Origin of the sequence: Aeromicrobium sp. PE09-221, assembly GCF_002174305.1 — a bacterium.
Classification (GTDB): domain Bacteria; phylum Actinomycetota; class Actinomycetes; order Propionibacteriales; family Nocardioidaceae; genus Aeromicrobium.
Genome location: NZ_MIJB01000015.1, coordinates 56,269 through 105,250 on the forward strand (window position 1 = coordinate 56,269; position 48,982 = coordinate 105,250).

Genomic DNA, 48,982 nt, shown 5'->3' on the forward strand with positions numbered 1-48,982 from the left:
CCACGAAGTCAGTGGCGGAGTGGCTGCCCGGGAGATCCTCCCCCTCGATTCCAAGCCTCCGGTCACGCATCGCACCGACCGCGTAGACGACGGCGTGATAACGATCCTGAAGCTGCTCGAAGGTGAGGTCAACACCGATATCGACATTGAGGAACAACCGGAAGCCGGCCCTGCGGAACAGCGAGCCGAACTGCTCGGCGACGACCTTGGTGTCCTGATGGTCCGGGGCCACACCGTATCTCACGAGGCCGAAGGGGACCGGGAGCCGCTCGAACATGTCGATCTCCACGTCCAGGCCCTTCGTCTCCAGCAACTCCTCGGCCACATAGCACGCGGAGGGTCCCGAACCGACGACAGCGACGCGCAACGGCTCACCCCAGTCGCCATCCCACTCCCGCCTGCGGGGCGCATTGGCGGTCTGCGGATAGTCGGCATGCTCCGGGTCGAGGTAGTACCGCGCATTGATCTCCTGGTAGCGCTCCATCGACTCGGGGAGCTCGTAGTCCGGGGCGATCGCCTGGACTGGACAGACGTCCATGCAGGCGCCGCATTCGATGCAGACATCCGGGTCGATGTACAACATCTCCGCGGTGCGATAGTCCGGCTCCTCCGGAGTCGGGTGGATGCAATTGACCGGGCAGACCGGGACACACGAGGCGTCATTGCAGCAACTCCGGGTGATGACATAGGGCATTGAAGGAGACCTTCCTCACACCAACGACGATTTGAGGTATACGATAGTCATAGATTTCCCGAGGAGGAAGACATGAACCTGATCATCGTCGGCGTCGACGGCAGCGACACCGCCCTCGCTGCGGCCCGGACGGCAGCTTCGCTCGCCCATACGATGGGGGCACGCCTGCACGTGATCTCCGCCACCCCGCGCGACACGGTCGACTATGAGGACGGTCAGCACCACGTCCAAGTCGACGTGGCGGCCGAGGCCGAGCAGATCGCCCAGGAAGCGGCCGCAGCACTCAGCGACCTCGTCCCGAGCGTCACCTCGAGCGGAGTCAAGGGTCGCCCCGCCGATGCCCTCGTCAGCGAGGCCGAACGACTCGGGGCCGATCTGATCGTCGTCGGCAATCGCCGGGTACAGAGCGCGGTGGCCCGGGTCCTCGGCAGTATCGCGACCGCAGTAGCCCATCACGCACCGTGTGATGTCTATATCGCGCACACCAGCCACTAAAACTGTGGTTGCCGTCACGTCGCCTAATCCGTAGTATTCATATGCATCATTAAAGGAGGAAAACATGGCGACTCGTTCCGAGCACTCCGCAGTTCCCGAAGACCTTGACGTTCTCGTCGTCGGTGCCGGCTTCTCGGGCCTGTACAGCGTCTACCGACTGCGTGAGCTCGGTTTCCGCGTACACGGCGTCGACGCGGGTGAGGACGTCGGCGGAGTCTGGTACTGGAACCGCTACCCCGGTGCTCGGTGCGATATCGAGAGCGTCGACTATTGCTACTCCTTCTCCGATGAGCTCGTCCGCGAGTGGGACTGGACGGAACGCTATCCCGCTCAACCGGAGATCCTGAGTTACATCAACTTCGTCGCCGACAAGTTCAAGCTGCGCGACGACTTCACCTTCGGAACCCGTGTCGAGAGCGTGACGTGGAACGAGGAGGCACGTCAGTGGTCGGTGACCACCGATCATGGCGATGAGATCACCGCCTCCCACGTGATCATGGCCACGGGACAGCTCGCGGTGCCACAGTTGCCGGAGATCCCCGGCATCGAGGACTTCGCCGGGCGCACCCTTCACACGGGCGCGTGGCCCCACGAGGGCGTGGACGTCACCGGGGAACGGGTCGGGGTCATCGGGACAGGTTCCTCCGGTGTCCAGGTGATCCCCCAGCTCGCCAAACAGGCCGGCACGCTCACGGTGCTGCAGCGCACGGCTCACTTCGTGATGCCGGCCAAGAACCATCCGCTCGACCGGGAATATGCCGAGGACCTGAAGACGCGCTTCGAGGAGTACCGCGAGATCGCGCGACATCATCCCGGGGGGACACATCGCAAGATCGGCACGAAGTCCGCCCTCGAGGTATCCGAGGAGGAACTGCGAGCGACCTTCGACGCCTACTGGGACCAGGGCGGCCCGGATATTCTGGCCGCGTACACCGATCTACGCACCGATGAGCGCGCCGCCGAACGCGTCGGCGAGTTGGTCCGCGAGAAGATCCGTGAGATCGTCCACGATCCCGCCACCGCGGAGCGTCTCTGCCCACGCGGCTACCCTTTCGGTTCGAAGCGACTGGTCCTCGAGATCGACTACTACACGACCTACAACCGTGACAATGTCGAGCTGATCGACGTTCACGCCGACCCGATCGAACGGATCGCGCCACACGGAGTCGTGCTCCGCAGTGGGACCGAGATCGAACTCGACACGCTCGTGTTCGCCACCGGTTTCGATGCCTTGACCGGCGCGCTGTTCTCCGCGAACATCACCGGGGTCGGCGGTCTCACCCTGCCCGATGCCTGGAAGGACGGCCCACGCACCTATCTGGGCTTGGCCACGCACGGTTTCCCGAATATGTACTTCGTCGCGGGCGCCGGCAGTCCCTCGGTCATCAGCAATGTGCTCATCTCGATCGAGCAGCACGTCGAGTGGATCACCGACCACATCGCCTGGCTCCGTGACCAGGGCTTGGAGCGGTCCGAGGCCTCCGAGCAGGCCCAGGAGGACTGGACCCAGCACGTCTATGAGACCGCCGCGCCCACCTTGTTCATGAAGGGCAATAGCTGGTATCTCGGTGCCAATGTCCCCGGAAAGCCGCGTGTCTTCTCGCTATACCTCGGCGGAGTCGGTCGCTACCGCGAGGCGTGCGATGACGTCGCCGCCCGCGGCTACGCCGGTTTCGCGACGACCTGACTAGGAGCTGCCATGTCCGTCCCCACCTCCGCCGCACCCCTCGCCGGGGTCCGTGTCATCGAGCTCGGCTCGATGTACGCCGCCCCGACGACGGGCCGCATGCTGCGCGACTTCGGTGCCGAGGTCATCAAGGTCGAGGACCCACGCCAGGGTGATTTCGCCCGCCAGTGGCAACCTGCACACGAGGGCATGGCGATCGGCTTCGCCCGGTTGAACTCGGGTAAGCGGTCGATCGGCATCGACCTGCGCGACGAGGCGGGGCGCGATATCGTCCGCGATCTGGTCCGCGGGGCCGATGTGCTCATCGAGAACTTCCGTCCAGGTCGGCTCGAAGAGTGGGGCATGTCCTATGCCGAGCTCAGCGCCGATCGTCCGGGCCTCGTGATGACCAGGGTCAGCGGCTTCGGCCAGACCGGCCCGTATCGCCACCGCCCAGGTTTCGGGACGGTGGCCGAGACCGCCAGCGGGTTCGCCTTCCTCAACGGCTGGCCCGAGACTCCCCCGACCGCCCCGCCCTTCGGCTTCGCGGACTCGATCGCCGGCATCTCGGCGGCATTCGGCACCGCAATGGCACTCTTCCGCCGGGAGATGTCTGGCGGGATCGGCTCGGAGGTCGATGTCGCCCTGTACGAGCCGCTGATGTTCATCCTGGGCGATGCGGTGATCAACTACACCGCCACGGGGACGATCATGGAACGTCACGGCAATGCATCGGGGGCCGCCTCACCGCGAGGAATCTACCAGGCCGCCGACGACGGCTGGCTCTCCATTGCCGCCTCCAACCAGGCGATCGCCATGCGGCTATTCGAGGCGATGGGTCGTCCGGACCTCAAGACGGACGAACGCTACGCCACCAATACCGCGCGCATGGCCAATAACGCCTCCCTGCAGGAGATCGTCAGCGAGTGGGTGCGGTCACGTGATCGCGACCAGGTGTTGAAGATCCTCGAGGATCACGAAGTCGTCGCGGCGGCGGTCAACGACTCGCGCGATATCAGCGAGGACCCGCACTTCCTCGAGCGCACCCTGCAACACCTCGGCGATACCGTTCTGGGCCCGGCGCTGACTCCAGGCCCGGTGCTGCACGTCGCCGGTTACGAGGGACCGCGGTACGACGGCGTTCCGGCCGTCGGCGAGCACACCACCGAGATCCTGCGATCACTCGGCTACGACGATGGCCGACTCGAGGAACTGGCCAGCCGCCATGTCATCTCGGCGTGAGCCTCTCGATCCCGCCATCGCCGCCCTGCGCGATCACGTCCGCGCCTCCGGCGCCGCACCCCTGAGCTCCCTCTCCCCGGCGGAGGCCCGCGAGCGGGTCAGTGCTGGCGATGGCGCCTGTGACGACGGTCCCGCAGTGCGTGTGATCGAGGACATCGATATCGGTGACGCTCCGGCACTGCGGATCCGGCGCTATGACGATGGCGCATCGCGGGCGACACTCGTCTATGCCCACGGCGGGGGCTGGGTGACCGGAGATCTGGAGTATGCCGATGAACTCTGCCGTCAGTTGGCGAGTCAGGCTTCGCTGCAGGTGCTGAGCGTCGACTACAGGTTGGCCCCGGAATATCCCTTCCCGGCTGCGGTCGAGGATGTCGACACCGCGCTGAGCTGGGCGGTGATCCACGGTGGCGATCAACCCGTCTACGTGGGAGGCGACAGCGCCGGCGGCAACCTGGCCGCGACGATCGCACAACGACGCGACGAGGTGGCTGGGCTGATCGCGATCTATCCGGTGGTGGATCACGACCAGACACGAATGTCCTATCGAGAGAATGACCAGGGCTTCCCGATCGGGTCAGCCGACATGGCGTGGTTCTTCGACCATTACGCCCCCCGGGATGTCCGCGACGATCCTCGCGTCAGTCCTCTCCGCGGCATCGGAGCCGATCATCCACGGACTTTCCTCCTCACCGCGGGACATGATCCGCTGTGCGATGAGGGTTTCGCCTATGCGGAGCGGCTCGCGGCCCTAGACGTCGGCGTCGAACATCGGCATGAGCCCGCCCTCTGCCACGGTTTCCTCCGCTCGACGGGTGTCTCCGCCGGGGCACGTGCCGCTCGCGATCGTTTGGTCGTGGACATCGCGAGATTCGTCGACTCCGGCCACCTACCCACGGCGGCTCCGTAGCGCGTCCGGCGGGTCCTCCGCTCTCCCGTGTCACGCAGAGTTCGCACCCGGGGTGGATTGATGCATATGATTCGGTGAGCGACCAGCCGTCGGCAGTTCGACATCAGGGTCCAACGAAGGAAGATCGATAGTGTCTGTGGCCAATTCACGTCCGCCCAAGACGGCGATGCTGCTCGCGCAGCAGATCGTGGCGGACATCAATCGCCGGGGTAACCGTGTCGGCGACCGCCTGCCGCCGGAGCGTCTGATGCTCGAGGAGTACAACGTCGGACGCGGAACGCTCCGTGAGTCCCTGCGTTTCCTCGAACTCCAGGGCGTCATCCGTCTACGCCCCGGACCCGGTGGGGGCCCGGTGGTCCAGCAGCCCGACTCCAGCGCGCTGGCAACATCGCTCACCCTCCTTCTGCAATTCGAGAATGCCCCTTTCCGGACGATCGCCGAGTCACGGGTGGGCCTGGAGCCGATCATGGCGCGGCTCGCGGCCGAGCGCATGGATGACGATCAACTCGCCGATCTCAAGGCGAGTGTCGACACCATGAAACTCCATCTGGGCGACCAACGGGTCTTCCTGGAGGAGAACAAGCGGTTCCATGATGTGATCGCTCACGGCTCCGGCAATGCGATGTTCGGTTATCTCGTGGACGCGCTGCTCGACATCCTCGACGGTTCGGCGATCGGTATCGACTATCCCGAGGTCCGCCGCGGAGCCGTACAGGAGGCACACGCGCAGATCTACGAAGCGATCGCCGCGCGCGATCCGCTGGCGGCTTCCGAGGCGATGACCGATCACATCGATCAGTACATGCGTTATGCGGAGCGCAAGTTCCCCGATGTGCTGGATGAGCCCATCACCTGGGCCCACTGAACCGCACCGAGGGCATGCCCCTCAGCGACGCCAGGGCGACGGGACATCGAGGATGCGTGCCATGGTGCCACCGAGCACCAGCTTGACTTCGTCATCGCTGAGACCCAGCGCCTCGATCGCCGCGATCTCTTCGGCGGGACTCGTCATCGGCCAGTCCGATCCGAAGACGATGCGCTCAGCACCGTGCCGCTGGATCAGCTGTCGGACGCGCTCGGGCCGCAAGGTCGCCAGGCTCGGCGGCCATGAGGTCTCCAGGACGACATCGACCCCTTCCAGGATCTCGCGGGCGTCGTCGAAGAGCTTGTAGCCGCCGAAATGGCAGGCCATCAGCCGAAGATCCGGGAACTGCCGGGCGATGTCACGGATCATGCCCGGATTCGAGAGCGCATTGGCCTCCGGTGAGCCACCTTCTCCCACATGGGTGATGACGGCGATCTCGCTGCCGAAGGCCTCGAAGATCGACCACAGGCGCGGATCATTCAACGCGTAGCGTTGAAACAGAGGATGGATCTTGACCGCGGTGATGCCGTGCCGGCGCAGACTGGCGAGGTTGTCCTCGACCGAGAGATCCACGTGCACCGTGCCGAAGCCGAAGCGCTCCGGCGAGCGCAAACCGGCGACGAATTCGTTGACCCGGTCGACGTGCCGTGCCTCATTCGCGATGCCGAGACAGCACGATGCGTCCACGCCGCTCTCGGACATGTCCCGGGTGAGGCCGTCGACGGTCCCGTCGCCGCGCGCCACGAGTCCGGGGAGCCGATTCCCGCTCAGGGCGGCGTGGGCGATCTTGTCGGGCCAGACATGGGTATGTGCATCGATGATCATCGGATCACAGCTTTCCTGACTCTCCGCCGTCGACGACGAAGATGCCACCGGTGGTGAAGGGCGAGGCCGGTGAGACGAGCAGGGCCGCGAGCGGGACCAGTTCCGCCGGGTCCGCCATCCGTCCGGCGGGGATCTTGGCCACCCGACGGGCATGCAGGTCCGCCGATTCGGTGACGGCCTTCTGCGCCTCGGTGACGAAGGCACCCGGGGCGATGCAGTTGACTTGGACATTGTGCCGGGCCCATTCGGCCGCCAGCGCCTCGGTCATCCGGACGACAGCACCCTTGGAGGTGGAGTACCCCACCAGATAGGGCTTGCCGCGCACGCCGGTGGTCGAGGCGATATTGAGGATGCGGCCCCCGCCCTGGGCGATCATGTGACGTCCGGCTGCCTGAGCCAGCAACATCGGCGCCACCACATTGACCGTCAGAGCATCCCGCCATATCTGCGGATCCTGATCGACGAACTTCCCTGCGGGGGCGACCCCGGCGTTATTGATCAGACCGTCGATCCGCCCGTGTCGAGCGATGACCTCGGGCACCACGGCCGATACCGAGGATTCCTCGCTCATATCGGCCGGAATCGTGCTGATCCGGCCATGCCCCTGCGCGGCGACCTCCTCCAGGCTTGCCACTGATCGTGCCGCCGCGACGACGTGAGCGCCCTCGGCCGCCAGCGCGATGGCCATGGCCGCCCCGAGCCCTCGGCTCGCACCCGTCACCAGCACGACGGTGTCGCGCAGTCCGAGTTCCATCTCAGCTTCCCTTCTTGACGAGGCGACGCGCGAGCGAGTCCAGCAGGACTTCCGTGGCACCCTCGTAGACCCGCAGCGGACGGGCATTGCGGTAGAGACGCTCGATCGTGCTGCCGCGCACGAGCCCGAAACGCCCCATCGTCTGGACCGAACGGTCCACGACCCGGCCGGCCGTCTCAGTCGCGCTGACCTTGGCCATCGAGGAGAAGTCCAGATGACCCAGTGGATCATCCGTGGCCAGTGCGGCGGCACGGTAGACGAATGAGCGGGCGGCCTCGATCTCCGTCCAGGAGAGTGCGAGCGACTGCGAGACCGCACCCAGCTCCGCCAGCGGGCGTCCGAATTGCGAACGCTCCTGTGCGTGGCGCACCGCCTCGTCGAGCGCGGCCTGGGCCAGCCCGACACCCGAGGCGGCGACCGTGACGCGAAAGACCGCGAGCGTCTGCAGCATGAGTGAGAAGGCCTTGCCCGGCACGCCCAGACGGTTGGCAGCCGGCACGCGCACCTGGTCGAAGGTGAGTTCACCGAGGATGTGCGGTGCCATCAGGTCCGCCCCCGGCTGGATGTTCAGCCCAGCACTCTCGGCGGGCACCAGCACCATCGAATAACCGTCGTCCTCGCGCGCGAGTACGCAGTAGAAGTCAGCCGCCCCGCCGTTGGTGATGAAGGACTTGCGGCCGTCGATGACGACATCATCGCCGTCGGCGACCAGGCTCGTGGTGATCGCGCGGAGGTCCGATCCCACATCCGGTTCGGTCAGGGCCAGACCCGCGATGGCGTCGAGTGTGGCGACCCGTGGCAGCCACTGCTCCCTGAGCTCCTCCGAGCCTCCCATCGAGAGCGAGTAGCTGCCGACGCCCTGCATCCCGAATAACGAATCGAGGTGAGCGGAGGAGTACATCAACGCTTCACGGACCACGGCGATCGCGAGCGGGTCGAGCCGTTCGCTCGCACCACCATAGGCCGCCGGCACCACGTGCCGCGCCAGCCCACTCTCACGCAGTTCCGCAAGCACACCCGGGTGCACCTGCGTGTACTCATCGGCCTCGGCGGCATAGGGAGCAACCGCCTCGGCGACGGCGCGCGCACGCGACTGGATATCGCGCTGCTCTTGTGTCAGATCGAACATGGCTCTCTTTCTCAGGCTCGCTGATCGAACTTGCGACCCAGCAGCTCCGACACGATACGGATCCGCTGCATCGTGGGAGTGCCGCCGGCGATCGCCCAGCCATGGGCGTCCCGATGCAGCCGCTCGATGCCGTACTCCTCGGTGTAACCATTGCCTCCATGCAACTGCATGGCGATATCGGTGACGCGCTTGGCCATCTCATTGGCCGTGCACTTGGCCAACGAGACCTGATACGAGTCCGGAAGCCCCACACCCGCCGAGGCGGCGGCCCGATCGCGTAGGAGCCGAGCGGCCTCGACTTGCAGTGCCATGTCCGCCAGCAGCACCTGGACGCTCTGGAACTCCACGAGCGGCTTGCCGAACTGCTCACGCTCCTGGACGTACTGCACGGTCTTGTCGAGTGCGGCCTGCCCGATCGCGATGCTCATCGTCGTGTTGCCCAGGCGCTCCACGGAGAAGACCCCGAAGAGTTTGGAGAAATCACCGGCGGGAACAACGATGTTCTCGGCTGGGACCCGGACATTGTCGAAGTAGATATCGGCTGAGGGGATGCCCCGGAAGCCCATCAGGCGCTCGCCAGCACCGAAGCTCAGCCCGGGCGTGCCCTTCTCGACCAGGACCGCGCCGATGCCCTTCGCACCCGGCGCATCGGAGAGCCGGCAGTAGACGAGGTACTGGTCGGCCTCGCCACCATTGGAGATCCAGCGTTTGGCGCCGTTGATGACGAGATGATCAGCCTCGGCCTTGGCGGCGGTGACCATGTCGGTCGCCGCCGAGCCGGCATCCGGTTCCGAGATCGCGACCGCCATCGTCTTGGCACCGGTGACGATGTCCGGCAACCAGCGCCGTTTCTGTTCTTCCGTGCCCAGGTGTGAGATGACCTGCGCCGGGCCGGTATTGGCCTCGAAGACCTGAAACGCGGCCGGGCGGCACACTTTGCCGAACTCCTCGACTACGGCTAGCGCCTGCTCTAGGGGAGCGCCGGAACCCCCATAGGCCTCCGGATGGGCGATGCCGAGGAAGCCCAGAGCCCCCAGCTCCATTCGCTGCTCGCGTGTGATCGCCTTGCGCTGCACGTCCAATTCCTCCGCGATCGGCGCGTACCGATCACGTGCCACCTGCGCCGCGAGCGACCGGATCTCTGCCAGATCATCGTGAGCCACGACGACCACCTCCTCAAGTGGTAATGATTATCCTGATTTAGCCGACCCGGGTCAACAGGGATCCGGACGACGTGACACACAGATGACTATCATGATAATAGTTAGCTATGTCACTCCAGCCCCGCGACATCGTCATCGTCGACGCCGTCCGCACCGCGAGCGGCAAGGGCCGCACCGGCGGTGGCCTCGCCGAGATCCATCCGGTCGACCTGCTCGCCCAGACGCTCCAGCAGCTGGTGCAGAGGACCCCCGAGCTCGACCCCAGCGAGGTCGACGATGTCATCATCGGCTGCGTCTCCCAGGTGGGCGAGCAATCGGCCACCCCAGGCCGGATGGCCTGGCTCGGGGCCGGCTTCCCCGCCCATGTGCCCGCCACGACGATCGACCGCAAATGCGGGTCGAGCCAGCAGGCGGTGCATTTCGCTGCTCAGGGCATCGCCGCCGGTTCCTATGACATCGCCATCGCCGGAGGCGTGGAGTCGATGAGCCGCGTCGTCATGGGATCAGCGCGCATGGATGCCGATCCCTTCGGCACCATGGTCACCGAACGCTACTCACCCGGACTGGTCGCACAGGGTGTCGCCGCAGACCTCGTCGCGGCGCGATGGAAGCTCGAGCGCGAGGACCTCGACCGCTATGCGGCCGAGTCACATCGCCGTGCTGCCGCGGCCCTCGAGAACGGTTCCTTCGCCCGCGAGACGATCTCCGTCACCACCCCGACCGGCGTATTCGACCGGGACGAGACCGTTCGCCCCGGCAGCACGGTCGAGAAGCTTGCGACCCTGAAGAGCGTCTTCGGCACCGATGAGCTCGCCGAGCGGTTCCCCGATGTCGAATGGAACACGACCGCGGGCAATTCATCACAGATCACCGACGGCGCCAGCGTGCTGCTCATGATGGCCGCCGAGCGTGCCGCCCGGCTCGGGCTCACGCCCCGGGCCCGCATCCACACGATGTCGGTCGTCGGCGACGACCCACTGCTCATGCTCACCGCGCCGATCCCGGCGACGCATCGCGTGCTCACCCGCTCGGGACTCACCCTCGACGAGATCGATCACATCGAGATCAACGAGGCCTTCGCCTCGGTACCACTCGCCTGGATGGCCGAATTCGGTGAGGCCGATCCCGCACGGGTCAATCCCCGCGGAGGCGCGATCGCACTCGGTCACCCGCTCGGCGCCTCCGGTGCCCGGTTGATGACCACCATGCTGCACGCGCTGGAGGACGAGCGGAGCCGCTATGGCTTGCAGCTCATGTGCGAGGCGGGCGGCATGGCCAATGCCACCATCATCGAACGCCTCTGACTCAGAGGAAGAGAGGACGCTCATGGATATCGCCCACGGTTCGGCGGTCGTGACGGGAGGAGCATCGGGTCTCGGCGAAGCCACCGCCCGCGCCCTGGCCGCTCGTGGCGCACACGTCGTCATCGTCGACCTGAACGAGGACCTCGGCCGGGTCGTCGCCGAGGAGATCGGCGGCACCTTCGCGCTCGCCGATGTCACCGATACGTCCGCCGTCAACTCCGCGCTGGACGCCGCCGAGGCTGCGGGACCCCTGCGAGCAGTCGTGCACTGCGCGGGCAAGGGTGGCACGGTCCGTGTCGTCGAACGCGACGGGCAGCCGGGATCTCTGGAGACCTACGAGCAGCTCATCCGCCTCAACCTGGTCGGCACCTTCAACGTGCTTCGCCTGTCGGCCGCGCGGATGGCACGCCTGGACGTGGTCGACGATGAACGCGGTGTCATCGTCCTGACCGCCTCGGTCGCGGCCTTCGAAGGACAGATCGGACAGATCCCCTATGCCTCGGCCAAGGCCGGTGTGGTGGGCATGACCCTCGTCGCCGCTCGTGACCTCGCCAGCAAGGCGATCCGCGTCGCGACCATCGCGCCGGGCACCTTCGACACACCGATCCTGGCCCGTTTCGGTCAGGAGGTTCGCGACAGGCTGGCGGCGCAGACCCCCCATCCGCGGCGCCTCGGCCGCCCCGAGGAATACGCCAGCACGGCACTGCACATCATCGACAATCCCATGATCAACGGCGAGACGATCCGCCTCGACGGTGCGATCAGGATGGCCCCGAAATGACCGAGACCCCCACCTCCGACCGTGAGCTCCTCGTCGAGGAGCACGGTCGCGTGCTCGTGCTCACGATGCATCGCCCCGAATCGCGCAACGCGATGTCGATGGCGATGGCCCATCAGATCGCCGAAGCCCTCGAGGACTTCGACCGGCGCGATGATCTGAGCGTCGCGGTCATCACCGGCGGAGGGGGGACCTTCTGCGCCGGGATGGACCTCAAGGGCTTCGCGCGCGGTGAGCGTCCCGTGGTCGAGGGCCGCGGTTTCGCCGGCATCGTCAAGAGTCCTCCGCGCAAGCCCATCATCGCGGCCGTCGAGGGGTATGCGCTCGCGGGCGGCTTCGAGATCGTGCTCTCGTGCGATCTGATCGTCGCCTCCAGTGAGGCCACCTTCGGGCTGCCCGAGGTGAAGCGGGGACTGACCGCCGCGGCCGGCGGGCTGCTGCGCCTGCAGCACCGTGTCCCCTATCACCTGGCGATGGAGCTCGTGCTGACCGGACGGATGTGGCCGGCACCCGAGGCTCACTCGGCGGGCCTGGTGAGCCGCCTCTCCGACCCCGGCCAGGCACTCGCCGCGGCACTCGAGCTCGCCGAGGAGATCGCCAAGAACGCGCCCTTGGCGCTCGCCGCCTCCAAGCGGGTCCTCATCGAGTCGGTGGACTGGCCGCTGCCGGAGAAGTTCGATCGCCAGGAGGCGATCGTCAATCCGATCCGTGAGTCCGAGGACGCCAAGGAGGGGGCCCGTGCCTTCGTCGAGAAGCGCGAGCCCCGCTGGACCGGCCGCTGACTCCGACCCGCCGCACGTTGGCGAACGCCCCCGAGCACTGACTCGGGGGCGTTCGTGCGTCCTCCGGTGGGCGGTAGTCATCAACCACCGAGTGCCCGCTCTCTCATCGCTCGCGAGACACCAGCGGCGAAGGATGTGATTCTACGGCTGCCATGACGACCGCCGAGTCACATCCTTCGTCTCGGGTGGATGCGGCTCAGGCGGGACCAATGGCGATGGACTTGGTCTCCAGATACGAGCGGAAGCCCTCGGGCCCCATCTCGCGGCCGATGCCCGACATCTTGTACCCACCGAAGGGCGAGCCATAGGCCTGCGGGAAGCCGTTGATGCTGACCATGCCGGTGCGGATACGGCGCGCAACCCGTACGGCCTCGTCGACATCGGCACCCCAGACCGAACCCGACAGCCCATAGGGTGAGTCGTTCGCGATGTCGATCGCCTCCTCGACATCGTCGTAGGGCACGAGCGCGAGCACGGGGCCGAAGATCTCCTCACGCACCGCCCGCATCGAGTTGTCCACACCGGCGAGCAGCGTGGGCGGCACGAACCAACCGTTCTCCAGTTCGGGAGGCAGCACGAGATTCTCGGCACCGGAGACGATCCGGGCGCCCTCGTCGCGTGCCAGCGAGATGTATCCCTGCACGGTGTCCAGCTGGTTCTTGGAGACGAGGGGACCGATCTTGGTCGCAGGGTCCATCGGATGCCCGACGGTCCACTCGCGCAGCGCCTCGGCGAAGGCCTCGGTGAACTCGCGCTCGCGACCGCGTGGCACCAGGATGCGCGACTGCGCGATGCAGAGCTGTCCGTTGACGACCAATGCCATCGGCAGGACCGCCTTGGCCACGGTCTCGGCATCCGCATCGGGGAGGACGACCGCGGCCGACTTGCCGCCGAGTTCGAGAGTCACCCGGGCGATCCGATTGGCCGCGGCCCGCATCAGCGTCTGGCCGACGGCCGTCGAACCGGTGAAGGCGAGCTTGTCGACCTGCGGATGTTCGATCAACGACTGCGCCGCTTCACGATCGGCCGGCACGATATTGAGCACGCCCTCGGGCAAACCCGCCTCGGCGAAGGCGTCGGCGAAGGCGAAGGCCGACAGCGGGGTCTGCGTCGGCGGCTTGAGGACCACCGAACAGCCCGCGGCGATCGCCGGCGCGATCTTGATGCTGGGTGTGCTGAGCGGGCCGTTCCACGGGGTGATCGCGGCGGCCACACCGACCGGTTCCTGTGTCACGATGCTGCGCAGCCCACTGACATCGGTGCGCACCTCATCGAGCTCATATGACTCGGCCAGATCCGCGTAGTAGCGAGTGTGACGAATCGGATTGGGTACGTGCGCCTGCTGGCTGAACCAGAGCGGGCATCCGAGTTCGGAGGTCAGCAGGACCGCGATCTCGTCGAGCCGTGACTCCAGGATGTCGGCGGCGCGGCGCATGACGGCGGCTCGCTCGGAACCGGGGAGGTCGCGCCAGCGGCGATCCTCGAAGGAGGTCCTGGCGGCGTCCACCGCCCGGTCCATGTCGACGGCTGTGCCCACCGCCGATCGGCCGACGACGGACTGGTCGACCGGGTTGAGAACGTCGATGATCTTGCCGCCCTCGGTGTCGGACCAGTGGCCGCCGATGAACAGGCGGCTGCGATCAGCGAGGTCGGGGGCGATGACAGCATCGGTCATGGGGTGCTCCTCAGGTGTCGGGACGGGAGTCAGCGGAAGGCGGGCAGGACCTCGTTCTTGAACAACTCGAGGGTGGCCAGCACCTGCTCCTGCGGCAGGCCATACCACTGCATCCGCAGCACGATGTACGTCAGTCCCTGCGACTCGAGGTCCTTGAGCGCCGCGATGGCTCCCTCGGGATCGGTGAACAGATAGGACGCATCGGCCACCTCGGTCGCGGTCTTGGCCGATTGCAGGTGGCGGTAGCCCGCACCCTGCTGCGGCGCGTTGTACTGCGCGTACTGTGCGGTGACATCGCCGCGGGCCTGAAGGCCGATGGCTCGCGCCCGCTCCGGGTCGTGATCGAGTACCAGCTCACGCCGGACGACGAGATTCTTGACGGGGAGGCCGAGACGCTCCTTCTCCGCGCGATAGTGCCCGAGCACCACCTTGAGACGTTCAGGGTCGACGTGGGGCGGAACGATCCAGGCATCACCAAGGCGCGCGGCTCGCTGGGCACCCTTCTTGTGCGGGCCGGCCCCGATCCAGATCTCGGGACCCCCGTCCTGCACGGGACGCAAGCTGATGTGCTGGTCCTTGATGCGGTAGTACTCACCGTCGCGGGTCACCGACTCGCCGCTCCACAGATCGCGGATCATCGCGATGCTCTCCTCGAAGCGCCCGACTCGCTCGTCGAGCCCGATACCGAAGGACTCGAACTCGTTCTCGCGATAGCCCATGCCGAAGCCTGCGATCGCACGTCCGCCGGTGATGTGATCGAGCGTCGAGAACTCCTCGGCCACCTCGACCGGGTGACGCAGCGGAAGGATGAACATATTGGTGCCGAGGTGCATGTCGCCGGCATCCGCGGCGAGGGCGGCGAGCGTGGGAACCGGCTGGAGAGTCGGCATGCCGCCCAGATAGTGCTGAAGCACCCACACCGAGGAGATCCCGCTCTGCGAGGCGGCACGCACCTGCTCGCGCATCGCTGCGATGCGGTCCGCGGGCACGACATCGGTCGGGAAGTCGTTCATGATGGCGAGGCCGAAGGTCAGCGGCATGATGTCTCCCACAGGTTTGCTGCTATTGATATGCATGATTGTGCCACACATCACGTCTTCGAGACACCCGCCCGCCGGTTCCCGTGAGAAAAGAACGTGACGCAGGCGACATATGTGGGCTAATTTGATGATCAGCAATTGGTGAGGCGGGGTGAGAGGAGCCGGAACGACATGGGCAAGACCATCGGCCGGCGTCCCTATCCGCCATCACCCCTATCCGCCATCGCGACGCGCACGGGGGCGGCTGTCACAGCGCGACCACGTCATCGAGACGGCTCGGGCGGCCCGATATCCGTCCCCACCCACCCCTGATCCCCTGAGAGGAACCCCATGGCCACTGATTCCGCCGCGCCATCCCCGGCACGGCTCACACATCTCTTCGAGCCGCGGTCGATCGCGCTGATCGGCGCGAGCGACCGATCGAACTGGTCGCATCGCATCGTCGACGGTCTGCGCGTGATCGGTTACGACGGTGCCCTGCACTATGTCAACCCCAAGGGCGGTGAAGCCCATGGACAACCCCTCGTCCGCAGCGTCACCGATATCGAGGAGACCCCGGACCTCGCCTTCGTGATGGTGCCGGCATCCGCCGTGCTCGAGGCGATGCGCGATATCGCCCGCGCCGGTATCACGTCGGCCATCGTTCTGAGCTCCGGCTTCGCCGAGCTCGGGGACGAGGGACGCCGCGCTCAGGAGGAGCTTCGCGCCCTCGCCGCCGAGCACGGCATCACCGTGCTCGGCCCGAACGCACTCGGCTATGTCAACACCGATGCGAGGGTGGCGCTCAAACCCTTCCCACCTGGAGAGCCCCTGCGGTCGGGGTCCATCGCCGTGGTCTCCCAAAGCGGCAATGTCACCGTCCAGCTGCTCAACATGGCGCGATCCTTCGACATCGGGGTGAGCCTCGCCGTCAGCACGGGCAATGAGATGGACGTCCGCATCGCCGACGTGGTCGATTTCCTGGTCGACCACGAAGCCACCCGGGTCATCACGGTGTTCACCGAGGCCTTCCCCGACCCGCACGCCTTCCTCGCCGCCTGTCGACGCGCCCGCGCGGCGGGCAAGCTCGTGGTGTGCCTCAAGGCGGGTCGCAGCGAGGCCGCAGCCCGTGCCGCCCTGGCTCATACCGGCTCACTGGTCGGCAACGACGCCGTGATCGACGCCTTCCTGCGCTCCGCAGGGGTCGTGCGCGTCTCCTCACTCGAGGATCTGCTGGTCGTCGCCGACACTTTCGCACACACCGGACCCATCGACGGCGCCATGGCGCTGCTCACGATCTCCGGTGGCACCTGCGATATCGTCGCGGACGCGGCTGAGGACATCGGCCTGGAGCTCGCAGAGCTCGCGGGTGAGACGGTGACCGAGCTCAAGCAGGTGCTCCCCGAGCTGGCCGCGGCGCAGAACCCGCTGGACGTCACAGGTGCCGCCGTCACCGACGCAACCCTGATGGCGCGGACTCTCGCCGTGGTCGCTCGGGACCCCGGAGTGGGCGTCGTGCTCGTCGCCCAAGAGATGGATCACCAGGCGGAGAACCTGGCCTGGGGACGTGAGGCCCTCGAACGGCTCAGCGCGGAGGCCGCGGCTGCGGCGTGTCCGGCCATCCTCGCCAACACCACCGTCCGCTATGTCAACGAGCGCGTGCGCGAGATCAGGGCCGCTGCCGCAGCGCCCACAGTCTTCGGCGGGGTCAGCCGCATCCTCCCCGCTATCGCCGCCATCGGCGAGTGGACCACGCGAGCCGTGTCGACCGAGGCCGAGGAATTCACCATCGACATCGGGTCGATCACCGCGCCCCGCCAGGGCACGTGGTCGGAGGCGACGAGTCGCGCATTGCTGGAGTCAGCCGGTGTGCCGGTGGTCCCTGCCGTCGTCGCGGCATCGCCCGCAGCCGCAGCCGCAGCCGCAGCGGACTGGGAGGGCCGCGTCGCCCTCAAGGTCGTCTCCGACGACATCGTGCACAAGAGCGATGTCGGAGGCGTCGCTCTCGACATCGCACCCGACGAGGTCGAGGATGCTGCGACCACGCTGCTGCGCCGGGTCTCAGCCGCTGTGCCGGATGCGACCATCGACGGGGTGCTGGTCACGCCGATGCGCGAACCGGGTGTCGACCTCCTGGTGGGCGTCATCCACGAGGCCGGGTGGGGGCATGTGCTCGCCGTGGGCCTGGGCGGTATCTGGGCCGAGGTATTCGGTGATGTACAGCGCATCGCCCTGCCGGCGTCTCCCGCCCAGTTCGAGGCCGCCCTGCGTCGGCTCCGGGCCTGGCCGCTGCTGGACGGCGTCCGGGGCGCCGAGCCCGTGGACCTCTCCGCCCTGGTCGAGATCCTGAGCCGTATCGCCGCGCTGGCCGTCTCGCTCGGTGACGACATGGCAGCCGTCGAGGTCAACCCGCTGCGAGCGCGAGGCACCCAGATCGAGGCCCTGGACGCGGCCGTGGTGTGGAACGGATAGACACGAGCTGATAACGACGGCGGCCCGCCCTCTCCCGGAGGCGGGCCGCCGGTCCTCACTCGCCGCGGACGAGACGAGCGTGTGTGAGCCAGTCCCGCGCCTTGTCAGCATGGGCCAGGTCGACATGCTGACCGCGGTAGCGCACCGCCCCGTGGCCCTCGGCGGCGGCGGACTCCACCGCCGCCACGAGGCCCTCGTGATAGGAGACCTCTTCATCCGTGGGCGTGTAAACCTCGTGGACCACCGGAACATGGGAGGGATGGATAACGATCTGGCCGCGGAAGCCGAGTTGGAGCCCGTAGTCGGCGAATGCGCGCAGACCGTCCAGATCGGCGAGGTCCTCCCACAGCGCGGTGAGCGGGTGTAACCCGTACTGGCGGCACGCGAGGAGGATACGACTACGCAGATAGAGTGTCTCGCTGCCCTCACTCGACTGACGAAAGCCGACGGCGCGCGCGATATCGGCATGCTCGGAGGTCGGCCCGATCATCGCCCCCACACGTGGCGAGGCCGAGGCGATCTCATAGCAGTTGACGATCGCGTCCACCATCTCGACCGGGACGATCATCTCCAGGTTCTCGGCACCACCCCGCAGCTCGAACCAGTCGAGAAGGGTCTCCCACCGGACGACATCACGGCCGTCGCGGATCTTGGGTGCGAAGACCCCGTCGAGCTCGGGGCCCACGACCGCTTCGAGGTCACCCCCGGTCCGACCGGTGTCGAGCGCGTTCGGGCGGACGAACAGCCCGACCCGCTCGTGGTGGGATCGCACCTCGCGGAGGGTCTCCCGCGCGGTCTCGCGGCTCTGCTCCTTCAGATCGACCGGCACCGAGTCCTCCAAGTCGATCACGACGCAGTCGGCGCCACTCGCGACCGCCTTGTGCGCCCACTCCGGCTTGTGCGCGGGAACGAACAGGACGGATCGATAGGGGTGCATCAGAACTCCTCAGCAGCGGATGGGTGTGATCAGCGAGCGAGGATCGCCTCGCGGTCATAGGTGTCATCGGTGATGCCGAGCTCGCGCAGCTTGGCCTTCTGCACACGCTGCGAGGGCGTCTTCGGCAGCTCATCGACGAAACGGATGTAACGCGGGATCGCGAAGGACGGGATGCGCTTGGCGAAGTGCTCCCACAGCTCCTCGGGGGTGACCTCGTCGCGGCAGATGACGTACGCCATGACCTCGTCCTCCCCCGCCTCGGACGACGCCGGAACCGCGATCACCGCGGTCTCCACCACCGCTGGATGGCTGAGCACCGAGGTCTCGATCTCATAGGAGGAGATGTTCTCGCCACGCCGGCGCAGGGCGTCCTTGAAGCGGTCGACGAAGTAGAACCAGCCCTCGGCATCGCGCTTGAGCGCATCTCCGGTGTGGAACCACAGATTGCGCCACGCCTCGACCGTCTTCTCGGGCATGTTGAAGTATCCCATCGAGCAGATGAAGGGCACCTTCGGCCGGATCACCAGTTCGCCGATCTCATCGACACCCACTTCTTCATCCGTCTCTGGATCGACGAGGGCGACATCGAACCACTCATCGGCCGCGAGTCCCGCGGCGCCGGCCGGACGATCTTCGCCATAGGGGGAGATGATCGGCGCCGAGGTCTCCGTCAGACCGAAGACCTCGACGAAGGCTTCGATACCGAAGCGCCGCTTGAGCGGCTCGACGAGGGTCGCGGCCGTCGGGGCGGCGAAGACGCAACGCAACGGATTGTCGGCGTCATCGGGGCGAGCGTCCTGTTTGGCGATGAAGTCCATCATCACGCCGATGAAATTGGTGACGGTGACCTGGCTCTCGCGCAGTTGATCGACCCATCGGCTGGCCGAGAAGCGGCTGCGGGTGACGAAGCGGGCTCCCGCCACGAGGGTCGGATATGCGGCCATGAACTGCGCATTGCCATGGAACAGCGGGGTGACCGACATCCACGCATCGGCATCGGTCAAGCGGACCAGGGAGACGCACTCGTCGGCGAAGAAGTACATCTGGGCGTGTGGCATCGCCACACCCTTGCTCGGCCCGGTGGTCCCGGACGTGAAGAGGACCGAGGCGAGGTCCTGGGGCGCGACCTCGGGCAACTCGATGTCCGTGCCGACCGTGGAGTGCTCGTCGAGCTCTTCCCACGGCGCGGCCTCCCAGCCTGCGGCGCGCAATGTCTCGAGAGCGGCGTCGCGCTGACCGGTGTCGATGACCCAGAACTTGCGGATCGTCGCGGCTGCCTCACGCACATCGACGAAACGTGCCGCGAAGACATCGTCGACGATCGCGTGCGTCGCCTCGACGGTCCTCACCTGGTGCGCGAGGAAATCGTGCTCATACGCGGTGTTGATGGGCACCTCGACCAGGCCGGCGACAGCGGTGCCGACCCAGGAGCGCACGAACTGCGACGAGTTGGCCGCGACGATGACGACGCGATCTCCCGCATTCGCCCCAGCGGACAGGAGGCTGCGTCCGACCCGCTCGGCTGAGACGAGGGTCTCGGCGAAGGTCCACCGCCTGCCCTCCTCGGGGGCGTCCAGCCAGACGGCGTCCGGCCGCTCCGCGGCGTGATGACGCAGTACCGTCGGCAGCGCCCAGTCAGTGCGGTCCCCGAAGGTCGGCTTCAGATCCCGGTAGTAGCGGAAGGTCATCGAATGTCCTCTCCTGCGGCATCCCGCTTCCCGCGGAAGTCCGGTCGGCGCTTCTCCAAGAAGGCATTGGCGCCCTCGATCATGTCGTCACTGCCGATGGCCTGGATGAGCATCCCGAGCCCGGAGGACATATTGTCCTTGGACTGGTTCCACCACTGGTTGGCGCTGATCTTGGCGATCTCCAGATAGCGGGGGCTCAACCGGTGGATCTCGTCGAGCCAACGATCGACCGCCGCCTCGAGGCCGTCATCGACGACCACCTCGTTGATGAGGCCCATGTCGAGAGCTTGTGCGGCGGTGTACCTGCGGCACAGCATCGCCATCTCACGGGCGCGCTTCTCGCCGATCTGCACGGCCATGACATTCGTCGCGCCGAGCACCGGGGCCGAACCGACCTTGGGTCCGGTCTGCCCGAAGGTCGACCGCTCCGTGGCGATCGCGAAATCGCACGCGACGACCAGCTCATTGCCGCCTCCGGCCGCGGGACCGTCGACCGCGGCGATGACGGGACGTGGGCACGCTCGCAGCGCGTCCACGAGCCGCAGGGAAGTCGTGAACAGCGCCCGCAGGGCTTCCGGGTCGGGGGACCCGAGGTTGTTCAGCGCTCCCCCCGCACAGAAGGCACCACCGGCACCGGTGAGCACGACGGCATCGGCATCGGTCGCGCTCTCGACGGCAGCGATCATCGCCCGCGCCATCTCGAGGTCGTAGGCATTGAGCCGTTCTGGACGGTTGATCGTGATCCAGACCGCGTTACCGCGGCGTTCGACATCGATGGCGCTCACACTGCTCCTCGAAACTATGGTGTTGATGATCAGCAATCTAGGGTAGCCTGCATCACAGTGTCAACGAAAGGGCGGATTCATGCGCGCGGCGGTGCTTCATACATTCGGCGACGACCTGGCCTTCGAGGAGGTCTCCCTCGAAGCTCCCGACCCGGACGAGGTCGTGGTGCGGACCGTCGCCTCCGGGGTGTGCCACACCGATCGCACCATGCAGAAAGGGGCCAATCCGCTGCCCCTCCCCCTCATTCTGGGTCATGAGGTCTCCGGTGTCGTCGAGGCGGTGGGCCGGAACGTGACCTATGTGCGACCGGGTGACCACGTGGCGACCTGCGCCTCGTCCTTCTGCGGCACCTGTCGCTGGTGCCAGCGAGGGGCGCTCCAGCACTGCGAGAACAAGGGCCGATCCAGGCCGGCCGGACGACCACCACGCCTGAGTCTCGACGGCACCCCCGTCGAGCCCTTCGTCGGCCTCGGGGGTTTCGCCGAACAGCTCCTGGTCCACGAGCGGACCCTGGTCAAACTCCCCCAGGAGATGCCGCTCGACAAGGCCGCGCTGCTGGGCTGTGCCGGCATCACCGGACTCGGGGCGGTCCGCCATGCCGCCCAGGTGCAGGCGGGGGACACCGTCGCAGTGATCGGCTGCGGGGGTGTGGGCCTGAACGCCGTCATGGGCGCCCGACTGGTGGGAGCGAGTCGCATCATCGCGATCGATCGCATCCCCGCCAAGCTGGACTTCGCCCGCCGACTCGGCGCGACCGATACGATCGACGCCTCCCGGGTCGATGCCGTCGAAACAGTGCGCGAGCTGACCGGCGGCGGGGTCGACCACGCGATCGAGGTGGTCGGCATCGGCCCGACGATCGAACAGGCCTTCGCCATGCTCGACACCATGGGCACAGCCACGGTGGTCGGCGTCGCACATCCGGATCTGCAGGTACAGATCCCGGCTGCCCAGCTGTTGCTCGAGAAGCGCATCCAGGGCACCAAAATGGGATCGACCCGCTTCCGGCTCGACATCCCCTTCTACTGCGATCTCTACCTGAGCGGCCGGCTCGATCTCGACGCGCTGCTGAGCCGGACGATCGACCTGGTCGATGTCAACCTGGCGCTGAAGGACCTCGACGCCCCCACCGGTGCTCGCACCGTGGTCACCTTCTGATCCAGCGGGTCGCTTCATCGCAAAACCACCTTTGACAAAACTATGCGAATAGTTAATATGGAAGCAAAAGGAGGCGCCATGGAGGGCGTGGACGCGTGGGTCCGCAAATGGGCCGAGATCAACCGTGACGGAGTCGCCCTCACGACCGGCGATCGACAACTGACCTGGGCCGACCTCGACCGTCGTGTCGATGCGCTTGCCCACCTGTTGAAGGAACGCGGCATCGCTCCCGGCGACCGAGTCGGCTGCCTGATGAACAACTCGCCGGAGTTCCTCGACGCGCTCTACGCGACGTCACGGCTGGGCGCCATCTTCACTCCGTTGAACATCCGTTATGCCGCACCCGAGCTCGATTTCGCCGTCCAGCATGCGGGGATCTCGCTCATTCTCACCGAGGAAGCCTTCCGTCCGCTCATCACCGAGGCAGGTGCGGACGTCGACCTGCTGTGGACCTCGCAGTGGCCCGAGCCTCGCCCGGATCTCCGAGTGGACCCGGCCGGCTCCTGGGCGGACGACGGATTCTTGCTCTTCACCTCCGGGACCACCGGAACCCCGCGGGCCGTCCTCCACGCCCAGGAAGCACTGCTGTGGGGCTCGATGGACGCCGTGATGATCCACGGATACCGAAGCGAGGACAAGCTCGTCACCGCCCTACCCCTCTGTTACACGGGGGGATTGAACGTGGCCACCTCTCTCGCCCATGCCGGAGCCGAACTCATTCTCGCCGATTCCGCCGACCCACAGCACCTGCTGGGGCTCATCGAGCGACACCACGCCACCATCTTCCACGGGGTGCCCACCATGTGCGAACGTCTCGTGGCGAGCGAGAACTGGCCGCGGGCCGATCTCTCGTCCCTGCGCCTCGCCAGGACGGGAGGAGCTCCCGTCTCTGCCGCCCTGATGGAGGCCTTCGCGGCGCGGGGTGTGCCCTTGACACAGGGATACGGTCTGACTGAGTCGGGTGGCACGGGTCTCACGCTGCCCGCACGCGAGGCGCGACACTACGGCAAGACCGGCCGGCCGACCTTCTGCGTCGAGGCCAAGGTGGTCGATCCCGAGACCGGAGCCGAGGTCGCTCCCGACCAGGTGGGAGAGATCCTGCTGCGCGGTCGGCAGATCATGCGCGGATACTGGAACGAGCCGGAGGCGACCGCAGGCACGCTCCGCGATGGTTGGCTGTGGACCGGAGACCTGGGAAGCGTCGACCCGGAAGGCCTCTTCACGATCACGGGTCGATCGAAAGACCTGATCGTGACCGGCGGACTCAACGTCTATCCAGCCGAGGTCGAGCACGTTCTCACCCGACTGGAGGGAATCCTGGAAGCCGCAGTCATCGGGCTCCCCTCGCAGCGATGGGGAGAGGAAGTCGCAGCCGTGGTCGTCGCGGGTGGCAGCAACGTGCCGGAGCAGGAGATCATCGAGCACTGCCGTCGGCATCTGGCCGATTACAAGTGTCCGAAACGGGTCGTCTTTGTCCAAGGACCGCTACCTCGCACGGCATCGGGCAAGGTCGTGAAGCGAGAACTCGCCTCCTATGTGTCGGCGCGGGGGTGAGCTCTGATGCCAGGACCTCTTGAGGGACTACGGGTCCTCGAACTCGGAGGGATCGGACCCGGACCGCACGCGGCGATGATCCTCGGCGATCTCGGCGCCGACGTCGTCCGTGTGGATCGGCCCTCGACGAATGTCCTCACACCGGTACCGGAGAAGGATCAGTTACTGCGCAATCGCCGCTCAGTGACCGCCGACCTCAAGGATCCGGACGATCTGGCGCGCGTGCTCACGTGGGTGGACGATGCCGATGTCCTCATCGAGGGTTTCCGCCCAGGAGTCGCCGAGCGCATCGGGATCGGTCCCGATGAGTGCCGCCATCGCAACCCGCGGCTGGTCTACGGCCGCATGACCGGGTGGGGGCAGGATGGGGCGATGTCCCACCTGGCCGGGCACGACCTGAACTTCGTGGCCATCACCGGTGTGCTGAGCGCCATCGCCCGTGAAGGACAACCACCCACCGTCCCCCTCAACCTCGTCGGAGACTATGGCGGCGGCTCCATGCTGCTGCTCGTCGGGATCCTGGCGGCGCTGTGGGAACGCGAGAGATCCGGTGAGGGCCAGGTCATCGACGCCTCGATGGTCGACGGGATCGCCTTGCTGAGCCAAGCGTTCTGGAGCCTACGCGGTCGAGGGGAATGGGTCGGCGAACCCGCCAGCAATGTGGTCGACGGCGGTGCCCCCTTCTACGACGTCTACGAATGTGCCGATGGAGGCCATCTGGCGATCGCGCCCCTGGAACCGGGCTTCTACTCGATCCTTCTGGAGCGCCTCGGTCTCTCCTCGGAATCCCTGCCCCCACAGTTCGACCGGGCTCGCTGGCCCGAGCTGCGAGAACACATCACCCACGCGGTCAAGGTCCGCTCTCGGGACGAGTGGACCGCGGTCTTCGCCGATACCGACGCATGTGTGACGCCCGTGCTCTCCTTCGATGAGGCAGAACATCATCAACACCTCCGCTCCCGAGGCACGCTGATCGATGTGGGAGGGGTCGTCCAAGCCGCACCCGCACCCCGGTTCTCGCGCACGCCCCCAGAGACACCCCGCCCTCCCCGTCGCCAAGGCCAGGACAACGACGCCCTCTCCGAGAACGGGTGGGGCGATGCTCGCCGATGAACCCCTGCTCACGCGCACGGTCGACGGAGTGCTGACAACGACTCTCAATCGACCACGCCATAAGAACGCGCTCTCGCGAGCACTCCGGGAAGAACTGGCGACATTGTGGGAAGGTGTGCGCAGCGACCCCTCGGTCCGCTGTGTGGTCGTCACCGGGACCGGTGATTACTTCTCAGCGGGAGCGGACGTCTCTGAACTCGACGATATGAGGTCGGACGATGAGGCGCGCGGCATCGGTTTCACACCCGCCGAGCTCGACGTGCCCGTCGTCGTCGCGCTCAACGGGCCATGTATCGGTGGCGCGCTGCGCTTCATCTGCGATGCCGATGTCGTCCTCGCCACCGAGGAAGCATGGCTGCGCGACCCGCACGTCACCTTGGGAATCTCCAGCGGCCCGATGGCTTTGGAACTCGTGTCTCGTGGAAACCCGCTGGCCATCGCCCCCTTGATCCTCGGCGGCTCCGACATCACGATGTCCCCCTCCGATGCACATGGCGCGGGCCTGATCTCCGAAGTGGTCCGGGCAGAGCGCCTCGCCGAGCGCACCGCAGAGCTCTCCGAGACCTTCGCGGCGCAACCGGCCACGGGGATGAGGGCGGCACTCCAGTCACTGCGCAGCGCCCGCTCCGTCCTATCGGAGAAACAACGGCGCAGCGCATGGGCAGCGACCAGGCAGAACCTGGCACTCGACTCACGAGACGACGTCTCGATGAAGGAGGTCTGATGTGACCACTGACACGACATTCGGGTTCGGCATGGTGACCGCACAGCGACATCCCGACGACCCACGCACCGACACGGAGATCTATGCCGACACCATCGATCTGTGCGCCTACGCCGAGGACCTCGGCTTCGACGCGGTCTGGTTGTCCGAACACCACTTCGTCGATGACGGATACATGCCGAGCCTGCTCCCCGTCGCGGCCGCTGTGGCCATGCGCACCTCGCGGGTGCGGATCGGCACCGGAATCATGGTGGCACCGCTACACGATCCGTTGAGGCTCGCGGAGGATGCCGCGACCGTCGACCTGCTGTCGGCGGGAAGACTGGTGCTGGGCATCGGCGCCGGCTACCGCGACGAGGAGTTCGCCGGATTCGGCAAACCGAAGGAGCGGCTCGGCGCCGCGCTGGATCGCACCCTCGACGTCCTGCGCGATGCATGGGGCCCGGGGGTTGTGGAGGCCGACGAGCACACGGCCCCCGTATCGGTGACTCCCAAGCCTCATCGACCAGGAGGTCCTCCCATCTGGATCGGGGCGCGCACATCCGGCGGGATCCGGCGGACGGCGCGGCGGGCCGACGGACTGCTGGCCGCGCGCGTGTCACCCGAAGAACTGCGCGAACAGGTCTCCTCGCTGCTCACCATGGCTCACGAGGCCGGACGCGAGCCCGGCGACCTGGAAGTGGGCGTCCATACGCCGGTATTCGCCTGGCCCCACGATGCTTGGGACCGCATCGAGCCCTATATCCACTACTCGGAGTGGAAGTACAAGGACATGGGCGGCACACCCTATGGGCAGCGGGACGGAGATCGCGCCAGGCCACCCGCGATCAGCCCACGTACCCGGGAGATACTCCGCAGCACCGCGCTCGTCGGCACCCCAGAAGAGGTCGCCGCCGGCGTCCGACGCTATCGCGATGCCGTCGAGGGCGTTCCCTTCCACTTCATCCCGCGGCTCTACTGGCCCGGGATGCCCCCCGCCCTGCAGCGTGAGGCCATGGCGTGCTTCGCCGAGCACGTCCTACCGCTGGTGTGATTCCCCCGGCGGCCCCGGATGCCGATAGCGAAGGATCTGAGAGAACCGTGCGAATTTCCTACACCGAGTCCCAGGAGCGCTTCCGCAGGGAAGTGCGAGAGTACTATGCCGACCTGCTGACACCCCAGATGCGTGCAGCCTTCGCGTCCGCCGAGGAAAGCGGCACGGCCTATCGCGAGGCTGTCCGGCGGCTGGGGGAGGACGGCTGGCTGACCGTCTCATGGCCTCGTGAATACGGAGGTCGGGGACTGAGCCCGATGGAGAGCTATATCTTCTTCGAGGAGACCCAGCGCGCGGGCGTGACGATCCCGCACCTGACCACCAACTCCGTCGGTCCCACCCTGATGCGATTCGGCACCGAAGAACAGCGCTCCTACTTTCTGCCGAGGATCGCGCGCGGCGACCTCCACTTCTCGATCGGCTATAGCGAGCCGGACGCGGGATCTGATCTAGCCGCATTGCAGACCCGAGCCGTCCGGGACGGGGATCACTATGTCATCAACGGACAGAAGATCTTCACGAGTCTCATCCAGCACGCGGACTTCGTCTGGCTCGCGGTACGGACCGACCCAGATGAGAAGCGCCACCGGGGCATCTCCATCCTCATCGTTCCCACCGACGCACCGGGGTTCTCCTGGACGCCGATCCACACCCTGCGTGGCGGCTTCACCAGCGCGACCTACTACCACGACGTCCGTGTCCCGGTCGGCAACCTCGTCGGTACGGAGAATGAAGGCTGGCAGCTCATCACCAGTCAGCTGAACGCCGAACGAGTGACCATCTGCCCGGTCGGTGTCGTCTATCGACGGTTGGAGGAGGTGCTCGCCTGGGCCCGGCGCACGGAGGCGCCGGACGGTCGTCGGATGATCGACCAGGAATGGGTCCAGATGAAATTGGCGATCGTCGAGGCCAAGGCCGAGGCGCTGCAGCTCCTGAACTGGAGGATCGCCTGGGCCGCCGAGCACGGCGAGGTGTCAGGGGCCGATGCCTCGGCGATCAAGGTGTACGGAACGGAGATGTACGTCGAGGTCTTCCGCCACCTCATGGACATCGTCGGCGAGGACGCACTGCTCGCGGAGGGAACACCCGGTGCGCTGCCCGACAGTCTGGAGGCGGCGATGCGATGGAGCGTCCTGATGACCTTCGGCGGCGGCACCAATGAGGTCCAGCGCGAGATCATCGCGCGCGCGGGTCTGGGCATGTCCCGTGCCGCTCGCTGATCAGCGCACCGACAGACAACGGAGGTAAACAGGTGGATTTCAGCATCGATGAGGATGTCATCAGTCTTCGGGACCTCGCAGCAGAGATTCTCGCCGACCAGTCGACGCCCCAGCACCTGAGCGCGCTCGATGACGAGGGCGTCTGGTTCGATACGCGGACCTACTCCCTGCTGGCCGAGGCCGGTGTGCTCGGGGCGCTGCTGCCAGAGGACGTGGGCGGTGCCGGGATGGGGCCACTCGGAGCCCACCAGGTGCTCGAACAGATCGGCTACCGAGTGGCGCAGGTTCCGCTCTGGGAGAGCCTCGCTGTGGGCGGGGCCATACTGGCGCGACACGGCGATCCGGAACAGCAGGCCCGTCTCATCCCCGGTCTCATCGACGGTGGCGTAGTGATGACAGTCGGCCTGCACGAGGCGGCAGGAACACATCACCGGCATCCCCGGTGCTCGGCGACCCCCACAGAGACACCGGGGGTATGGACATTGAGCGGCGCGAAGACCCACGTGCCCTTCGCGCGGCAGGCCCAGCAGATCTTGGTCTCGGCGACCACCGACGCGGGGGCGATCGGAGTGTTCCTCCTCGACCCCAGCTCCCCGGGGGTCACCATCGAGGACCAGGTCTCGGTCTCGCGCCGGCCGATCGGCCTGGTCACCCTCCACGAGGCACGCGCCGAGATCCTTGGCGAGCTGGACGGCGTGCTCGATGATCTGCTCATCCATGCGGAGACTGGTCTGGCCGCGATGCAGCTCGGCAACTGCGATGCGGCGCTCCGGACCGCGGTGGAGTACACCTCTCAACGACATCAATTCGGTCAGCCGATCTCGAGCTTCCAGGCGGTTCGGCAGCGCCTCGCGGACTGCTGGACCGATGTCCAGGCCATGCGTCTGACGTCCCTCCAGGCGTCCTGGGCACTCCACGAATGCGGCGATCCGGCGGAATCCGATCGGGCCGGTGCGATCGCAAAATTCTGGGCAGCCGATGCCGGACACCGGGTGCTCTCTGCGGCCCAGCACGTCCACGGAGGGATCGGTATCGACCTGGACTATGGCCTCCATCGGCATTTCCGGCTCGGCAAACACATCGAGTTCACCCTCGGATCAGCCAGCGATCAACTCAGGCGCATCGGCCACCGGTACGCCACATCTGCTTAAGGACCCCCATGACCAACGGACTCGTTACGCTGGAGGTCGGCGATGGTGTCGCCTCCATCACCCTGAACCGGCCGGAGAAGCTGAATGCGATCAGCCTGGAACTCTGGGATGACCTCGAGGCGGCGCTCGAGGAGGTCCGCGGCGGCTCCGTCGTCCGCGTGGTTCGCATCAAGGGCGCGGGGAGGGCTTTCTGCTCCGGATACGACATGACCAGCAGCTCCTCGGTCTACAGCATGGCTCCGCCCGACCGAGCGCATGGCGCCACCCCCGGTGAGCGCAAGCCGACCGAGCTGGGCGAGTCCCTACTGGTGCGGGACCGTGAGAGGCTGCGCGAGAATATCGAACGGTGGTTGCGGATCTGGAACTACCGCAAGCCGATCATCGCGCAGGTCCACGGTCATTGCCTGGCCGGTGGCCTCGATCTGATCGGAGTGGCCGATATCGTGTGTGCCTCCGAGGATGCTCGTTTCGGCCATCCCGCCTCGCGTGGCCTCGGGATCCCCCCTACGCTCGGCATGCTGCCGATGAAAATCGGGGCCGCGAAGACGAAGCGTCTGCTCTTCACCGGCGACACCATCGATGGCCTCACGGCCGAGCGCATCGGACTGGCCGATGAGGTCTATCCCGTCGACCAGCTCGACACCCAGACGCTGGCGCTCTGTCGTCGCATCGCAGGCGTTCCCTCCGATGCCCTCAACCTGCACAAGCACGTGGTCAACCGGTGGTCCGAGATCATGGGGCTTCGGCTCGGTGCCTTGGAAGGGGCCGAGTTCGATGCCATGTTCCATGTGACACCGGCCAGCGAGGAATTCGGTCGCATCGTGGCCGACCAGGGACTGAAAGCGGCATTGGCCTGGCGAGATGCCGCCTTCGTGGAGCCATCCGAGACCGAGTAGTTGTCGGATCATTGACGACATCTGAAGAGGTACAGGCGAAGAGATACGACGACCTCTGCAGGGTGGGGTGAGCCGGCCGCCTCGTTGCTGGCGGGTCGCGCCCCAGTCATGTCGGGGACGCCGGGGTCGCTTCACCCGCCGGACGCATCATCATCAGACCTTCCCGCTGGCAGACCATCACGAGCACATCCTCCTGGTTGTATCCGCGATGCTCGAACCACACGATGCCCGAATCGTCACGGCTCGTGGACTCGCGCTTGCCGACGATCGTGGTCTCGCCGCGCAGCGTGTCACCGGCGAAGACCGGCGCCGGGAAGCGAATGTCCTCGTATCCGAGATTGCCCAGTGTGGTGCCCATGGTCAGCTCTGGAACGTGGAACGCACCGATCAGGGCGACGGTGAAGAGGCTGTTGACCAGAGGCCGCCCGTGGATGGTCGTCTTGGCGTACTCGGCATCCAGGTGGATCGGGGCGACATTCATCGTCAGCGATGTGAACAGCACATTGTCCATATCGGTGACGGTGCGGCGGAAGGCATGCTGGTAGACCGCGCCGATCTCGAACTCCTCGAAGTACAGACCCCGCATCAATAGCTCCTCGGTAGGCCGAGCACGTGCTCGGCGACGTAGTTGAGCACCATCTCCTGGCTGATCGGTGCGATGCGCATCAGCCGCGCCTCCCGGAAGTAGCGCTCGACATGGAACTCCTTGCTGTATCCCATGCCCCCGTGCACCTGGAGCGCTACGTCCGCCGCGGTGAAACCAGCGTCCGCGCACAACCACTTGGCGTAGTTCGCTTCGGCCCCGCACGGCTGCTGGTGGTCGACCAGCCAGGTGGCCTTCTGCAGCACCGCATCGGCGGCCTCGAGTTTGATCTTGGCTTCCGCCAGTTGGAAGGCCAGTCCCTGGTTCTGACCGATCGGGCGTCCGAAGACGATCCGGTCCTTGGCGTACTGGGTGCCCCGCCGCAGTGCTGCCTCACCGATCCCGAGCATCGCATTCGCCGCGACGACCCGTTCGGCGTTGAGGCCGGCGAGGATGACCCGGAAGCCCTGGCCGACCTCACCGACCACGTCCTCATCGGGGACGAAGAGCTCATCGATGAAGAGCTCATTGCTGTCCACGGAATTGCGGCCCATCTTCGGGATCGCGCGGATGGTAATGCGCTCGCGGTCGACCGGAGCGAAGAACACGGTCAGGCCATCGGTCTTCTTCGCGCAGTCGTCCTTCGGAGTCGTCCGGGCCAGCAGGAGCATCCGCTCCGCACGCTGGGCATTGGAGATCCAGACCTTCTTGCCCGAGACCGACCACCCTCCCTCGACCTTCCGGGCGAAGGTCGAGAGCGCCGTGGTGTCGGTGCCGGCATCGGGCTCGGTGACGGCGAAGGAGATCTGCAGGTCCCCTCCCGGGACCCGGGGCAGGAAGCGCCTCTTCAGGTCCTCCGAGCCGTGCTGGAGGATCGGCTCGAAGCCGAAAATACCGATGTGCACGGCCGAGCATCCTCCCATGCCGGCCCCCGAGGCGGCGATCTCGCGCTCGACGATGGCCGCCTCGGTCACCCCCAGACCGCCTCCGCCGTACTCCTCGGGAATGGTGAGCCCGAGCCAACCGCCCTCGGCAACGGCCGAGAAGAACTCATGCGGAAACTCATGTCGCTCGTCGCGCTCGGCCCAGTAGTCATCGGGAAAGCGGGCACACAACGCGCGCATGGCTTGCCGGATGTCCTCGTGCACCGGATTGCTCTCATACATCGCCTCGCTCCAGCCTCTCCTCGTGACTCGTCGTCCGTCCACAGGCACGGCGGCATACCCCGCTCACCGGGCCGTTCGACAACCCTGGAACCCGGGTAATCCGTGGACCGGGCATCCCCTGGACGACGACTCTCAGGCCAGGTATCCCACAGGAAGGTGCTCGCTGTCCTCGGGCTGGATGAAGCCGACCCGTACCGCGCGGCCGACGGCGAGGTCCGCCTGCGCGGCATCGGGGAACTGCAAGGTGAGCCAAGGTCCCTCATCGAGCTCGACGATGCCGATGACCGTGTCGGGGGTGACGACATCGTCACGGCGTCGACCCGGCTTGATCGTCCAGCTCACGAGGTGGCCGGTGCCGGCCGCCTCCCGCCACTGCAGATCGTCGGCCTGTGTGGTCGCGCACACGAGCGCGGCCGGATCGGACCAGGTGTCCTGACTCGGTGAGTAGCGCAACAGGAGGCGCCCCTCGGCGGACGCCTCGAAGAACGGCGCGGAATGGTCGTCGCGGATGACGGCGGCGAGTGCCATGGGTCACCGACCTTTCTGATGCGGGCTGAGGATGAGCGTGGAGTGGAAGTCGAGCACTCCACCGTTCCCGGACACCATGACGACATCGTGGCGGTCGACCTGACGTTCTCCGCCCTGACCGCGCGCCTGGATGATCGCCTCCGACAGTGGAGTCATCCCCCACATATAGAAGGACGACAACTCGCCACCGCCGGTGTTGGTGGGATGGGAGCCGCCGGGGGCCAGCGCGCCGCTCGCGACGAACTCGCCCCCCTCGCCCTTGGCACAGAAGCCGTAGTCCTCCAAGGTCACGAGGGTCGTGAAGGTGAAGCAGTCGTAGAGCTGGCGCAGGTCGACCTCGTCGATGCCGATGCCTGCCATCTTCAGGGCATCGGGACCGGACTTCGCGGCGCCGGTGACGAGTCCGAACTCACTGTCCCGGTGCTGTACGTACCCCGGGTGCGCCTGACCCCAGCCCCACACATGGACCGGAGGCTGCTTCAGGCCGGCCGCACGGTCGGCGCTCGTCACGATGATCGCGACGGCTCCGTTGCTGACCAGACAACAGTCGAGCAGCCGCAAGGGGTCGGCGATCATCCGTGAGGCATGGTGGTCCTCGAGCGTCATCGGCTCGCGCATCTGCGCCATCGGATTCATCGTGGCCCACTGCCGGGCTGCTACGGCGACGGCACCGAGTTGTTCGCTGGTCGTGCCGTAGGTCTCCATATGTCGTCTGGCCGCGACGGCATACCGCTCGGGGGCCGCCTTGAGTCCGGCGGCGAAGGGCAATGATGCTGTGCCGACCATCGCGCGCGCCTGGCCCGGATAGGCGTCCGATGAGCGCTTGCCCTCCTTCAGCGGCGCGTCGGCGTAGACACACGCGACGACATCGGCCATCCCCGCCTCGATCGCCATCGAGGCGTACTGCACCATCTGTCCGGCCGATGACCCGAAGCCCTGGATCGTCGCCAGCAGACGGGTGTCCCGCATCTGCAGGCTGGACTGCAATCGCAGGTCGGTGTCGTTCTTGACCCCCGGATTCACCAGCAGTCCGTCGATATCGGCCAATGAGAGTCCCGCATCCGCTGCGGCCGCGGTGATGGCCTCCACAGCGAACTGCGTGGCCGTCTTGCCGTAGACCTTGCCCATCTCGGTCATGCCCAGGCCGGCGATCGCCGTGCCCGTCGTCCGTTCGCTCATCCTTGCTCCTGTTCGTCGAGGGGGAAACCGAGCTCGACCACGCCGGGCCCCACCGTGACTCCCGCCGAGGTCTCACAGCGCACCTCGACCTCGACCACGCCTTCGACGCCCTCCCGGCGGACGTCGATGACCTCACCGAGCACCGACATCGTCTCCCCGACGTAGTTGAAAGACCTCATCCGGAAGCCGCGAATCGCGCGGATCCGCGCATGTGGTCCCGCCCAGTCCCGGACCAGCCGTTCCCATGAGCTCATCAGGAAGGAGGTATTGGCGTACATCTCCTTCGCTCCGGTGGACCTGGCGTACTCGCTGTTGTGGTGGATCGAGTTGAAGTCACGGTTGCTACCGGCCGCCATGACGAGTCGGTAGACCGTGAGCGGCAGGCGCACCGTGGGCAGTTGCTCACCGACGACGATCTCGTCGAACGGCCGACCGATGGTCCGGGCATCACTCACCCTGCTCTCCCTTCTGGTGCGGCACATAGGCATAGGTGCCGATCCGGATCAACCCCACGACATCCCCGCGATCGCTGATGATCTCGCTCTCCCAGGTCATGAAGGCGCCTCGCCCCACCCCGGTCTCCTTCGGCGTGCACGAGAGCAGACGCCGTCCACGACGACCGATGCGCTCCCCGGCGATCACCTCGCGATGGAAATCCACCTCGATATCGGTACCGAAGAACCCGGTGGTACGAGGACCGAGCGGCATGTCGGCATTGTTGATCGCCGTATGCACCGGCTGAGCATCGCGATCATCGCTGTCGAATAAGACCTCCCCGGGCCGCCAGGCAGCGGGGATCGTCCAGGCGATGACCCCCGTATAGGGCATCGTGACGTCTCCGAACCCTGCCCGGCGCGCGGCCTCCGGGTCGGTGTGCAGCTCGCAGTCGAACTCCAGCGGCTCCAGGTAACGGCGAATCGCCCCTGGCTCGACCGGATCGCCGCCCCAGGTCACCTCCCCGTCGGCGAAGTCACGACCGATCGCATCGATGACCGGCTGCCATTCGACCGTCCAGTCGCCCTCGATGCTCGTCGCGTCCATGGCCCGCCCGCTCATCGCAGCACTCCCTTCGTCTCCAGTTCGTCGATGGTCTCGGTGTCGTAGTCCAGGAACTCGCTCAACACGCGGCGGTTGTGCTGACCCAGCGTGGGCGCACAGGTACGGGGTCCGCCCGGGGTGTCGGTGAGCAGGACGCGTGCACCCTCCACGATGGTCATGCCGTGCAGCGGATGGGCGAGCTCGACGAGATGACGCCGATGCCGAATCTGCGGATCGCCGGGGTAGTCCTCCGGGCGCAGGGCGAGATGGACGGGGATGCCCATCTCGGAGAGGAGCGTGGCCAGCTCGTCACCGTCCTGACCGCAGGTCCAGGTGGCGATCGCCTTGTCGAGGGACTCCGCATCGCGCTGGCGGCCGTCCCGGGTCGAGTAGTCCTCGCCCGCCGGCGTCTCGACATCCAGAAGGCGGGCGAACCGCTCCCACTGCTCGTCATCTCGTACACCGATCGCGATGAACCGGTCGCCGTGCTCATCGGCCTTCACCGGATAGACACCGTGAGGTGCATGGTCAGGATCGGCGTTGCCACACCGCTCGGCGATCGTGCCGTCGAAGCCATAGTGGGCGAGTTGGGGCGAGAGGAAGTAAGCACCGGCCTCGACCTGTGACACATCGATATAACAGCCCGCACCGGTCCTCTCGCGGCGCCTCAGCGCGCTCAACAGCGCCACCAGGGCGGTCCTCGGACCGAGGTAGTCGGTATACGGGCCGAAAGGTCCCATAGGCAGCCGATCGGGCCACCCGACCAGGTGCTGGAAGCCGCTCAAGGAGGAGCCGACATTGCCGAATCCGGCGAGCTTCGCCCATCGACCTCGCTGGCCCGCGATGGAACTGCTCAGCATGACGATGCTGGGGTCGATATCGCGCAGCGATGCGTAATCGAGGCCCCAGCGACTCAGTTGTCCCGGAGAGAAGGACTCGATCACCACATCAGCCCAGCGCACCAGGTCACGGACGATGTCCCGGCCCTCGGGAGAGGCGAGGTCGAGGGTCACGCCCAGCTTGCCGGCATTGCAGTTGCCGAAGAGGGCCGATCCCTCGCGATCGGGTGAGCCGTCGTGGAAGGGCTGCATCATCCGCGCCGTCTCGACACGGGTGCTTGACTCGACCCGCACCACCGTGGCGCCGAAGTCGGCCAGGCTTCGGCCGATCAGCGGTCCGGCGACCACCCAGGACAGGTCCAGGACCTTCACACCCTCCAAGGGGGCAGTCCGAGTCCGCGTGGACCGAGCCGGCATATCGCGCGGGGTGGCACGCCAAGCGGCGAGCACCTCGTCGTGGTGCTCATCGAGTTTCGGCGCGCGACCGCGCAGAGCCGGACTCGGACCATCCGTCACCTGGGCGAAGACGGCGGGCACCTGGACCATCGTCCCCTCGATGTCGAGGGCGCCGAAGAATCCGCGTTCAGCCAGGTGGGGGCTGGTGGCGACATCGGAGACGTCGAAGATCGCCATGGACAACAGCCGGCGCTGCAACGCCTGTTCGACCACCTCGGCTTTGGTCTTGGTGGCCAGGAAGGTACGCACCGCGGCGCGCGCCTCCTCCAGATCGCTGAGGTCGAGCTCGTCCTCAGCTACCAGCCGTGGCACCTCACGCCAGTCCCACCGGGCGATGCGTTCGTCGACGGCACCTTCATCGAAGAGCCAGCCGAAGAGCCGATTGGTGAAGGCTCCGGCGGCCGCACCCATCGAGAGGTGCAGTTCGATCATCCCGTCGCGGCAGTGCCACTTCTTCAGGCTGTTGGGAGTCGCCGCGCCGCTGCCGGACTGATCGGCGCGGGCGGTCGGCTGCTGCTGCCACTCGGGATTGTCGTCGCCCACGGCATGCGCGAGGATGCGCGCCAGTGTGGCCTGGCCGACCGACACCTGGGCCGACACGTCCACGAACTGTCCCTCACCGCTGCGATCGCGCTCGATGAGGGCCAACAGGATCCCGGTGGCCGCATCGGCTGCCGCATGCAGATAGGCCTGCGGGACGCTGATGCGCAACGGGGGACGGTCGCCGTCGCGGTGTGGCGCCAACGGGCCGCCGGCCGCCCACACGGTCAGGTCGCTGGCTGCAAGTCGGGCCCGGGGGCCGTCCCATCCGAAGGCCGTGATGGCCGCCATGACACAGGCCGGTGCGAGGGCTCGCACCTCACGGGGAGTCATCGACCATCGGTCGAGTTCGTCGTGGTCCCAGGATGTCACCACGACATCGGCACGGCCTACGAGATCACGGAGCTGGTCGCGGTCTCGCTCCCGTCCCGGATCGAGGGCGATGCTCCGCTTGCCGGCGGCGAAGGAGTGCCAGGTGAAGGAGATACCCGTGTTCGGATCGATCGGCGACGCCGCGCGGGCGCTCGAACCGGAAGCGGGTTCGACCTGGACGACATCGGCGCCGAGATCGGCGAGCAGCCGCCCACACAGCAGACCCCGTTCATCGGTCAGGTCGAGGACCCGCAATCCGTCAAGCATCGGCCGGGGCCGTCGCGGTGACGACGATCGCTCCCTCAGGACAGGCATCGGTGGCTTCGTGGGCTTGATCCAGCAGGTCGGCGGGCACCTCCCAGCTGGTGCCCCGCTCTGCCACGAAGCCCTCGTCGTCGTCGCTCAACAGATCCGGCGAGACGGCATAGCAACGTCCGTGCCCCATGCACTTGGCTCCGTCGATCTCGATGAACACCTCAGACCTCCCATTCCAGCGGCAGCGTCGACAAGGTCAACTGCCCACCTCGCTCCGTCAACTCAGCACCCTCGGCGATCCGGTATTCCGGGATCCGCTCGTGCCACTGCTCCAAGACGACCTTGAGCTCCAGCCGCGCCAGGTGCATACCCAGGCAGCGATGCGGGCCGCCGCCGAAGGCCAGGTGCTGATTGGCCCCGGGGCGATCGATGATGAACTCATCGGGATCGTCGAACTTGCGAGGATCCCGATTGGCCTGGCCGATGCCGATCCACATGACATCGCCCTTCTTGAGCTGCAGGCCCTCGAACTCCTGGTCGGACTGCACCTCACGGCCCGCCTGGAAGACCAGCGGGTAGAGCCGCAGGAACTCCTCGACCGCCTTGCCGATGAGATCGGGATCGTCGACGATCTCCTGGCGATGTTCATCATGCGTGGCCAAGTGGGTGTAGATGTAACCCAGCGCCGAGCGGGTGGTGTCGAGGCCCGCGAGCATGAGGGTCAGCAGGATCGTGTGGATCTGCTCCCGCGACAGAGGCTCGTCGTCGATCCTTGCCTCGAGCAAACGCGTCACCATATCGGTCTCCGGGTCACCCGGGTTGGCGCGCCGGTCCTCCAGAGCCGTCTCGAAGTAGTCGATGATGTTCTTCTTGGCAGCTGCGGCCCGCTCGGGTTCCCCGGCGAGCATCGCGGAGAACAGCTCCTCGGACCACTCCAGGAACTGCTCCCCGTCCGAGACCGGAAGTCCCAGCAGCGCGAGGAAGAGATCGGTCGGGTACCGGATCGCGAACTCGGCGACGAAATCGCACGACCCCTTAGGTTTCAGCTCCTCGATCAGTTCGATGCACCGCTGTGTCGCCAGCGGCTCCAGCCGCCGGACAGCTGCGGGTGCGAAGAACTGGTTGAGGATCTTCCGGAGCTTGAGGTGCTCTTCGCCGTTGAGATCTTGGGGCAGCAGCGGCTCGCCGATCCCCGGGCGCAGGGCGCTGCGTACCGCGGTGGTCCAGTTCTGGTGCTGCTGGAAGCCCGCCTGCACGTCCTCATAGCGCTGCAACATGAAGAAGCCACGCTCGGTCGAGTCGTTGAAGAGGAAGCGTTCCTTCTCGCGATCGGCATTGAGCAGCGCATAGTGCTCGTAGATCGGGGTCGTCTGGGTGTAATCGGTGTGTGTGACCGGGCACCCCCGGTGGGTCGTTTCAGTCATGTTGACTCTCCTTCGTCAAAGTCGCGTTTTATCCGCCGCTCGCCATGCCCGGCAACCAGGTGGCGATCTCGGGGAAGAAAATCAGCACCACGGTGACGACCAGTGCCATGGGCAGGAACCACAACGTCGCCGCGAACACGTCATTCAGGGTGATCGAATGGCCCTGGTTGACCTCGGGCTCACGGGTGATGGAGTGGATGATGAATGCCAGGATGCCGACGGGCGGCGTGACGACCGCGATCTCGGCCATGAAGACGGCGAACACGCCATACCACAGCAGCGAGATGTCGAGGACCTCCAGCGTGGGGATCAGGATCGGGATGGTGAGGACCATCATCGCCAGTGGCTCCATGAAGGTGCCGAGGAGGATGTAGACCGCCATCATCAGCAGCAGGAAGGTCACCCGGTTGAGGTTCATGGACTGAACGACCTCGGCGAATCCGTCACTGATACCCGTCAAGGTGAACATGCGTGACAGAGCGGCGACACCGACGAGCATGAAGAAGATGGCGCCCACGCTGCTCACCGCACCCGTGGCCGCGTCCGCGATCGCGCGCAGCGGACCGGTGTTTCGGCGCCAGATGATCGCGACGACCAGTGACAGCAGCGCGGCCACCGCGCCCGCCTCGGTGGCGGTGAACACACCGGAGAACATGCCGAAGACGATGACCGCGATCAGCACCGGCACGGGCCAGATACCCGCGAGGGTCCGCCATCGACTGAGCATCGGGCGAGGCTCGGTCACCACGACAGCATCGGGCTCCGCTGTAGCCCACCGGCTCGCGAAGATCATCAACATGATCGTGAACATCACCGCGACGAGGATGCCCGGTCCGACGCCCGCCAAGAGCTGCGGACCTACCGGCACCTCGGCGATACCGGCGTAGATGACCAGCAGAATGCTCGGCGGGATGAGTTGACCGGGCAGACCGGCGACGACCACCGAGCCGATGGCCAATCGCTTGTCGTAGCCGGCTTTGAGCATCTCGGGAATCCCGATGCGGGCGAGTGCATAGGTCGTGCCCACGGTGGAACCGCTTACTGCGGCCAGACCCGCTCCGGCGAGATTCGTCCCGACTGCGAGTCCACCGGGAAGCCGGCCCAGGAAGAGCCTGGCCGCATCGTAGATGCTCTCGGTCAGACCCGCGCGCCACAGCAGCAGGCCCATCAAGATGAACATCGGTACGACGCTCAGCGACCAGCTCGCGACCTCCCCGTACGGCAGGGTCGTCATGGTGCTCTCCACGAGGGCGCCACCACGAAGGGCGAACATCCCCAGCATGGCCGGGATCAGCAGGGCCATCGCGACCGGCACACGCAAGAAGATGAGGCACAGCATCATGACGATGGCCATGCCACCGATCGCCTCGGGCACCAGCGGCAGGAACATCCCGATCGTGCTCAGGACGAGGAGGCCCATCGTGATGGTGAAGACGACCCACGATCGGCGACTGGAGATCGCCGGCGGGGGAGGCTGGGTTATCCCCGGCCCTCGGCTATCGGGGCCCTGGATCGGGTCGAGGTCGACGCTCATGACGCACTCCCGTGTGCTTCGGCCGCTTCCTCATCCCGGAGAACGGCCCGGGCGGCGGCGAGGTAGAACTGGATGGTCAGCGAGCCGAAGGCGATGGGCGCCAGGAAATACGGCGGCCAAGCCGGCATGTCGCTCACACCGGCGGTCCGCCGGATCTCGAAGGAGTGCAGCGCCTCCTGCAGGCCGAACCAGGCGAATCCCGCGCACACGGTGCCGACCACGACAGCCGAGACGGCTCGCACCCACCGCTTGGTGACCTGCGGGAGCATCTCGTAGATGAGGTCCGCACTGACATGCTGTCCGCGTCGTTGCGCGGCGATGAAGCCCAGGAAGGCGATGACCGGGAGGTACCAGTACTGGGTGATCTCCAGGGTGTTCGACAAGGGCGCGGACCAGAAGGCCCGCATGATGGCATTCAGCGAGATGTGCACCATCATCGCGAAGGTCAAGACGACAGCGGGGACCTCGATGAATAGATCGAGGTTGAGACGACGCGGACGCGCGTCGATGGACAGACTCATCACCCTACTCCTCGGTGAGGGGGGCGGATGGTCGCCGACCTCGTCGGCGACCATCCGCACCGATCATGATGGACGGTGCTCCGCGAACGTGTCGTCGAGAAGCTTCTGCAGGAACGGCTCGATGTCGACCGCATCCTCGCTGTACCAGGTGCTGAAGTCCTCGTAACCGACCTCGTCGGTGTAACCGAGCTCCTCGCTCACGATCTCCAGCCACTCATCGGCGGCCTCCTGCACGCGCTCGATGAATCCGTCACCATCGTCGAGGGCGGGCGAGTCGCTCACCTGGTCGAGGAGATCCTCGTTCGCGGCCCGCAAGGACTCACGTGCTTCCTCGTCGAAGGTCGCGAAGGATCCGCCGGCCTCGATGATGGCTCCCACTCCCTCGACCGTGTTGGGCCAGATCTTCCCGGTGATGTTCTCGCCGACGAAGACGCCGAGGCGATCCCAGAAGAGCTGCTGCGCCACGAGGGGAAGAGTCTCCCAGGTCGCCTTGCTGAAGGCCATGCCGCCCGGGCCGGGGGAGAAACTGGCTTCGTCGTCGAAGACCGCATAGGGCACCGCCGGCAGGAACCCGCCCAGCACTGCCACCGTCAGCGTGGCGCTCGCGCATCCCACGACTCCGCGCTCGAGGCTCTCATAGAGCTCGGTATAGGCGACCGACACCGGCGACCCGTCGAGGCCTTCGATCTGCTTGCTATTCGCCGAGCCAGTGGCGCTGACGGTCTGCCCGGAGATCTCTGCCTTGGTCGTCCTCGGCTGACTGCAGAAGAAGCCCTGAGCACCGGAGTTGTAGACCGGCACGAGGGGGACCAAGCCGTGATCGTCCCACTCCTGCATGATCTCCGGGGTGTTGAAGGCGACCTCGTTCGGCCAGGCATTCGACTGCAGGGCACCCACCACAGGGCTCTGCTTGGAGAGGAAACCGGTCTCGATCAAAGCCACGGTCGCTGGATACTCCGAGGGCTCGTAGATCGGCAGCACCTGACCGAGATCCAGGCGGCCGTCGTTCAGCGCGTCGTCGATCTCGGCAGGTTCTGCCACCGCATTCGCGTAGGCGATGTCGAAGGTGATCTTCCCCCCGGACCACTCCTCGACCGATGCCAGATAGTCCTCGACATTCTTTCCGGTGATCGAGCCCTTCGGCGCCGGCGACTGGGTGCGGATCGTGATCGGATCGACGTCCTCGAAAGCGGCGATGTAGTCCTCCTTCGATGCACCGGGCTCGATTCCGTCACCTCCGGCCGAGCCGCCGCTTCCTCCTTGCTCAGCGCAGGCGCTGAGCGTGACCACGCTGGCAGCTGCGAGCGTGGCGAAGAGGCGCTTGGACCTTCGAGTTGTACGCATAGCGATCATGTCGTCTCCGTTAGTTATCGGCATCTGGGCCGTGACCTGCATCTCGTGACCCCCATCACAGGACATGCATATCATTCGCCTAGATTCGCTGACAGTCAAGTTTCTCGACGAAAGTTCCTCCGAAGCGGGCGTGATCCTCGCCGGCGGCACCCTGCCGACCAACCGATCACGGCTTCGTATTGCTGATAATGAAATGTACCATCTAGAGTGATGCGGGACACATGCCACCAGGAGGATGCCGTGAACGCCCATACCGTGATCGTCGGAGGCGGGATCTCCTCGATCCGTCTCGCCGAGCGGCTTCGCCGAGCAGGCGACGAAGACCCCATCACGATCGTCTCGGAGGAGACCGGCCTCGTCTACGACCGACCGCCACTGTCGAAGAGCGTGCTGCTCGACACCGAGCCGAAGAGACCTGACCTGACAACTGCCGCGGCCCTGGAAGACCTCGCCGTGCGCGTCATCGACGGACGCCGCGCCGTAAGGCTCGATCGAGCCCACCGACACGTCGAGCTCGAAAGCGGCGAGAGACTCCCCTATGAGGACCTCGTGATCGCGACCGGTTCGCGACCCCGCCGACTACCCGTGCTCGACGGTGTCAACCCCCACTACCTGCGTACCTGGACCGATGCGCTGGCCCTGCGCAAGGCCGTGCGCGGCGCCGCCCGGGTCGGCATCGTCGGCGCAGGCGTCCTCGGCCTCGAGATCGCGGCGACCAGCCGCGCGCTGGGCTGCGAGGTCGTCGTCATCGACACCGCACCGCGCGTCCTCGCCCGGCTCGGCGGCCAAGATCTCAGCGACCCCGTCCTCGCGCTACACCGCGACCACGGGGTGCGATTCCATCTCGACACCGGCATCGAGGCGGCGTCCAGGGATGCCAATGGGGCTATCACGCTACGGCTCACCGACGGCACCGAGCGCGCAGTCGACGTGCTCGTCGTGGCTGCCGGCGCCGTTCCGGTCACAGACTGGTTGGAGAACAGCGGGCTCGCCGGTCACGACGGCGTGGAGACCGACGGCGGCTGCCGCACCATCGACGATCGTGTCTACGCGATCGGCGATGTCGCCCGTGTCGAACGTCACCCCGGCCGACACCAGCGCCTCGAACATTGGACCAATGCGAGCGACACCGCCACAATCGCCGCTCGCAATATCCTGGCTCGGCGACGCGGAGAGGACCTGAGCACACTCACGGAGTTGCCCTATGTCTGGAGCGACCAGTACGACGTGAAACTCCAGATCCTCGGCCGTCTCGATGCCGACAGCCGGCTGCTCCCGGCGGTCGATGACCCCGAGACGGGGCGTTGGCTGCGTCTGGCGGCCCGGGGCCAGGAGGTCACCGGGGTCGTCGGCTGGAACATGCCCGCCGCGGTCAACCGCTGCCGAGCGGCGCTCATGGCCGCTACCCCCGTCCACGAACTGTTGGAGACCGCACCCTGGGAGAGGAAGATCCGAGGATGACCGACGACCTGCACGCCCGCATCGACCGGCTCGAACGACACGAGCTCGCCCGCTCGATGGCCGCCGCCTATGCGGTGACCGTCGACGAGGGCGACCCCGCCCGGATCGCGGCGCTGTTCGCACCCGATGGCACCCTGACCATCCCCAGCGGCACCTTGCAGGGGCGTGAGGAGATCGCCGCGTTCTATGCCGAACGGGTGGCTGATGCCGATCGACGGCACTTCGTCACCAATGTCGCGACCCACGCGACCGACTCCGCGACGACCATCAGCGTCAGCGCGTATTTCCTCTACACGAGCCGCGAGCCGGACCGCTCAGCACTCGGCTGGGGACGCTACGACGATCTCATCGACGCCTCCAGGACCACACCCTTGTTGCTCGCCAAGACGATCACACCAGCGGTCTTCACCGATCTCGAGGAGGGTTGGCCCTCGTGACTGAGGTCTTCGCGCGGCTGTTCAGCCCCCTGACGGTGGGTCGGACAAGGTTGAAGAATCGGGTGGTGCTGACCCCTCACGCCCACGTCGTCAGCTCGCTCTGGGGCACGGAGGACGATGCCCGCGGCCATATCGCCTATTGGCGGGCCAGGACAGACGCCGCCTGGATCGACGGGGTATCGGCACATGTCCGCAACCGAGTTCCCCCCGGTTTCGAGCCCAGTGGGATCGGCGCACAGATCCCCGGCCACTTCAGGACCCCGTTCTTCATGGATCGTGTCGGCGAGCTCGCTGAGACGGTGCATGCGGATGGCACGATCCTGACCGTACAGATGATCCTGCAAGGCGGAATGCCCCATGGTCCATCAGCAGGACTCAGCGGCCCCACAACCCACCTCGTGTCCCATCCGATGACACCTGCCGATATCGGCTACTTCGTGGAGGAGTACGCCTTCAGCGCGTCCCAGGCGATCGCCGCCGGTGCCGACGGCGTCGAACTGCACCTGAACCACGACGACATGCTCGAGTGGTTCATCTCCCCGCTCACGAATCACCGGACCGACGAGTTCGGCGGGTCGATGGCCGGCAGACTCGAGTTCCCCCGTCGCATCATCGACGCGATCCGGGCCGCGATCGGACCCAAGCCGCTCGTCGGCATCCGCTTCACTCTGCGCGAGGACGAGCCAGGTGGTTATCAGGAGGAGCACGGTGCTCATCTCGTGAGCGAGCTCGAACGGCTGACCGCCATCGACTATGTGAGCGTCACCTGGGGAAGCCCCTGGGGAAATCCGAGCTACATCCAAGCCCAGCAGCACCCACCCGCTCCTGGGGCGGTCTTCACCGGAGCATTGCGAGCCGCGACGCGGTTGCCGATCGTTTACACGGGTCGCGTGAACAGTCCCCAGGTCGCCGAGCGGGTCTTGGCAGATGGGCACGCGGACCTGGTCGGAATGGCGCGAGCGATCCTCGCCGATCCCGAGCTGCTCTCCAAGGCCCGCGAAGGACGCGCCAACGAGATCCGGCCCTGCGTGGCCGGCAATGAGTGCATCAACCGACGGGTGGTGGAGAACCTCCCCTTCTCGTGTGCGGTCAACCCCGTCGCGGCCCGCGAGCATCACCCCCTTCCCTCGCCGGCGGCCTCTCCGCGGCGCATCCTGGTGGTCGGCGGCGGACCGGCAGGCCTCGAGGTCGCCGCCCGAGCAGCCGGCCGAGGACATGACGTCGAGTTGTGGGAGAGCAACCCTCATCTGGGCGGACAGCTCGCCGTGGCCGCACGCGCCCCCGGGCACGAGGACTATCGTCGCTACCTGCGCTGGCACGCCGACGAGGCGAGACGCCGTGGCGTCCGCATTCACACCGAGCGCGCCGGCGAGCCCGACGGCGTACTCGCCTACGGAGCCGACACTGTGGTGATCGCGACGGGCGCGACGCCGCGGCGCCCGACGGTGCCGGGCTTCGACCTCCCCGGTGTCGTGCTCTCGACCGATGTGCTTGAGGGAACCGCAACGCTGCCCGACGGGCCGGTGCTCGTGGTCGCCGAGGACGATCATCTGCCGCCGCTGGCCGTGGCGGATCATCTCGCTAACGTGCTCGGCCACGATGCCACCCTGGTGGTCTCCACCTCGGGGCCAGCTCCGCTGCTCAGCCGCTACTCGCTCGGCAGCGCACTGGCCCGTCTCGACGAAGGCGGGGTACGTCTCCTCAGCGACCGTGCCGTCACCGGGGTCGAAAGCACACCCGAGGGGCTCCAGGTCATCGGTCGGCACGTCTACTCCGGACGCGAACGATCGCTCGGCACCTTCGCCGCGGTGGTACTGTCCTGCGGCGCGGTGCCGCGAACAGGTCTCGCCTCTGCCCTCGAAGGACGGCACCCAGATGTCCACGTGCTGGGCGACGCGTTCGCGCCCCGACGTCTCGTATGGGCGACGCGTCAGGCCTATGACTTGGCTCTGATGCTCTGACGCAGGAAACCGGCGAGCAGCGCGTGGCCGTGGCTTGTCAGGATGGACTCGGGGTGGAACTGCACGCCCTCGACCCCGAGCCTGGCATGGCGCAGGCCCATGACGATGCCGCTCGCCGTGCGGGCGGTGACCTCGACGTCATCCGGCAGGCCCTCGACGACGAGGGAGTGATAGCGCGCCGCCGCGAAGGGCGTTGGCAGCCCAGCGAGCACGCCGGCCCCCTCGTGATGCACGAGCGTGGGATGTCCATGGACCGGTTCGGCCCGTCGCACCCGCCCGCCGAGGAACTCTCCGATCACCTGATGGCCGAGACAGACACCGAGCACCGGCAGGCCTGCCGCGACCGCCACCTCGACCGCCGCACGGCTCGTCCTCGCCTCCGACGGAGCACCCGGGCCCGGGGAGAGGAGCAGGTGTGTGAAGCCGGAGATCTCGGGCAGCGGCGCGGTGGAGCGCACCACCGTGGCCTCGGCGCCGAGCTCGCGCGCGTACTGGACCAGGTTGAACACGAAGGAGTCCTCGTTGTCGACCACCAGGAGCCGGACGCCTTCGACTCGGCCTACGGGCACCGGTTCCGGCTCCGGCTCCCGTAGGCACCGCGTCACCGGACCCGGCACCGGCCATCGAGTGACACCGCCGATTGAGGAGACCGGGACGATACCGCGCAGTGCGTTGACAGCGAAGGCCTCGGACGCCTGGCCGAGCTCGGGCAACCGCATCGGCCGCTCGCGGATGGGGAGACCGCGCCGGCGAACCGCGTCGATCACGGTCTCGCGTGCGGTGCCCGGCAGGATTCGTCCATCGAGGGGCGGCGTGTGGACGCCGTCGTCGAAGACCGCGAAGAACGACGCCCGGTCGGTCTCGAGCACCTCGTCATTCACCCCGACGAGCAGCGCGGGATGGTCCGGGAGCGCACTGCGGTCGATCCACTTGTGGGCGCCGAGGCCTCCGGGCAAATGATGCACGTCGAGCGCCCACGACTCGGGTGCCGGGTCCAGTGCGGTGAAGGTGGCGTCGACACGTCCGTCCGGGCGGAGCTCGACCCGAAGCCGTCCTGTACCTGTGGACTCCCCCGAGGCAGTGAGAGCAGCCCGACGGATCTCGGTGTCGGCCTCGATCCCGTAGAGCTCGCGACCGCTCGCACCCAGTCGGACGATGTGCTCGGCCAACCGCTCCGGCCGGCCGTCCTCCACTAGGACGGTGGTGAAGACCCCCTGGGACGGATCGGCCGCCGACGGATACTCGAGGGGTGCCGGCAGGGCACCGTTCTGGGCAGGGCGGTCCGGCAGCGCGACTCCGAAGGCCTCCGCGATCGGCGCGACCTTGTCGAAGCACTCGGCGACCTCCGACATCGGATCACTCGCCGCGACGATGCCGCCACCGGCACCGATCCAGGCCGTTCCGTCGGCCGCCACCTCCAAGGTCCGGATGGTGACATTGAGTTCCAGGCCGCGGCACGGGCTCACATATCCCATGGCCCCGGTGTATGCCTCGCGGGCGGTGGTCTCCAGCTCACCGGCGAGGAGCTGCATGGCGCGGATCTTAGGGGCTCCCGTCACCGACCCCGGCGGGAAGGTCGCCCGCAACAGAGCGGAATCCGGTGCGGCCACCCGCGCCGTGACATCGGAGACCAGGTGCCAGACGGCGTGGCGCTCCAGCCGGGTCAGGGCGGGCACCTCGACACTGCCGGGCCGCGCCACGCGGCCCAGGTCATTGCGCATGAGGTCGACGATCATCACATTCTCCGCGTGATCCTTCGACGATCCGGTCAACCGGCGAGGGTCGGCCGTGAGCGGGGCGGTCCCCTTGATGGGGGATGTCCGCACCTGTTCCGCCTCGCGCCGCAGGAACAGCTCCGGTGACCAGCTGGCGATCGCCCCCTCGTCATCCGCGACGAAGGCCGCATACGCGGGATTCAGCTGTTCGACCCCGTGGCAGAAGGCATCGAGTGCTTCTCCGTGCAGGCGCGTTTCGAACCGGCCGCAGACATTGGCCTGGAAGATGTCACCGGCCTCGATGTGCTCGATGGCCCGTCGGACCGCCGCGGCGTGCTCCTCCACGCCGGGTGAGAAGCGCAGCGGCTCCAGAGCCGGTGCGCGTGCTTCCGACGGAGAGGCCAGGCCCTCACGCAAGGCCTCGATCCGGCACCGGGGTGTTCCGGCAAGCCATTCGAGCCACCACTGTCCGTCGACACGCCGGACCACCACGTCATAGAAACCCACGCGCAGAGCCGGCTGAGGCGCTGGCCGCGGCGGTTCTGGGACGTCTCCGGCCAGCCGGTAGCCCCACGAGCCGATCCAGCCACCACCGAAGTGAGAGTCCGGCGTGGGGGCGAGGTCGACCGCATCCCAGTCACGCAGCTCGCGGACCGGATCGGCGGAGATCACCGCCTCGCCGGCGGACCATCCCGAGCCGATGAGCGCCACGACCCGGGGCCGTCCCCGCAAGCGACGGAGCAGCTGAGTGGGCGAGTCGTCGAGCGAGAGGCGCTCGCGCTCGACGACCGTGCTCACGACGGGGGCGTGTCGTCGATGACCTGCGCGCCGAGATGCTCGGCGAGCAGCGCCTCGGCATCGGCCGAGCTGCCGTCGAGGATCGGATCGTCGGGATCGACCCCGGCATCGGGGTCCTCGGCGGCCTGTCGCGGCGCCGGGCCGGCACGCAGCGCCTCCCGGACCGACTCCGGTACGGCCGACGGGGGCGGCGAGGGAGGCGTCGGCTGAGCGGGGGTGCTCCGCGAGGGCTCTCCGCCACCGGGGCCGGGCTGCGCCGAGGGATCGACGATCGCCTCGATCCGCCAGTCGACACCGAGGACATCGGCGAGGGCCTGGGCGACGATGCGATCCGAGCCGCTGTTCACGAAGGAGTCGCGGGCTCCGGCGTTGACGAGGGCGATGGTCAAGGTGGAGCCGTCGACACCCGTGACCTGAGCGTTCTGGCTGAGCATCACCCAGGTGAACCGGCGCAGGTTCTGGATGCGATCGAGGATCTGGGGCCACAGCCGCCGGACATCGGCGATCGCGAGCGCCCCGGGCGCAGGCTCCGGCTCGGGAGCCGGCCGGGGAGGAGGTGCGTCATCAACCTCATCGGGTGTCGGTGAGGTTGATGGACTACCGCCACCAGCGGGCTGCGACGGAGTCGCGGGTGCCTGCGGCCCTGGAGGTGCCTCAGCAACCTTTTCCGGCTCCGATGACGTTGATGGACTACCGCCACCGGCGGGCGGCTGCGACAGGGTCGCGGGTGCCTGCGGCGCGGACGGGCGGGAAGGGGGGACACACCACATACACCTCCCCGCGCCCCCA

General features: G+C 66.8%; 44 protein-coding genes (1 of these 44 cut by a window edge). 20 read left to right on the plus strand and 24 right to left on the minus strand.

The window, feature by feature from the left end; all coding sequences use genetic code 11:
• Positions 1-694 carry the 5' portion of a 4Fe-4S binding protein gene (locus BHE97_RS08575; RefSeq protein ID WP_087623617.1) on the minus strand. 959 nt of this gene lie to the left of the window's left edge, so only the first 694 of its 1,653 coding nucleotides appear in the window; its start codon is at positions 692-694; its stop codon lies off the left edge, out of view.
• 72 nt (positions 695-766) lie between these two features.
• Between BHE97_RS08575 and BHE97_RS08580 the strand changes: the two genes are divergently transcribed.
• From BHE97_RS08580 to BHE97_RS08600, 5 genes are all read left to right on the plus strand, one after another.
• A complete protein-coding gene (locus BHE97_RS08580; RefSeq protein ID WP_087623618.1) occupies positions 767-1,189 on the plus strand; it encodes a universal stress protein in 423 nt (140 codons plus the stop codon).
• 64 nt (positions 1,190-1,253) lie between these two features.
• Positions 1,254-2,876, plus strand: coding sequence for an NAD(P)/FAD-dependent oxidoreductase (locus BHE97_RS08585; protein ID WP_087623619.1), 1,623 nt, complete (start codon positions 1,254-1,256; stop codon positions 2,874-2,876).
• Between the two features lie 12 nt (positions 2,877-2,888).
• Complete coding sequence (locus tag BHE97_RS08590; protein ID WP_087623620.1) at positions 2,889-4,097, plus strand: CoA transferase; 1,209 nt, start codon at positions 2,889-2,891, stop codon at positions 4,095-4,097.
• Positions 4,081-5,007 carry an alpha/beta hydrolase gene (locus BHE97_RS08595; RefSeq protein ID WP_087623621.1) on the plus strand — a complete coding sequence of 309 codons (927 nt, stop codon included), beginning with the start codon at positions 4,081-4,083 and terminating at the stop codon, positions 5,005-5,007. The genes BHE97_RS08590 and BHE97_RS08595 overlap by 17 nt, the downstream gene beginning before the upstream one ends.
• Positions 5,008-5,143: 136 nt before the next feature.
• The gene (locus BHE97_RS08600) at positions 5,144-5,872 is read left to right on the plus strand and encodes an FCD domain-containing protein (protein ID WP_201791372.1); all 729 of its coding nucleotides are present in this window, start codon (positions 5,144-5,146) and stop codon (positions 5,870-5,872) included.
• 21 nt (positions 5,873-5,893) lie between these two features.
• On the opposite strand, the gene BHE97_RS08605 is transcribed toward BHE97_RS08600, so the two are convergent.
• From BHE97_RS08605 to BHE97_RS08620, 4 genes are read right to left on the minus strand one after another with little or no spacing between them, the layout of a single operon-like run.
• Positions 5,894-6,697: an amidohydrolase family protein gene (locus tag BHE97_RS08605; protein ID WP_087623623.1), complete on the minus strand. Its 804-nt coding sequence runs from the start codon at positions 6,695-6,697 to the stop codon at positions 5,894-5,896.
• Positions 6,698-6,701: 4 nt separating this feature from the next.
• Positions 6,702-7,451 carry an SDR family oxidoreductase gene (locus tag BHE97_RS08610; protein WP_087623624.1) on the minus strand — a complete coding sequence of 250 codons (750 nt, stop codon included), beginning with the start codon at positions 7,449-7,451 and terminating at the stop codon, positions 6,702-6,704.
• A 1-nt stretch (position 7,452) separates the two neighbouring features.
• On the minus strand, positions 7,453-8,580 hold the full coding sequence (locus BHE97_RS08615; RefSeq protein ID WP_087623625.1) for an acyl-CoA dehydrogenase family protein: 1,128 nt from the start codon (positions 8,578-8,580) through the stop codon (positions 7,453-7,455).
• 11 nt (positions 8,581-8,591) lie between these two features.
• A complete protein-coding gene (locus BHE97_RS08620; RefSeq protein WP_201791373.1) occupies positions 8,592-9,743 on the minus strand; it encodes an acyl-CoA dehydrogenase family protein in 1,152 nt (383 codons plus the stop codon).
• Between the two features lie 107 nt (positions 9,744-9,850).
• Between BHE97_RS08620 and BHE97_RS08625 the strand changes: the two genes are divergently transcribed.
• The 3 genes from BHE97_RS08625 to BHE97_RS08635 are packed head-to-tail and all read left to right on the plus strand — an operon-like array spanning position 9,851 to position 12,607.
• Positions 9,851-11,047: a thiolase family protein gene (locus tag BHE97_RS08625; protein ID WP_087623627.1), complete on the plus strand. Its 1,197-nt coding sequence runs from the start codon at positions 9,851-9,853 to the stop codon at positions 11,045-11,047.
• A 22-nt stretch (positions 11,048-11,069) separates the two neighbouring features.
• The gene (locus BHE97_RS08630; protein WP_087623628.1) at positions 11,070-11,828 is read left to right on the plus strand and encodes an SDR family NAD(P)-dependent oxidoreductase; all 759 of its coding nucleotides are present in this window, start codon (positions 11,070-11,072) and stop codon (positions 11,826-11,828) included.
• Positions 11,825-12,607, plus strand: a complete 783-nt coding sequence (locus tag BHE97_RS08635; protein ID WP_087623629.1) for a crotonase/enoyl-CoA hydratase family protein — start codon at positions 11,825-11,827, stop codon at positions 12,605-12,607. The genes BHE97_RS08630 and BHE97_RS08635 overlap by 4 nt, the downstream gene beginning before the upstream one ends.
• Before the next feature lie 196 nt (positions 12,608-12,803).
• Here the strand turns inward: BHE97_RS08635 and BHE97_RS08640 are convergent, their stop codons facing one another.
• Entirely contained in the window at positions 12,804-14,282 is a 1,479-nt protein-coding gene (locus BHE97_RS08640; protein WP_087623630.1) for an aldehyde dehydrogenase, read from the minus strand.
• A 29-nt stretch (positions 14,283-14,311) separates the two neighbouring features.
• Positions 14,312-15,322 (minus strand): LLM class flavin-dependent oxidoreductase, encoded by a 1,011-nt coding sequence (locus tag BHE97_RS08645; RefSeq protein ID WP_087623631.1) that lies wholly within the window; start codon positions 15,320-15,322, stop codon positions 14,312-14,314.
• A gap of 330 nt (positions 15,323-15,652) precedes the next feature.
• Here BHE97_RS08645 and BHE97_RS08650 point away from each other — a divergent pair, with 330 nt between their 5' ends.
• Positions 15,653-17,773 carry an acetate--CoA ligase family protein gene (locus tag BHE97_RS08650; RefSeq protein WP_087623632.1) on the plus strand — a complete coding sequence of 707 codons (2,121 nt, stop codon included), beginning with the start codon at positions 15,653-15,655 and terminating at the stop codon, positions 17,771-17,773.
• Between the two features lie 55 nt (positions 17,774-17,828).
• Here BHE97_RS08650 and BHE97_RS08655 read toward each other — a convergent pair whose 3' ends face one another.
• The 3 genes from BHE97_RS08655 to BHE97_RS08665 are packed head-to-tail and all read right to left on the minus strand — an operon-like array spanning position 17,829 to position 21,183.
• Complete coding sequence (locus BHE97_RS08655) at positions 17,829-18,710, minus strand: CoA ester lyase (protein WP_087623633.1); 882 nt, start codon at positions 18,708-18,710, stop codon at positions 17,829-17,831.
• Positions 18,711-18,739: 29 nt separating this feature from the next.
• Positions 18,740-20,398 (minus strand): AMP-binding protein, encoded by a 1,659-nt coding sequence (locus BHE97_RS08660; RefSeq protein WP_087623634.1) that lies wholly within the window; start codon positions 20,396-20,398, stop codon positions 18,740-18,742.
• Positions 20,395-21,183: an enoyl-CoA hydratase/isomerase family protein gene (locus BHE97_RS08665; protein WP_201791374.1), complete on the minus strand. Its 789-nt coding sequence runs from the start codon at positions 21,181-21,183 to the stop codon at positions 20,395-20,397. The genes BHE97_RS08660 and BHE97_RS08665 overlap by 4 nt, the downstream gene beginning before the upstream one ends.
• 91 nt (positions 21,184-21,274) lie before the next feature.
• On the opposite strand from BHE97_RS08665, the gene BHE97_RS08670 reads away from it, so the two are divergent.
• From BHE97_RS08670 to BHE97_RS08705, 8 genes are all read left to right on the plus strand, one after another.
• Positions 21,275-22,342: a Zn-dependent alcohol dehydrogenase gene (locus BHE97_RS08670; protein WP_201791375.1), complete on the plus strand. Its 1,068-nt coding sequence runs from the start codon at positions 21,275-21,277 to the stop codon at positions 22,340-22,342.
• 78 nt (positions 22,343-22,420) lie between these two features.
• On the plus strand, positions 22,421-23,896 hold the full coding sequence (locus tag BHE97_RS08675) for an AMP-binding protein (RefSeq protein ID WP_170931342.1): 1,476 nt from the start codon (positions 22,421-22,423) through the stop codon (positions 23,894-23,896).
• A gap of 6 nt (positions 23,897-23,902) precedes the next feature.
• Positions 23,903-25,009 carry a CaiB/BaiF CoA-transferase family protein gene (locus BHE97_RS08680; RefSeq protein ID WP_087623637.1) on the plus strand — a complete coding sequence of 369 codons (1,107 nt, stop codon included), beginning with the start codon at positions 23,903-23,905 and terminating at the stop codon, positions 25,007-25,009.
• Positions 24,996-25,733 (plus strand): enoyl-CoA hydratase/isomerase family protein, encoded by a 738-nt coding sequence (locus BHE97_RS08685; protein ID WP_170931343.1) that lies wholly within the window; start codon positions 24,996-24,998, stop codon positions 25,731-25,733. Before BHE97_RS08680 ends, BHE97_RS08685 begins: the two co-directional genes overlap by 14 nt.
• A 1-nt stretch (position 25,734) precedes the next feature.
• Positions 25,735-26,766 (plus strand): LLM class flavin-dependent oxidoreductase, encoded by a 1,032-nt coding sequence (locus BHE97_RS08690; RefSeq protein ID WP_087623639.1) that lies wholly within the window; start codon positions 25,735-25,737, stop codon positions 26,764-26,766.
• A gap of 47 nt (positions 26,767-26,813) precedes the next feature.
• Positions 26,814-27,986 (plus strand): acyl-CoA dehydrogenase family protein, encoded by a 1,173-nt coding sequence (locus BHE97_RS08695; RefSeq protein ID WP_087623640.1) that lies wholly within the window; start codon positions 26,814-26,816, stop codon positions 27,984-27,986.
• Positions 27,987-28,018: 32 nt separating this feature from the next.
• Positions 28,019-29,137, plus strand: a complete 1,119-nt coding sequence (locus BHE97_RS08700; protein ID WP_087623641.1) for an acyl-CoA dehydrogenase family protein — start codon at positions 28,019-28,021, stop codon at positions 29,135-29,137.
• A gap of 8 nt (positions 29,138-29,145) precedes the next feature.
• Positions 29,146-30,033: an enoyl-CoA hydratase-related protein gene (locus BHE97_RS08705; RefSeq protein ID WP_087623642.1), complete on the plus strand. Its 888-nt coding sequence runs from the start codon at positions 29,146-29,148 to the stop codon at positions 30,031-30,033.
• A 106-nt stretch (positions 30,034-30,139) separates the two neighbouring features.
• Here BHE97_RS08705 and BHE97_RS08710 read toward each other — a convergent pair whose 3' ends face one another.
• From BHE97_RS08710 to BHE97_RS08765, 12 genes are all read right to left on the minus strand, one after another.
• Positions 30,140-30,619 carry a MaoC family dehydratase gene (locus BHE97_RS08710; RefSeq protein WP_087623643.1) on the minus strand — a complete coding sequence of 160 codons (480 nt, stop codon included), beginning with the start codon at positions 30,617-30,619 and terminating at the stop codon, positions 30,140-30,142.
• On the minus strand, positions 30,619-31,782 hold the full coding sequence (locus tag BHE97_RS08715) for an acyl-CoA dehydrogenase family protein (protein ID WP_087623644.1): 1,164 nt from the start codon (positions 31,780-31,782) through the stop codon (positions 30,619-30,621). Before BHE97_RS08715 ends, BHE97_RS08710 begins: the two co-directional genes overlap by 1 nt.
• 132 nt (positions 31,783-31,914) lie before the next feature.
• The gene (locus BHE97_RS08720) at positions 31,915-32,310 is read right to left on the minus strand and encodes an OB-fold domain-containing protein (RefSeq protein ID WP_087623645.1); all 396 of its coding nucleotides are present in this window, start codon (positions 32,308-32,310) and stop codon (positions 31,915-31,917) included.
• A 3-nt stretch (positions 32,311-32,313) separates the two neighbouring features.
• Positions 32,314-33,489, minus strand: coding sequence for a sterol carrier protein (locus tag BHE97_RS08725; protein ID WP_087623646.1), 1,176 nt, complete (start codon positions 33,487-33,489; stop codon positions 32,314-32,316).
• Positions 33,486-33,944: a hypothetical protein gene (locus BHE97_RS08730; protein ID WP_201791376.1), complete on the minus strand. Its 459-nt coding sequence runs from the start codon at positions 33,942-33,944 to the stop codon at positions 33,486-33,488. The genes BHE97_RS08725 and BHE97_RS08730 overlap by 4 nt, the downstream gene beginning before the upstream one ends.
• On the minus strand, positions 33,937-34,545 hold the full coding sequence (locus BHE97_RS08735) for a MaoC family dehydratase N-terminal domain-containing protein (RefSeq protein ID WP_201791377.1): 609 nt from the start codon (positions 34,543-34,545) through the stop codon (positions 33,937-33,939). Before BHE97_RS08735 ends, BHE97_RS08730 begins: the two co-directional genes overlap by 8 nt.
• Positions 34,542-37,001 (minus strand): CoA transferase, encoded by a 2,460-nt coding sequence (locus tag BHE97_RS20380; RefSeq protein WP_201791378.1) that lies wholly within the window; start codon positions 36,999-37,001, stop codon positions 34,542-34,544. Before BHE97_RS20380 ends, BHE97_RS08735 begins: the two co-directional genes overlap by 4 nt.
• Positions 36,994-37,209 carry a ferredoxin gene (locus tag BHE97_RS08745; RefSeq protein WP_087623649.1) on the minus strand — a complete coding sequence of 72 codons (216 nt, stop codon included), beginning with the start codon at positions 37,207-37,209 and terminating at the stop codon, positions 36,994-36,996. Before BHE97_RS08745 ends, BHE97_RS20380 begins: the two co-directional genes overlap by 8 nt.
• Before the next feature lies 1 nt (position 37,210).
• Complete coding sequence (locus tag BHE97_RS08750; RefSeq protein WP_087623650.1) at positions 37,211-38,413, minus strand: cytochrome P450; 1,203 nt, start codon at positions 38,411-38,413, stop codon at positions 37,211-37,213.
• Between the two features lie 28 nt (positions 38,414-38,441).
• Positions 38,442-39,947, minus strand: coding sequence for a TRAP transporter large permease (locus BHE97_RS08755; RefSeq protein ID WP_087623651.1), 1,506 nt, complete (start codon positions 39,945-39,947; stop codon positions 38,442-38,444).
• Complete coding sequence (locus BHE97_RS08760) at positions 39,944-40,468, minus strand: TRAP transporter small permease (RefSeq protein WP_201791380.1); 525 nt, start codon at positions 40,466-40,468, stop codon at positions 39,944-39,946. The genes BHE97_RS08755 and BHE97_RS08760 overlap by 4 nt, the downstream gene beginning before the upstream one ends.
• A 63-nt stretch (positions 40,469-40,531) precedes the next feature.
• The gene (locus BHE97_RS08765; RefSeq protein ID WP_201791381.1) at positions 40,532-41,821 is read right to left on the minus strand and encodes a hypothetical protein; all 1,290 of its coding nucleotides are present in this window, start codon (positions 41,819-41,821) and stop codon (positions 40,532-40,534) included.
• Positions 41,822-42,061: 240 nt separating this feature from the next.
• Here BHE97_RS08765 and BHE97_RS08770 point away from each other — a divergent pair, with 240 nt between their 5' ends.
• Genes BHE97_RS08770 through BHE97_RS08780 form a run of 3 tightly spaced genes read left to right on the plus strand, consistent with a single transcriptional unit; the run spans position 42,062 to position 45,680 of the window.
• Positions 42,062-43,282 carry an FAD-dependent oxidoreductase gene (locus BHE97_RS08770; protein WP_170931344.1) on the plus strand — a complete coding sequence of 407 codons (1,221 nt, stop codon included), beginning with the start codon at positions 42,062-42,064 and terminating at the stop codon, positions 43,280-43,282.
• Positions 43,279-43,719, plus strand: a complete 441-nt coding sequence (locus tag BHE97_RS08775; protein WP_087623653.1) for an SgcJ/EcaC family oxidoreductase — start codon at positions 43,279-43,281, stop codon at positions 43,717-43,719. Before BHE97_RS08770 ends, BHE97_RS08775 begins: the two co-directional genes overlap by 4 nt.
• Positions 43,716-45,680 carry an FAD-dependent oxidoreductase gene (locus BHE97_RS08780; protein ID WP_201791382.1) on the plus strand — a complete coding sequence of 655 codons (1,965 nt, stop codon included), beginning with the start codon at positions 43,716-43,718 and terminating at the stop codon, positions 45,678-45,680. The genes BHE97_RS08775 and BHE97_RS08780 overlap by 4 nt, the downstream gene beginning before the upstream one ends.
• Here BHE97_RS08780 and BHE97_RS08785 read toward each other — a convergent pair.
• A complete protein-coding gene (locus tag BHE97_RS08785) occupies positions 45,656-48,193 on the minus strand; it encodes a chorismate-binding protein (RefSeq protein WP_087623655.1) in 2,538 nt (845 codons plus the stop codon). The two genes, BHE97_RS08780 and BHE97_RS08785, sit on opposite strands and share 25 nt — an antisense overlap.
• Positions 48,190-48,627 (minus strand): hypothetical protein, encoded by a 438-nt coding sequence (locus tag BHE97_RS08790; protein ID WP_087623656.1) that lies wholly within the window; start codon positions 48,625-48,627, stop codon positions 48,190-48,192. The genes BHE97_RS08785 and BHE97_RS08790 overlap by 4 nt, the downstream gene beginning before the upstream one ends.
• Positions 48,628-48,982 lie beyond the last annotated feature (355 nt).

Coding starts and splice junctions, on each gene's coding strand:
- BHE97_RS08595 (WP_087623621.1), top strand. CDS start 4,081: ATGTCATCTCGGCGTGAGCCTCTCGATCCCGCCATCGCCGCCCTGCGC.
- BHE97_RS08750 (WP_087623650.1), bottom strand. CDS start 38,413: ATGACTGAAACGACCCACCGGGGGTGCCCGGTCACACACACCGATTAC.
- BHE97_RS08685 (WP_170931343.1), top strand. CDS start 24,996: ATGCTCGCCGATGAACCCCTGCTCACGCGCACGGTCGACGGAGTGCTG.
- BHE97_RS08680 (WP_087623637.1), top strand. CDS start 23,903: ATGCCAGGACCTCTTGAGGGACTACGGGTCCTCGAACTCGGAGGGATC.
- BHE97_RS08640 (WP_087623630.1), bottom strand. CDS start 14,282: ATGACCGATGCTGTCATCGCCCCCGACCTCGCTGATCGCAGCCGCCTG.
- BHE97_RS08755 (WP_087623651.1), bottom strand. CDS start 39,947: ATGAGCGTCGACCTCGACCCGATCCAGGGCCCCGATAGCCGAGGGCCG.
- BHE97_RS08630 (WP_087623628.1), top strand. CDS start 11,070: ATGGATATCGCCCACGGTTCGGCGGTCGTGACGGGAGGAGCATCGGGT.
- BHE97_RS08635 (WP_087623629.1), top strand. CDS start 11,825: ATGACCGAGACCCCCACCTCCGACCGTGAGCTCCTCGTCGAGGAGCAC.
- BHE97_RS08765 (WP_201791381.1), bottom strand. CDS start 41,821: ATGATCGCTATGCGTACAACTCGAAGGTCCAAGCGCCTCTTCGCCACG.
- BHE97_RS08610 (WP_087623624.1), bottom strand. CDS start 7,451: ATGGAACTCGGACTGCGCGACACCGTCGTGCTGGTGACGGGTGCGAGC.
- BHE97_RS08725 (WP_087623646.1), bottom strand. CDS start 33,489: ATGAGCGAACGGACGACGGGCACGGCGATCGCCGGCCTGGGCATGACC.
- BHE97_RS08660 (WP_087623634.1), bottom strand. CDS start 20,398: ATGACCTTCCGCTACTACCGGGATCTGAAGCCGACCTTCGGGGACCGC.
- BHE97_RS08735 (WP_201791377.1), bottom strand. CDS start 34,545: ATGAGCGGGCGGGCCATGGACGCGACGAGCATCGAGGGCGACTGGACG.
- BHE97_RS08590 (WP_087623620.1), top strand. CDS start 2,889: ATGTCCGTCCCCACCTCCGCCGCACCCCTCGCCGGGGTCCGTGTCATC.
- BHE97_RS08645 (WP_087623631.1), bottom strand. CDS start 15,322: ATGCCGCTGACCTTCGGCCTCGCCATCATGAACGACTTCCCGACCGAT.
- BHE97_RS08790 (WP_087623656.1), bottom strand. CDS start 48,627: ATGCTCAGCCAGAACGCTCAGGTCACGGGTGTCGACGGCTCCACCTTG.
- BHE97_RS08625 (WP_087623627.1), top strand. CDS start 9,851: ATGTCACTCCAGCCCCGCGACATCGTCATCGTCGACGCCGTCCGCACC.
- BHE97_RS08720 (WP_087623645.1), bottom strand. CDS start 32,310: ATGGCACTCGCCGCCGTCATCCGCGACGACCATTCCGCGCCGTTCTTC.
- BHE97_RS08615 (WP_087623625.1), bottom strand. CDS start 8,580: ATGTTCGATCTGACACAAGAGCAGCGCGATATCCAGTCGCGTGCGCGC.
- BHE97_RS08605 (WP_087623623.1), bottom strand. CDS start 6,697: ATGATCATCGATGCACATACCCATGTCTGGCCCGACAAGATCGCCCAC.
- BHE97_RS08585 (WP_087623619.1), top strand. CDS start 1,254: ATGGCGACTCGTTCCGAGCACTCCGCAGTTCCCGAAGACCTTGACGTT.
- BHE97_RS08760 (WP_201791380.1), bottom strand. CDS start 40,468: ATGAGTCTGTCCATCGACGCGCGTCCGCGTCGTCTCAACCTCGATCTA.
- BHE97_RS08580 (WP_087623618.1), top strand. CDS start 767: ATGAACCTGATCATCGTCGGCGTCGACGGCAGCGACACCGCCCTCGCT.
- BHE97_RS08675 (WP_170931342.1), top strand. CDS start 22,421: ATGGAGGGCGTGGACGCGTGGGTCCGCAAATGGGCCGAGATCAACCGT.
- BHE97_RS20380 (WP_201791378.1), bottom strand. CDS start 37,001: ATGCTTGACGGATTGCGGGTCCTCGACCTGACCGATGAACGGGGTCTG.
- BHE97_RS08650 (WP_087623632.1), top strand. CDS start 15,653: ATGGCCACTGATTCCGCCGCGCCATCCCCGGCACGGCTCACACATCTC.
- BHE97_RS08715 (WP_087623644.1), bottom strand. CDS start 31,782: ATGTATGAGAGCAATCCGGTGCACGAGGACATCCGGCAAGCCATGCGC.
- BHE97_RS08710 (WP_087623643.1), bottom strand. CDS start 30,619: ATGCGGGGTCTGTACTTCGAGGAGTTCGAGATCGGCGCGGTCTACCAG.
- BHE97_RS08775 (WP_087623653.1), top strand. CDS start 43,279: ATGACCGACGACCTGCACGCCCGCATCGACCGGCTCGAACGACACGAG.
- BHE97_RS08655 (WP_087623633.1), bottom strand. CDS start 18,710: ATGCACCCCTATCGATCCGTCCTGTTCGTTCCCGCGCACAAGCCGGAG.
- BHE97_RS08705 (WP_087623642.1), top strand. CDS start 29,146: ATGACCAACGGACTCGTTACGCTGGAGGTCGGCGATGGTGTCGCCTCC.